This is a genomic window from Streptomyces sp. ACA25 (assembly GCF_028200735.1).
Taxonomy (GTDB): Bacteria; Actinomycetota; Actinomycetes; order Streptomycetales; family Streptomycetaceae; genus Streptomyces.
Genome location: NZ_JAQKPV010000019.1, coordinates 1 through 56,336, shown reverse-complemented (window position 1 = coordinate 56,336; position 56,336 = coordinate 1). Strand labels below are relative to the sequence as shown.

Here is a 56,336-nt window from a genome sequence, read left to right as displayed (position 1 = left end):
CCGCCTCCGAGGTGCTGGCGCACCGCATGGTCTGGTCACTGCCGACCGCCGTACTCATCCTGGCCCTGGTCCGCAAGTGGTCATGGATACGGCCGCTGCTGCGCCAGCCGAAGCGGCTCGGCCTGCTGACTCTCTCCGCCACCCTGATATCGGCCAACTGGTACATGTTCATCTGGGCGGTCTCCCAGGACCGGGTCATCGAGGCCTCGCTGGGCTACTTCATCAACCCGCTGATCACCATCGCCATCGGCGTGCTGCTGCTGCGTGAGCGGCTGCGCCCCCTCCAGTGGGCGGCCGTCGGGATCGGCGCACTGGCGGTCGTCGTGATGAGCGTGGCCTACGGCCAGGTGCCGTGGCTGTCGCTGGCCTTGAGCGTGACCTTCGCCGCCTATGGGCTGGTGAAGAAGCAGACCGCGCTCGACGGCCTGGAAGGCTTCAGCGCCGACTCCGCACTGCAGTTCCTGCCCGCCTTCGGTTTCCTCGTCCTGCTGGCCGCCCGCGGCGACTCCACCTTCACGACCGAGGGCACCGGTCACACCCTGCTGCTGGTCGGCACCGGGCTGGCCACCGCCCTGCCGCTGATCTTCTTCGGAGCCGCGACCGTACGGGTGCCGCTGTCCACCGTCGGCCTCCTGCAGTACATCGCCCCGTCGACGATGTTCCTGCTCGGCCTGCTGGCCTTCGGGGAGGAGATGCCGCCCGAGCGCTGGACCGGCTTCCTGCTGGTGTGGACCGCCCTGTGCCTGCTGACCTGGGACGCGCTGCGGAACCAGCACCGCGGCCGGGTGGCCCTCCGGCACGCCGCCGCCCGGGCCGCGGCGGCCGACCCGGCCGCCGCGGCAGCCGTGCAACCCAGCGACGGCACGCCGGAGCCCCTCACCACCCGCCGGTGACACCGCACGGGTGAGCCCCCGCTCACCAGGGACCGGGGTGAACGAGGGCTCGGGAAGGCGGCCGTGCCGCCAGGTCTCAGAAGTGGCCGAGGAAGCCCGGGAACAGCCCTTCGAGGGAGCCGCCCTCGTTCAGGTCGATGACCGTGGCGTCCTTCGGCGGCGTGAAGTCGAAGCTGCCGCCCGCCGGACGCTCGTAGTTGATCTGGGAGAACGACACATCGAGCAGCGGCTTGCCCGAACCCTTGACGGTGACCGCCAGCGGAACGCCGGTCTCGGCGTCCACCGCGACCCGCACCGACTCCACCGAGCCGTCTCCGTCCTTCGGCTCGACGAGCAACTGGTACGCGGCCTGTCCGGCCACCCGTGCGGTGCCCTCGACGGATATGTCGGCGTACTCCCCGGCATCGGCCAGCAGCTGGTCGGTCACCTCCTGCGGGGTCAGACCCGAGTCGAAGCCGAAGGCCCCCGCCCCGGTCCCCCCGGCGTGCTCCCGGTACTCCGGAGCGGTGGCCCGGTAGGCCGTGTTGCTCGCGCTGTCGTAGGCCCAGAGGTCACCCGTCTTGTGGATGATGCTGAACTCGTCGGAGCCGTCCACGATCGCCAGCCGCTGACGGTCCGGCCCGTCCACCGCGACCCGCAGCGTGCTGTCCCCGGCGACCACGCTCGCGAGCCGGCCCACGGGGCCGTCCAGCGCGCCGGCCATCCGGTCCATCCCCGGGAAGCCGAAGTCGACGCTGACCCGGACAGTGCCGGACAGCTGCTCGGTGTCCGACTCCGCGATCTTGACGAGCAGTTCCTCGGCGGTCACCTCGGGCAGCTCCGGGCTGCCGTCGCTGGCGAGAGCCGGGTACAGGCCCGCGCCGACCGCGGCCACCCCGGCGACCACAGCGGTCGGTACGAGAGCCCGTCGGAGGTTCCTGTGCAGTGCCATCTGACATCCCCATCTGTTCGGCGATCAGCGATCGTCCCCCGGTCGCCTCCTGACACCCTTGATTCTTCCGGTACCGGACATCGCGGGGCATCGGCCGCTGGGCCGGTTCTGGCTCCTCCCCGGGGATGACCAGGCACGGCATCCCGGGCGTGCGCCCCTTAGGGGTGTTCCCTGCCCCCGCTGTGCGCCCCTGCCGTCACGTGCCCGGGCGGTGCCGAAGCAGTGCCCGGACAGTGCCGAAGCAGCGCCCGGGCGGTGCTGTCAGGACGCCCGGTCGGCGACCGCGTCGCAGAGCGCCGCGAGAGCGGCCCTGGCGGGCACTGACGGCAGCGATGCCAGGGTGTCCCTGGCGGCCCCGGCGTACCGCAGGGCGTCGCCGCGGGCATGGGCCAGCGCGGGGTGGAGCCGCAGCCCGGCCAGCGCCTCGGCGTGCCGCCCGGGGTCGGTGAGGTCACCGTCCAGCAGCTCGACCAGCGCACGGTCCTCGACGGAACCGCCGGCCGCGGCGTGCTCCCGGAGCCGCAGCACCGGCAGGGTGGGGATGCCCTCCCGCAGGTCGGTGCCCGGGGTCTTGCCTGACTCCTCGCTGTCGCTCGCGATGTCGAGCACATCGTCGGCCAGCTGGAAGGCCACCCCGATCCGTTCGCCGAACTGGGTGAGGATGTCGACCGTCGCCTCGTCCGCGCCGGCCATCAGCGCACCGAAGCGCCCGGACACCGCGATCAGCGAACCCGTCTTGCCCGCGATCACGTCCAGATAGTGCGCGACGGGGTCGGCCCCGGGCGGCGGACCCGCGGTCTCCTGGATCTGGCCGGTCACCAGCCGCTCGAACGCCTCGGCCTGGATACGGACCGCTTCCGGCCCGAGCCCGGCCACGATGCTGGAGGCGCGGGCGAAGAGAAAATCGCCGGTGAGAACGGCCACCGAGTTGTCCCAGCGGGCGTTCGCACTGGGCACCCCGCGGCGCACCTCGGCCTCGTCCATGATGTCGTCGTGGTAGAGCGTGGCCAGATGGGTCAGCTCGACGACGACCGCGGCAGGCACCACGCGCGGCGAGTGCGGATCCGCGAACTGTGCCGCCAGCATCACCAGCAGCGGCCGGAAGCGTTTGCCCCCGGCACGCACCAGGTGCTGCGCGGTCTCCGTGATGAAGGGCACATCGCTCTTGGTGGCCTCGATCAGCCCCGCTTCGACAGCCGCCAGCCCAGCCTGGATATCGGCTTCCAGGGCCTGGTCCCGCACGCTCACCCCGAAGGGCCCCACGACGGTCACGAGCGCTACTCCTGTCTCCGGTGCCTTGTTCCTCGCAGGGTATCGGGTCCGGCGACGATCACGACCGGCGCATACCCTTCCCGCCGCCGCCGGCCGGGCCCCGAACAGCGTGCCGCACCCGTGCCGTGTCTGCCAAGGCCGCCCCGTCGCGGCGGCAGACACCGGCTGTCACCGCACTAGGGTGTGGCCATGTCTGACCTGAGCCTGCTCGACGTGGCCGAGGATGATCTCTTCGGTCCGGACAATCTTCCCTACGGTGTCTTCACCACCGCTGACGCGCCCGACCGGCGCCGCATCGGGGTCCGGTACGGCACGGCCGTCCTCGACGTCGGGGCCTCCGCAGCCGCGATGAACTCTCCGCACACGGAGCTGCTGTCGCAGCCCTCCCTGGACCTGCTGATGGCCGCCGGCCACCCCACCTGGCGAGCCGTCCGGGCCGATCTCCGGCTGTGGCTCACCTCCCCGGCACACCGCGAGATTCTCGGCTCCCGGGGATTGCTCCACCCCCTGGACGAGGTGACGCCGCACCTGCCGTACACCGTGGCCGACTACGTCGACTTCTACGCCAGCGAGCATCACGCCTCCAACGTGGGCCGGATGTTCCGCCCCGACAGTGAGCCGCTCACCCCGAACTGGAAGCATCTGCCGATCGGCTACCACGGGCGGGCCGGCACCGTGGTGGTCTCCGGCACTCCGGTCATCCGCCCGCAGGGACAGCGCAAGGCGCCGGACGCCGCGAGCCCCGGCTTCGGTCCGTCCCGGCGCCTCGACATCGAGGCCGAGGTCGGCTTCGTGGTGGGCACCCCCTCCGAGCTCGGCGAGGCGGTCCCGCAGTCCGCGTTCCGGGAGCACGTCTTCGGCGTCTGCCTGGTGAACGACTGGTCGGCCCGCGACATCCAGGCCTGGGAGTACGTCCCCCTCGGACCGTTCCTCGGAAAGTCCTTCGCCACCTCCGTCTCCCCCTGGATCACGCCCCTGGAGGCGCTGGAGGGCGCCCGGGTCGCTCCCCCGGAGCGGACCCACCCGCTGCTGCCGTATCTCGACGACAGCGCGGCGGAGCCGGCCGGCCTGGACCTGCGCATCGAGGTCCGGCTGAACGGTCACGTGATCGCCGAGCCGCCGTTCTCCACGATGTACTGGACGGCGGCCCAGCAGCTGGCCCACCTGACGGTGAACGGCGCGAGCCTGCGTACCGGTGACCTGTTCGCCTCGGGCACGGTCAGCGGACCGGAGCCCGGCCAGCGCGGCTGCCTGCTGGAACTGACCTGGTCGGGCCGCGACCCGATCATGGTCGGTGACGAGCAGCGGACCTTCCTGGAGGACGGGGACGAGGTGACCATCAGCGCGTGGGCCCCGGCGGCGAACGGCTCCCGGATCGGCCTGGGCGAGGTCTCCGGACGGGTGTCTCCGGCGACCGGGTGACCTCCCGCTGCCGGCCACCGGGGGCCGGGGCGAACGGCTCCCTCCGGGCACCCCGGCCCCCGGCCGCCCGCACACGGTAGGTTGCGGTCGTTCGAATTTCTCGGAGGGGGAGACCTCACATGGCCAAAGCAGTACGTCTGGCAGCACCCGTGGTCGCGGTGGCAGCCGCTCTGATGCTCACCGGCTGCGGCAGTGACAACGGTGACGCGGACAACGGCGAGGGGACGGCAGCGGACCGGATCGCGGAGGAGACCTCCGAGGACGGGGCAGAGGACGGATCGGACGGTCAGGCGGACGAGGCCGGCAGCACCGAGGGCATGTGGGTGACCGGAGAGGGTGACACGGCCAATGTGCTGATCCTTGCGGAGGGCGCGGCCACGTTCATTCCCGGCAGCACCGAGGATCTCTGCGTCGGCACGGCCACCGAGGCGGGCGACACGCTCGCACTCGCCCTGGACTGCGGAGCGGGCGGCAACTGGACCGCGGCCACCGCAGGGCTGTCCGGGAAGACGCTGAACGTGACCTGGCACACCGGCGAGGACGAGAGCTACGGCCTGGCCCTGAGCTCGGCGGAGCTCGGCAGCATCGCCGACTTCGGGGACCTCGCGGACTTCGGGGACTTCGGGGACCTCGCGGACTTCGGGGACCTCGGAGAGCTGGGCGACCTCGGCGATCTCGGTGGCGTGGACCTGGACGGTCCCGGCAACTGACCACCGGCCGCGCGACGTCTCTCCGGCCCGCGCGCCGGGCCGGAGGACGGACATACGGCTGAGGCCCGGCCCCCGCTCCTTGGGGGGCCGGGCCTCGGCCATGCGTGGAACGGAGCCGCCTTACCGCACGAAGACCCCGGCCTGGCCGGCCAGGTCGAGGAAGTACTGCGGAGCGACCCCGAGCACCACGGTGACCACGGCGGCCAGCCCGACGACGGAGCTCGTCAGCGGGCTGGGGATGACCACGGACGGGCCGCCCGGCTGCGGGTCACTGAAGAACATCAGCACGATCACACGGACGTAGAAGAAGGCCGCGATGGCCGACGCGATCACACCGACGATCACCAGGCCCATCGCCCCGGCTTCCGCGGCCGCCTTGAACACCGCGAACTTTCCGGCGAAGCCGGAGGTCAGCGGAATGCCCGCGAAGGCCAGCAGGAAGAGCGCGAAGACACCGGCCAGCAGCGGAGAACGCCGGCCCATCCCGGCCCACTTCGACAGGTGGGTGGCCTCCCCGCCGGAGTCCCTGACCAGCGTGATGACGGCGAAGGCGCCCAGTGTCACGAAGGAGTAGGCCGCCAGGTAGAACAGCACCGAGGAAATGCCCTCCGGGCTGATGGCCACCACACCCGCCAGGATGAAACCGGCGTGCGCGATCGAGGAGTAGGCGAGCAGCCGCTTCACATCGGTCTGCGTGATGGCCACGATCGCACCGGCGACCATGGAGGCGATGGACACGCCCCACAGCACCGGTTCCCAGTCCCAGCGGAGCCCCGGCAGAACCACGTAGAGCAGCCGCAGCAGGGCACCGAACGCGGCGACCTTGGTGGCTGCCGCCATGAAGCCGGTGACCGGGGTGGGAGCGCCCTGGTAGACGTCGGGCGTCCACATGTGGAACGGCACGGCGCCGACCTTGAACAGCAGGCCCATCAGCACCATCGCGCCGCCGATGAGCAGGTAGGCGTCGTTGCCCATGGTGGTCGCCAGGCCCGGGTCCATGGCCGGCGGAGTACCGGCGACCACGTCGGCGATGCCCGCGTAGGACACGGTGCCGGCGTAGCCGTAGAGCAGGGCGATGCCGAACAGCAGGAAGGCCGAGGCGAAGGCGCCGAGCAGGAAGTACTTGACCGCCGACTCCTGGGAGAGCAGCCGCCGCCGGCGGGCGAGGGCGCACAGCAGGTACAGCGGGAGGGAGAAGACCTCCAGGGCGATGAAGAGGACCAGCAGGTCGTTGGCCGCCGGGAAGATCAGCATGCCGCCGGTGGCGAACAGCAGCAGCGGGAAGATCTCGGTGGTGGTGTGCCCCGCCTTGACCGCGACCCGCTCCGCCTCACCGCCCGGAAGGGCAGCCGCCTGGGCGGCGAACGAGTCCACCCGGGAGCCGTGTTCGGCCGGGTCGAGCCGGCGTTCGGCGAACAGGAAGACCGAGAGCAGACCGACCAGCAGAAGGATGCCCTGGAGGAACAGGGCCGGGCCGTCCACGGCCAGCGCGCCCATCCCGGCGATCTGGGCCTCGGTGCCGGCGTGGCCGCTCGCGGCCAGCCCGACGACGGCTGCGAAGGCCGCGGCCAGCGCCAGCACGGCCAGCAGGGCCTGGCTGCCGTACCGGTAACGGCGCGGGGCGAACGCCTCGATGAGCACGCCGACCACGGCGGCGCTGAGCACGATCAGGCTCGGGGAGAGCGCGACCCACTCGATCTGCGGGGCCTGCAGTGCCTCTTGCGACACGGCCCACGTGGCGTGGAAACCTTCCGCGGTGCTCACTGTGAGGCCTCCAGGGTGTCAATCGGCACGGTCGGTTCGGGGTCGGTCTCGCCGACATCGGAAAGCGTGTGCTCCACGGCCGGGTTGACGATGTCGGTGACCGGGGCCGGGAAGACGCCCAGGAAGAGCAGCAGCGCGATCAGCGGTGCCACCACGGCGAGTTCCCGGGGGCGCAGGTCGGGCAGCTTCTCGAGGCCGGGCCGCACCGGGCCCGTCATCGTCCGCTGATAGAGGATCAGCACGTAGAGCGCGGCCAGCACGATGCCGGCGCAGGCGATGATCGCGACTGCCGGGTACCGGACGAAGGTGCCGACGAGCACCAGGAATTCACTGATGAACGGCCCGGTGCCGGGGAGCGAGAGGGTTGCCAGACCGCCGATGAGGAAGGTGCCCGCCAGCACCGGGGCGGTCTTCTGCACCCCGCCGTAGTCACCGATGAGCCGCGAACCGTGCCGGGAGATCAGGAATCCGGCGACCAGCATCAGGACGGCGGTGGCGACACCGTGGTTGATCATGTACAGCGTGGCGCCGCTCTGGCCCTGGCTGGTCATCGCGAAGATGCCGAGCACGATGAAGCCGAAGTGGCTGATCGAGGCGTAGGCGATCAGCCGCTTCATGTCCCGCTGGCCCAGGGCGAGCAGCGCGCCGTAGACGATGCTGACGAGCGCGAGTCCGAGCACCACCGGGGTGGCCCAGGCGCTGGCCTCCGGGAACAGGCCGAGGCAGAAGCGGAGCATCGCGAAGGTGCCGACCTTGTCGACGATCGCGGTGATCAGCACGGCAACCGGGGCGGTGGACTCCCCCATCGCGTTGGGCAGCCAGGTGTGCAGCGGCCACAGCGGAGCCTTCACGGCGAAGGCGATGAAGAAGCCGAGGAACATCAGCCGCTCGGTGTTCTGGGCGAACGTCAGCTCCCCCGTGGCCCGGGCCTCGGTGATGGCCTGCAGCGAGAAGGTGCCGGCGCCGAGCTGGTCGGCGGTGGCCACGTACAGCGCCACCACCGCGGCCAGCATGATGAGCCCGCCGGCCAGGTTGTACAGCAGGAACTTCACCGCGGCGTAGGTCCGCTGCTTGGCCTGCTCGTCCGTGCTCAGCCCGCCGGCCCGGTCCCCGAAGCCGCCGATGAGGAAGTACATCGGGATGAGCATGGCTTCGAAGAAGATGTAGAACAGGAAGATGTCCGTCGCGACGAAGGACATGATGACCATTGCCTCGACCATGAGGATCAGGGCGAAGAAGGTCTGGGTGGGCCGCCGGGTACGGGTGGCCTGGGCGGTGGCGGTGCCACCGGTGCCCGCCGAACGCTCATCGGGCTCGGCGTCGTTCCAGCCGGCGCCGATGAGGAACGGGATGAGTACCGCGGTGAGTGCGAGCATCGCGACGGCGATGCCGTCCACCCCGAGCTCGTAGCGGACCCCGAAGTCCGGGATCCACGCGTGCGACTCGGTCAGCTGGTAGCGGTCCGCACCGGAGCCGGTGTCGAACCGCAGCACCACCACGGCGACCAGCAGCAGGGTGGCCAACGACGTCGCCAGGGCGAGCCACTTGGCGGTGGTGCGCCGGGCGGCGGGCATCGCGGCGGTGGCGAGTGCACCGATCGCCGGCAGCAGGGCCGTGGCCGTCAGCAGGGGAAATGACATAACTCAGACCGCCCTCATCAGCAGGGTCACGGCGACCAGGACCGCCGCACCGCCGAACATCGAGACCGCGTAGCTGCGGGCGAAACCGTTCTGGACCCGCCGCAGCCGTCCGGACAGCCCACCGAACGCGGCTGCCGTGCCGTTGACCACCCCGTCGACGAGCTTGTGGTCGACGTAGACCAGTCCGCGCGTGAGGTAGTTGCCGGGCGTGACGAACGCGGCGTGGTTGAAGTCATCCTGGAGGAGGTCGCGCCGGGCCGCGCGGGTGACCCAGCGGCCGGTCGGGGCGACCTCCGGCACCGGGCGGCGGCCGTACTGCCACCAGGCGGCGCCCACGCCGATGAGCATCACCGCGGTGGCGGCGACCGAGACCATCAGGTGGCTGAGCGGCGAGTCCCCGGTGGCGTGCTGGGTGACCGGTGAGAGCCAGTTCACGAACGCGTCGTTCCAGGAGAACAGGCCGCCGGCGAAGACCGAGCCGAAGGCCAGGACGATCATGGGGATGGTCATGCTCCGGGGCGACTCGTGCGGGTGCGGCTCGTTGCCCCGCTCGTCGGGCTGCCAGCGCTTCTCCCCGAAGAAGGTGAGGAGCATGATCCGCGTCATGTAGTAAGCGGTCAGCGCGGCGCCGAGGAGCGTGACCCCGCCCAGCAGCCAGCCCTGGGTCCCGCCCTGCCCGAAGGCCGCGTAGATGATCTCGTCCTTGGAGAAGAAGCCGGAGAGATAGGGGAAGCCGATGATGGCGAGGTAGCCGAAGCCGAAGGTCACGAAGGTGACCGGCATGTACTTCCGCAGCCCGCCGTAACGCCGCATGTCGACCTCGTCGTTCATGCCGTGCATCACCGACCCGGCGCCGAGGAACAGCCCGGCCTTGAAGAAGCCGTGGGTGACCAGGTGCAGGATGGCGAAGACGTAGCCGACCGGGCCGAGGCCGGCGGCCAGCATCATGTAGCCGATCTGCGACATCGTGGAGCCCGCCAGGGCCTTCTTGATGTCGTCCTTGGCGCAACCGACGATCGCGCCGAAGAGCAGCGTGACCGCACCGACCACGACGACCGCGGTCTGCGCGTCCGGGGCGGCATTGAAGATCGCGCCGGACCGGACGATCAGGTAGACGCCGGCGGTCACCATGGTGGCGGCGTGGATCAGGGCGGAGACCGGGGTCGGGCCCTCCATCGCGTCCCCGAGCCAGGACTGCAGCGGCACCTGAGCCGACTTGCCGCAGGCGGCGAGCAGCAGGGTCAGGCCGATCGCGGTGAGGATGCCCTGCTCCGCGCCGTCGGCGTTGCCGAGCACCTCGGTGAACGCGAAGGTGCCGAAGGTGCTGAACATCAGGAAGATCGCGACGGCGAGACCGACGTCACCGACCCGGTTGACGACGAACGCCTTCTTCGCCGCGGTGGCCGCGCTCGGCTTGTGCTGCCAGAAGCCGATCAGCAGGAACGAGGCGAGACCGACGCCCTCCCAGCCCACGTACAGCAGCAGGTAGTTGTCGGCGAGCACCAGCAGCAGCATCGCCGCGAGGAACAGGTTGAGGTAGCCGAAGAAGCGGCGTCGCCGCACGTCGTGCTCCATGTACCCGACCGAGTACAGGTGGATCAGCGTGCCGACGCTCGTGATCAGCAGCACGAAGGTCATCGAGAGCTGGTCGAGCTGGAAAGCGACGTTCGCCTGGAAATCGGCGACCGGCACCCAGGTGAACAGGTGCTGGTGCATCCCGCGGTCGTCGCCGTCCCGGCCGAGCATCTCGACGAACAGCACCGCTGCGAGAACAAAGGACAGGGCGGCCAGACCGGTCGCGAGCCAGTGGCCCACGCGGTCCAGGCGGCGCCCGCCCACAAGAAGCACCGCCGCGCCGAGCAGCGGTGCCCCGACGAGCAGTCCGATCAATGACTCCACTGGTTTCTAACCCCTTACAGCTTCATCAGACTGGCGTCGTCTACCGAGGCCGAGTGGCGGGAGCGGTACAGCATGACGATGATCGCCAGGCCGATGACGACCTCCGCGGCGGCGACGACCATCACGAAGAACGCGATGATCTGGCCGTCGAGGTTGCCGTGCATCCGGGAGAAGGTGACCAGCGCCAGGTTCGAGGCGTTCAGCATCAGCTCGATGCTCATGAACACCACGATGGCGTTCCGCCTGATCAGTACGCCGCAGGCACCGATGGTGAACAGCAGCGCGGCCAGATGGAGGTAGTTCTCGGGACTCACTTGCGGGCCTCCTCGGCTCCGGCGTCGGGCCCGTCCTCGTCGCCGCGGCCCTGGTGCTCTGCGGTGCGCTTCTCCAGCGCCGCCAGGTCGGCCAGGGCCTCCCGGTGGACCTCGCGGACCTGGCCGCGGCCGCGCAGCGTCGCCATGACGGTGAGTTCGGACGGGGTGCCGTCGGGCAGCAGACCCGGGATGTCCACGGCGTTGTGCCGGGCGTAGACACCCGGGGCGGGCAGCGGCGGCAGCTGGGTGCCGGACCTGACACGGTCCTCGGCCTGCTCGCGCTGTGTCCGGGTGCGCTCGATCCGCTCGCGGTGCGTCAGCATGGTGGCGCCGACCGCGGCGATGGTCAGCAGCACGCCGGTCACCTCGAAGGCCACCACGTAGCGGGTGAAGAGGAGGCTGGCGATGCCCTGGACGTTGCCGCCCGCGTTGGCCTCACCGAGCCCGGTGAAGGACTGCACGGAGGCCTGCCCGATGCCGGCGATCAGCAGGATGCCGAGGCCCAGGCCGCAGGCGGCGGCCAGCAGGCGCTGGCCTTTCAGGGTCTCCTTGAGCGAGTCCGCCGCGCTGACGCCCACAAGCATGAGGACGAACAGGAAGAGCATCATCACCGCGCCGGTGTACACCACGATCTGGACGACGCCCAGGAAGTAGGCGCCGTTGGCGAGGTAGAACAGGGCCAGGATGATCATGGTGCCGGCCAGGCACAGTGCGGAGTGCACGGCCCGCTTCATCAGCACCGTGCCGAGCGCCCCGGCCACGGCCAGCGGCGCCATGATCCAGAACTGGGCCGCCTCCCCGCCGGACGTCGACGTCTCGGCGGCGAGCGTCAGCAGGGCGCTCATCGGGCGGCCTCCTCGTCGGCGCGCAGCGTGCGGTCCGCGGGGTCCTCGCCCTTGCTGACCGCGGTCTGCCGCTCGGTGCCCGGTGCGGCCTCGGTGACCAGACCGCTGTAGTAGTCCTTCTCGGTCATGCCGGGGTGAATGGCGTGCGGGCTGTCGACCATGCCCTCCTGCAGTCCGGCGAGCAGCTCGTCCTTGGTGTAGATGAGCGACTCACGGCTGCTGTCGGCCAGCTCGTAGTCATTGGTCATGGTGAGCGCGCGGGTCGGGCAGGCCTCCACGCACAGCCCGCACAGGATGCAGCGCAGGTAGTTGATCTGGTAGACGCGGCCGTAGCGCTCGCCCGGGGAGTAGCGCTCCTCCTCGGTGTTGTCCGCGCCCTCCACGTAGATGGCGTCGGCCGGACAGGCCCAGGCGCACAGCTCGCAGCCGATGCACTTCTCCAGCCCGTCCGGGTGCCGGTTGAGCTGGTGACGGCCGTGGAAGCGTGGAGCGGTCGGCTTCTTCTGCTCCGGGTACTGCTCCGTCAGCCGCTTCTTGAACATGGCCTTGAAGGTCACGCCGAAACCGGCGAGCGGATTCTCGAACTTAGACACCGCGCATCAGCCCTTCGGGGGTCAGGGGGGTCGTCCCCCGGGAGACAACAGCCTCACGTTCAGGCATCGTCGGCCTCCTTTCGCTCTGCGTCAGCCGGTGCGCCGGGCGTCGCGTCGGTCGGTTCCCCGTCCGGAACCGTCACCTTCCGCGGTTCGCCCCGGGAGGGGCGGCGCGGCACCGGCGGCAGGGTCTGGCCGGGCAGCGGCGGCACGGGATAGCCGCCGGCCATCGGATCGAACTCGGGCTCCTCCCCGCCTTCCGCCTCGGCCTCCGCTTCCCGGCGCCGGTCGGCCCGGTCGCGGAAGATGTCGATGACGAAGGTGATGAGGAGCAGGGCGAGGATGCCGCCGACCACCCAGAACACGATGTCGGCGAAGCCGTAGCCCTCGTTCTGCATCGCGCGGACGGTGGCCACCAGCATCAGCCAGACCAGCGCGACCGGGATGAGCACCTTCCAGCCGAGCTTCATGAACTGGTCGTAGCGGACCCGTGGCAGCGTGGCGCGCAGCCACACGAAGAAGAACATCACCGCGAGCAGCTTCACGGTGAACCACAGCATGGGCCACCAGCCGGTGTTGGCGCCCTCCCACCAGGTGCTCAGGGGTGCCGGGGCCCGCCAGCCGCCGAGGAACAGGGTGACCATCAGGGCGGAGACGGTGACCATGTGGACGTACTCGGAGAGCATGAACAGCGCGAACTTGATCGACGAGTACTCGGTGTTGAAGCCGCCGACCAGGTCGCCCTCGGACTCGGGCATGTCGAACGGCGCGCGGTGCGCCTCGCCGACCATCGCGACCATGTAGATGAGGAAGGACACCGGCAGCAGGACGATGAACCAGCGGTCCTCCTGGGCGCCGACGATGGCCGAGGTGGACATCGACCCGGAGTAGAGGAAGACCGCCGCGAAGCTGAGGCCCATGGCGACCTCGTAGGAAATGATCTGCGCGGTGGCCCTTACCCCGCCGAGCAGCGGGTAGGTGGAGCCGGAGGACCAGCCCGCCAGCACCGTGCCGTAGGCGGCGATGGCCGCGGTGGCCAGGATGTACAGCGCGGCGACCGGCAGGTCGGTGAGCTGGAGCACCGTCTCGGTGCCGAAGATCGAGACCGGGTCGTCGGCGGGACCGAAGGGGATCACGGCGAACGCCATGAAGGCCGGGACCGCGGCCAGGATCGGCGCCAGGATGTAGACCGGCCGGTCGGCGGCCTTCACCACGACGTCTTCCTTGAGCATCAGCTTCACGCCGTCGGCGAGGGACTGGAGCATGCCCCAGGGACCGTGCCGGTTCGGGCCGATGCGCAGCTGCATCCAGGCGATGACCTTGCGCTCCATGACGATGGAGATCAGGACGGTGCCCATCAGGAACGCGAAGACGAAGACAGCCTTGAGCAGGATCAGCCACAGCGGGTCGACCCCGAACATCGACAGGTCCGCCTCCTGCGCGAGCTCCTGCACGGACTCGTTGCCGAGTGGGGCGGTGAGCGGCTGCATCAGACGTTCACCTCCTCGGAAGCAGGGGCGGGGGCCAGCCGGACCAGCCGGCCGGGAACGGTTCCCAGGTCGTGGTGGGCACCGCCGCCGGTGGAGTTCAGCGGCAGCCAGACCACGCGGTCGGGCATCGGCGTGATCTGGAGCGGGAGCCGGACGGATCCGGCGGGACCGGTGACCTCGACCGGGTCGCCGTCCTTGACGCCGGTTTCGGCCGCGGTGGCTGCCGACAGCCGGATGACCGAGGCGTGCCGGGTGGCGGCGAGCGCGTCGTCGCCGTCCTGCAGGCGGCCCTGGTCGAGCAGCATCCGGTGCCCCGCGAGCACGGCCTCACCGGCGGCGGGCCGGAGCGGGTCCGCGGGTGTGGCGGTGGGGCCGAGCGGCAGGTCCCCGGTCCAGGGACCGAGCCGGTCGATCTCCCGGCGGATGGTGCGCAGGTCGGGCAGGCCGAGGTGGACGTCCATGTGGTCGGCCAGCAGGTGCAGGGCCCGGGCGTCGGTCTGCACCTGGCGGCGGGTCATCTGGTCCGGCTTGATCGCCGCCTCGAACGGCCTCGAACGGCCTTCCCAGTTGAGGAAGGTGCCGGACTTCTCGGCGACGGCCGCCACCGGGAGCACCACGTGGGCCCGCTCGGTGACCTCGGAGGGCCGCAGTTCCAGGCTGAGCAGGAAGCCGTTCTCCCGCACCCGGTCCAGTGCCTCCAGCGCGCGGTGCGGGTCGGGCAGGTCGGTGACCTCCACCCCGCCGACGACCAGGGCGTTCACCGCGCCGGTGGCGGCGGCCTCGATGATCCCGGCGGTGTCCCGTCCGGGACGGTCCGGGAGGCTGCCGACGCCCCAGGCGGCGGCGGTCTCCTGGCGGGCGAGGACATCGTGGTCGGGACGTCCGCCGGGCAGCAGCCCGGGGAGCGCGCCGACCTCGATGGCGCCCCGTTCGCCGGCTCGGCGGGGAATCCACACCAGTTGTGCGCCGGTGGCGGCTGCGGCGGCCACGGCCGCGGTGTAGCCGCCGGTGACGGACGCGAGCCGTTCCCCGACGATGATCACAGCGCCGGGTTCGCGCAGGGCCTCGCCGGCCCGGCGGCCGTCCTCGTCCAGCCGGCTGTCGCCGCCGCCGGCGGCGAGCGCTTCGAGCCATCCGGGCTCGGTGCCGGGTGCGGCGGGCAGCAGGGTTCCGTCGGTCTTGGCCAGGCCGCGCGACATGTGGGTGGCGAGGGAGAAGACCCGCTGCCCGTGCTTGCGGCGGGCCTTGCGGAGCCGGAGGAAGACGCCGGGGGCCTCCTCCTCGGATTCGAAGCCGACGAGCAGGACGGCCGGCGCCTGCTCCAGCGCCCGGTAGGTGAGCCCGCCGCCGTCCAGGTCCTTGCCGCGGCCCGCGACCTGCGCGGCCAGGAAGGCCGTCTCCTCGGCGCTGTGCAGCCGCGCCCGGAAGTCGATGTCGTTGGTGTGCAGCGCCACCCGGGCGAACTTGGCGTAGGCGTAGGTGTCCTCGACGGTGAGCCGGCCGCCGGTCAGCACGGCGGCGTCGCCGGTACCGGACTCCCGTGCGGCGGCGAGTCCTTCGGCCGCCGCCAGCAGCGCCTCCGGCCAGCTCGCGGGCTCCAGCTCACCGGTGCCGGCGTTGCGGACCAGCGGGGTGGTGAGCCGGTCCGGCCGCTGGGCGTAGCGGAAGGCGAAGCGGCCCTTGTCGCACATCCACTCCTCGTTGACCTCCGGGTCCTCCGCCGCCAGCCGCCGCATGGTCTTGCCGCGCCGGTGGTCGGTGCGGGTGGCGCAGCCGCCCGCACAGTGCTCGCAGACGCTGGGTGAGGACACCAGGTCGAACGGGCGGGACCGGAACCGGTAGGCGGAGGAGGTGAGCGCGCCGACCGGGCAGATCTGGATGGTGTTGCCGGAGAAGTACGACTCGAAGGGGTCGCCCTCGCCGGTGCCGACCTGCTGGAGCGCCCCGCGTTCCAGCAGCTCGATCATCGGGTCGCCGGCGATTTCGTTGGAGAACCGGGTGCAGCGGGCGCACAGCACGCACCGCTCGCGGTCCAGCAGCACCTGCTGGGAGATCGCGACCGGCTTCTCGAAGGTGCGCTTCGGCCCGTCGAACCGGGACTCGGGCGAGCCGGTGGACATGGCCTGGTTCTGCAGGGGGCATTCGCCGCCCTTGTCGCAGACCGGGCAGTCCAGCGGGTGGTTGATGAGGAGGAACTCCATCATCCCGCGCTGTGACTTCTCGGCGACGGGCGAGGTCAGGTGCGTCTTGACGACCATGCCGTCGGTGCAGGTGATGGTGCAGGAGGCCATCGGCTTCCGCTGGCCCTCGACCTCGACGATGCACTGCCGGCAGGCGCCGACGGGGTCGAGCAGCGGGTGGTCGCAGAACCGGGGGATCTCGATCCCGAGCTGCTCGGCGGCGCGGATGACCAGCGTGCCCTTGGGGACGCTGATCTCGATGCCGTCGATGGTCAGGGTGACGAGGTCCGCGGGCGGCGGCGCCTGTCCCCCCGTCCCGGCGTCCGTGGTGACAGTCATGCGTTCACCTCCTGGTGAGCGGTGGAGTCGTCGTCCGCCCAGACGGTGGACTTGGCGGGATCGAAGGGGCAGCCACGACCGGTGACGTGCTGTTCGTACTCCTCACGGAAGTACTTGAGCGAGGAGAAGATCGGGGCGGCCGCACCGTCGCCGAGTGCGCAGAAGGCCTTGCCGTTGATGTTGTCGGCGATGTCCTCGATCTTGTCGATGTCGCTCATCGTCGCTTTGCCGGCCTCGAAGTCCCGCATCAGCTGGACCAGCCAGTACGTGCCCTCGCGGCAGGGGGTGCACTTGCCGCAGGACTCGTGGGCGTAGAACTCGGTCCACCGGGTGACGGCCCGCACCACGCAGGTCGTCTCGTCGAAGCACTGGAGGGCCTTGGTGCCCAGCATGGAGCCGGCCGCGCCGACCCCCTCGTAGTCCAGCGGGACGTCGAGGTGCTCGTCGGTCAGCAGCGGAGTGGAGGAGCCTCCGGGGGTCCAGAACTTCAGCCGGTGGCCGGGACGCATCCCGCCGCTGAGGTCGAGCAGCTCGCGCAGCGTGACCCCGAGCGGGGCCTCGTACTGCCCGGGCCGTGCGACGTGACCGGAGAGCGAGTAGAGCGTGAAGCCGGGCGATTTCTCGGTCCCGATGGAGCGGAACCACTCCTTCCCCCTGGCCATCAGGGCGGGTACGGAGGCGATCGACTCGACGTTGTTCACCACGGTGGGGCTGGCGTAGAGGCCGGCCACCGCGGGGAACGGGGGCCGCAGCCGGGGCTGGCCGCGCCGCCCTTCGAGGGAGTCGAGCAGCGCCGTCTCCTCACCGCAGATGTAGGCGCCGGCGCCGGCGTGCACGGTGATCGTGAGGTCCTTGCCCGGGCCGAGGGCGTCCTTGCCGACGTAGCCGGCTTCCGTCGCCTCGCGGACCGCCTCGTGCAACCGGCGCAGGACGGGGACGACCTCGCCGCGCAGGTAGATGAAGGCGTGCTCGGAGCGGATCGCGTGGCAGGCGATCACCATGCCCTCGATGAGCGAGTGCGGGTTGGCGAAGAGGAGCGGGATGTCCTTGCAGGTGCCGGGCTCGGACTCGTCGGCGTTGACCACGAGGTAGTGCGGCTTGTTGTCGCCCTGCGGGATGAACTGCCACTTCATGCCGGTCGGGAAGCCGGCGCCGCCGCGGCCGCGCAGCCCGGCGTCCTTGACGTAGGCGATGACGTCGTCGGGCGGCATCTGCAGGGCTTTGCGCAGGCCCTCGTAGCCGCCGTGCCGGTGGTAGGTGTCCAGCGTCCAGGAATCCGGCTGATCCCAGAAGGCGGACAGCACGGGCGAGAGCAGCTTCTTGGGCTCGGTCTCGTCGGGCTTCTCCGGGTTCTCGGTCATCACTCACCCTCCTCGGCGATCGGGCCCGCGGGGTGCTTCGGGTCGGAGGCCGAGCTCGGCAGCGGGGCGTCATGCGAGCTGGGGTGGGTCGCGGGCTCCTCGCCGGTGGGCCGGCGGGGCTTCTCGGGCGGGATGACCTGCCCGGCGAGGCTCTCGTCCTTGGCCAGCAGCAGTCCCGCGAGCGAGGCCGGGCCGGCTCCGCCGGTGGCTCCGACGGCGCCGGGGCGCTCGTCGGGGAAGCCGGCCAGGATCCGGGAGGTGGCCTTGAAGTCGCAGAGCGGCGCGCCGCGGGTGGGCGCGACCTCACGGCCGGCCCGCAGGTCGTCGACCAGCTGCTTCGCGGACTCGATCGTCTGGTTGTCGAAGAACTCCCAGTTGATCATGATCACCGGCGCGAAGTCGCAGGCCGCGTTGCACTCGATGTGCTCGAGGGTGACCTTGCCGTCCTCGGTGGTCTCGCTGTTGCCGACCTTGAGGTGCTCCTGCAGCGCCTCGAAGATCGCGTCGCCGCCCATCACCGCGCAGAGCGTGTTGGTGCACACGCCGACCTGGTAGTCGCCGCACTGCTTGCGCCGGTACATGCTGTAGAAGGTGGCCACCGCGGTCACCTCGGCGGTGGTGAGGCCGAGCACGTCGGCGCAGAACTGCATGCCGGTGCGGGTGACGTACCCGTCCTCGGACTGCACCAGGTGCAGCAGCGGCAGCAGGGCGGAACGGCTGTCCGGGTAACGGCCGATGAGCTCGGCGGCGTCCTTCTCGAGCCGGGCCCGGGTCTCGGCCGGGTACGCGGGTGCGGGGAGCTGCGGCATCCCCAGGCTGACGTCGGTCATCGGTCGACGCCTCCCATCACGGGGTCGATGGACGCCACCGCGACGATGACGTCGGCGACCTGGCCGCCCTCGCACATCGCCGCCATGGCCTGCAGGTTGGTGAAGGAGGGGTCCCGGAAGTGGACCCGGTAGGGGCGGGTGCCGCCGTCGCTGACCATGTGCACGCCCAGCTCGCCCTTGGGGGACTCGACGGCGGCGTACACCTGGCCGGCCGGAACCCGGAAGCCCTCGGTGACCAGCTTGAAGTGGTGGATCAGGGCCTCCATGGAGGTGCCCATGATCTTCTTGATGTGGTCCAGCGAGTTGCCCAGGCCGTCGGGGCCGAGGGCGAGCTGCGCGGGCCACGCGATCTTCTTGTCGCCGACCATGACCGGGCCCGGCTCCAGCCGGTCCAGGCACTGCTCGACGAGGTCCAGCGACTGCCGCATCTCCTCCAGGCGGAGCAGGAAGCGTCCGTAGGAGTCGCAGGTGTCGGTGGTGGGGACCTCGAAGTCGTAGGTCTCGTAGCCGCAGTACGGGTCGGACTTGCGCAGGTCGTGCGGGAGGCCCGCGGAGCGCAGGATCGGCCCGGTGGCGCCGAGCGCCAGGCAGCCGGCCAGGTCGAGGTAGCCGATGTCCTGCAGCCGGGCCTTGAAGACGGGGTTGCCGCTGCAGAGCTTGTCGTACTCGACGAGGTTCTTGCGCATCAGCTTGACGAAGTCGCGCACCTGGTCGACCGCGCCGGGCGGCAGGTCCTGGGCGAGGCCGCCGGGCCGGATGAACGCGTGGTTCATGCGCAGGCCGGTGATGACCTCGAAAAGGTCCAGGCAGTGCTCGCGGTCCCGGAAGCCGTAGATCATCACCGTGGTGGCGCCGAGCTCCATGCCTCCGGTGGCGATGGCCACGAAGTGCGAGGAGAGCCGGTTCAGCTCCATCAGGAGCACCCGGAGGATGCTGGCCCGGTCCGGGATGTCGTCGGTGATGCCGAGCAGCCGCTCCACACCCAGGCAGTACGCCGCCTCGTTGAAGAACGGCGTCAGGTAGTCCATCCGGGTGACGAAGGTGGTGCCCTGCGTCCAGTTGCGGAACTCGAGGTTCTTCTCGATCCCGGTGTGCAGGTAGCCGATGCCGCACCGGGCCTCGGTGACGGTCTCGCCGTCGATCTCGAGGATGAGCCGGAGCACTCCGTGGGTGGACGGGTGCTGCGGGCCCATGTTGACGATGATCTTCTCGTCGTCGGCCTCGGTCGCCGCCCGGGCGAGCTCGTCCCAGTCTCCCCCGGAGACGGTGTACACCGTGCCCTCGGTGGTCTCCCGGGCACCGGCGGTGGCGGTGGGGGGTGGCGTAGTGGACATCAGCTGTACGACCTCCGCTGGTCGGGTGCCGGGATCTGGGCGCCCTTGTACTCGACGGGGATGCCGCCGAGTGGGTAGTCCTTGCGCTGCGGGAAGCCCTGCCAGTCGTCGGGCATCATGATCCGCGTGAGGGCGGGATGACCGTCGAAGATCAGGCCGAAGAAGTCGTAGACCTCCCGCTCGTGCCAGTCGTTCGTCGGGTAGACGTCGACGACGGACGGGATGTGCGGGTCGCTGTCCGGGGCGCTGACCTCGATGCGGATGATCCGCCCGTGGGTCAGGGACCGCAGGTGGTAGACGGCGTGCAGCTCGCGCCCGGCGTCCTCCAGGTTGTGCACGCCGCTCACGCCGGTGCACAGCTCGAAGCGGAGCGCCGGGTCGTCGCGGAGGGTGCGGGCCACCTGCGGGAGGTGCTCCCGGGCCACGTGGAACGTCAGCTCCCCGCGGTCGACCACGGTCTTCTCCAGCACCAGCTCGGGGTCGAGCCCCTGCTCCTCGAGTGCTCCTTCGAGCTCGTCGGCGACCTCGTCGAAGTAACCGCCGTAGGGGCGTGCGGACGCGCCGGGCATCCGCACGGTCCGGCGCAGCCGGCCGTATCCGGAGGTGTCGCCGCTGTCCGCGGCGCCGAACATGCCGCGCTTGCGCGCGATCGGCTCGCCGCTCTCCTCCCGCGAAGCGGGAAGGTCCGCGTTCTCGTTCACGTCGTCCGCGTGTGCGTCGCTCACCGGAGCAGCCCCTTCATCTCGATCGTGGGCAGCGCCTTCATGGCCGCTTCCTCCGCCTCGCGGGCCGCGTTCTCACGGTTCACGCCGAGCTTCCCGTTCTTGACCTTCTCGTGCAGCTTGATGATCGCGTCCAGCAGCATCTCGGGACGCGGGGGGCAGCCGGGAAGGTAGATGTCCACGGGGACGACGTGGTCGACGCCCTGGACGATCGCGTAGTTGTTGAACATGCCGCCGGAGGAGGCGCAGACCCCCATGGAGATGACCCACTTGGGGTTCGGCATCTGGTCGTAGACCTGGCGCAGCACCGGGGCCATCTTCTGGCTGACCCGGCCGGCCACGATCATCAGGTCGGCCTGCCGCGGAGAGCCGCGGAAGACCTCCATGCCGAAGCGCGCGAGGTCGTAACGGCCGGCGCCGGTGGTCATCATTTCGATGGCACAGCAGGCGAGGCCGAAGGTGGCCGGGAACATCGACGACTTGCGCGCCAGCCCGGCGGCCTTCTCGACCGTCGTGAGCATGAATCCACTGGGGAGTTTCTCTTCGAGACCCATCGGGGAGCCCCTTCTCTCTTCGTAACTCGGGTCCTGGATCCGGGGAGAGTCAGCTCAGTCCCATTCCAGGCCCCCTCGGCGCCAGTCGTAGGCGTAGGCAACACCGATCAGGCCGACGAAGATCGCCATCTGCACGAGGCCGAACATCCCCAGGGCGTCGAAGTGCACAGCCCAGGGATAGAGGAAGACGATCTCGATGTCGAAGATGATGAACAGCATCGCCGTCAGGTAGTACTTGACCGGGAAGCGTCCACCACCGGCCGGTTGCGGAGTCGGTTCGATACCGCACTCGTATGCGGAGAGCTTTGCCCGGTTGTAGCGCTTGGGCCCGATGATCGACGCCATGATCACGGAGAAGACCGCGAAGCCGGCTCCGAGAGCGCCCAGCACGAGGATGGGAACATACGCGTTCACCGCACCCCGCTCCTTCCAGTCGACGGCGACTGCTGTGAGAAAATCACCGCTATGTGAGTCAGTTCACAAGCCTGCACCGCATCCTATGTGCTGCCCTGTGACGGGCGACACCGGGGGCCCCGGAAGATCTGTGTGACCTCTTTCACCCGAGACTACTTTGCATCGGGGAAGCCTCAGGCGGGTCGCCCGGCCCGGTGGGCACATCGCCGGGCAGCCCTGGCCGGGCACGTAGAGTCCCGGCCATGCAGGACATAGCCCTCACCACTGTCGTCATGTTGTGCCTGGCCGCTGCCCTGGCGGGCTGGGTCGACGCGGTCGTGGGCGGTGGTGGACTGCTCCAGCTCCCGGCCCTGCTGATCGGTTTCCCGCAGCTCCCCCCGACGTACGCGCTCGGCACCAACAAGGCGGTATCCGTCGCCGGCACGACGGTCGCGGCGCTCACCTACGCCCGCCGGGCACCACTGGACCGGGCCCTCACGGCCCGGCTCGGGGTGATCGCTGCCCTGGCTGCCGCCGGAGGCGCCTTCTTTGCGACCGCAGTCAACAAGGAAGTACTGCAACCACTCATCATGGTGCTCCTGCTCGGAGTGGCCGCCTTCGTGGTCGCGAAGCCCGCTTTCGGCACCCGGCCCACCACTCGGACCGTCACCCCCGGACGCGCCGCCGCGGCGCTGCTCCTCGCCGGAGTGGGCATCGCCTTCTACGACGGCATGCTCGGCCCCGGCACCGGAACCTTCCTGGTCATCACCTTCGTCGCGCTCCTGCACATGAACATGCTGACCGCCTCGGCCACCGCGAAGGTCGTGAATGTCGGCACAAACCTCGGCGCCCTGGCCGTGTTCAGCGCCAACGGCACCGTGCTGTGGCAACTCGCTCCGCTCATGGCGGTGTTCAACATGACCGGCGGCTGGCTGGGGGCCCGGACGGCGATGCGCCACGGTAGCGGCTTCGTCCGGGTCGTCCTCCTGGTCGTGGTGACGGTACTGGTCGGAAAGCTCGCCCACGACCAGTGGCTATGACCGTGTCACGGCGGCCCGGAACCGCGAAGGAACGCCGTCCGAGCGCGCGGCCGGTCGCGTGCCGACCCGGCCTCGGGCACACCTTCGGCCGGGTCGGCACGCGACTGTCACCGGACAGCGACGCTCTCCGCGCTATGCCCGCGGGGCGACCTTGGTGAGCCCGTTGATGACGCGGTCCATCGCGTCACCACTGGTGGGGTCGGTGAGGTTGGCGAGCAGCTTCAGGGTGAAGCGCATCAGCACCGGGTGCGACAGCCCGCGCTCGGTGGCCAGCTTCATCACCTTCGGGTTGCCGATCAGCTTCACGAACGCCCGGCCCAGCGTGTAGTAACCGCCGTAGGTGTCCTTCAGCACGGTGGGGTAACGCCGGAGCGCCAGTTCGCGCTGGGCCGGGGTCTGCCGGTGATGCGCCTGGGTGACGACCTCGGCGGCGATCTGCCCGGACTCCATGGCGTAGGCGATGCCCTCCCCGTTGAACGGGTTCACCAGCCCGCCGGAGTCACCCACCAGCATCAGGCCGCGGGTGTAGTGCGGCTGCCGGTTGAAGGCCATCGGCAGCGCGGCGCCGCGGATCGGCCCGGTCATGTTCTCCGGGGTGTACCCCCACTCCTCGGGCATCGAGGCGCACCACGCCTTCAGCACCTCGCGCCAGTCCAGCTCCTTGAACGACTTGGAACTGTTCAGAATGCCGAGCCCGACGTTGGACGTCCCGTCGCCCATGCCGAAGACCCAGCCGTACCCCGGCAGCAACCGGTCCTCCGCGCCCCGGCGGTCCCACAGTTCGAGCCAGGACTCCAGGTAGTCGTCCTCGTGCCGCGGCGAGGTGAAGTAGGTGCGCACCGCGACGCCCATCGGGCGCCGTTCGTTGCGGTGCAGTCCCATCGCCAGGGAAAGGCGCGAGGAGTTGCCGTCCGCGGCCAGCACGACCGGGGCGCGGAAGGTCGCCGGACGCTTGTCCGCACCGAGCTTCGCGGTCACTCCCACGATGTGGCCGGTGCGCTCGTGCAGTACCGGCGCGGAGACGTTGCACCGCTCGTACAGCCGGGCCCCGGCCTTCTCGGCCTGCCGGGCCAGCTGCTCGTCGAAGTCGTCCCGGCGACGGACCAGCCCGTAGTCCGGGTAGCTCGCGAGCTCGGGCCAGTCGAGCTGGAGCCGCTGACCGCCGCCGATGATGCGCAGACCCTTGTTGCGCAGCCAGCCGGCCTCCTCCGAGATGTCCAGCCCCATGGCGATCAGCTGCTTGGTGGCGCGTGGCGTGAGCCCGTCCCCGCAGACCTTCTCGCGCGGGAACGCGGTCTTCTCCAGCAGCAGCACGTCGAGCCCGGACCGGGCCAGGTGGTACGCGGCCGTGGAACCTCCCGGCCCGGCTCCCACCACGATCACGTCGGCGGTGTGCTCGGAAGGGGTGGTGTGCTCGGAAGCGGCGGCCTCGTAGCTGGGCTCGGTCACGGTCGGCTCTCCCATCGGTCCAGTGCTGTCTTGCTTGTGTGGGCCGGGTTCATGGCCGGCTGTCCGCCTTGGTCCCCCGGTGCAGGGCGACGATGCCGCCCGTGAGGTCGCGCCAGGCGACCCGGGTCCAGCCGGCCCGCTGCAGACGCGCGGCGAGGGCCGGCTGATCGGGCCAGGCACGGATGGACTCGGCGAGGTAGACGTAGGCCTCGGGGCTGCTGGACACCCGGGTGGCGACGGGCGGCAGCGCGCGCATCAGGTATTCGCTGTAGACGGTGCGCAGCGGCGCCGAGGTGGGGTGGCTGAACTCGCAGACGACCACGCGCCCGCCGGGCTTCGTCACCCGCAGCATCTCCCGCAGGGCAGCGTCGGTGTCCTGCACGTTGCGCAGGCCGAAGGAGATCGTCACGGCGTCGAAGGACCCGTCCCGGAACGGCAGCCGGGTGGCGTCACCGGCGGTGAACGGCAGCCACTCCTCGCGCCGCTTGCCCTGCCGCAGCATGCCCAGGCTGAAGTCGCAGGGCACGGTGAACGCCCCGGCCTCCACGAACGGCAGCGCGGAGGTACCGGTGCCGGCGGCCAGGTCGAGCACCCGATGGCCGGGGCGGGCGGCCACCGCCCGGGCCACTTCCTTGCGCCAGCGGCGATTCTGCCCGAGGGCCAGGAGGTCGTTGGTGAGGTCGTACTTCGCCGCCACCGCGTCGAACATCGCGGCGACTTCGCGGGGCTGCTTTTCGAGTGAGGCACGGGTCACCTGCCCATTGTCCCGTCCCGGTCGCGGAGCCTGGCGGCGGGGTGGGCCCCGGAGGCAGCGCGCCTCACCAAGACGACAAGCACATGATCCCAGTGTTGTAGCGTGAGCTCACGTGGGGACCCGCAGCAGCACCCGGAGCCGCCGAGCGGCCGGAGTCCGCACGGTGGTGTTACTGACCGCCCTCGCCGCCCTCCTCGGCGCGGGCGCGATCATCGTCCGGCACGGTGAGGCCGGCGACAGCAACGCTCCCGTCCTCCCCGAGGCCGGATCGCCGGATGAGAAGCAGGAGCTGGATCTCTCCGCGACCTCCCGTCCCGCCCCCACCGTCCACGTCCCCGCGTCCGGGCCCGGCACCTTCCGCACGGCCGAGGGCACCGGGGACCCGGTCGGCGCGGGCACGGTCCTCCGCTACCGGGTGCAGGTCGAGGACGGCCTGGAGCTCGACGCCGAGGACGCGGCGGCGGAGGTGCACGGAATCCTCGGCCACCCGCGCGGCTGGACGAACGACGGTGAGACCGGCTTCGAGCTGGTCTCCTCCGGAGAGGTCGATTTCTCCGTGAAGATCGCCACGCCCGGGACGGTGGACGACATCTGCGGCGAGTACGGCCTCGACACCCGGGGCGAGGTCAACTGCCGGGTCGGGGACAACGTGGTGGTCAACCTGCTGCGCTGGGTGGAGGGTTCACCGCGCTTCCCCGGCCCCATCGAGGACTACCGGGCGCTGATCATCAATCACGAGGTGGGTCACCGCCTGGGTCACGGCCACCTCGGCTGTCCCGGCGACGGCGAACCGGCCCCGGCGATGATGCAGCAGATCAAAGGCCTGGAAGGCTGCGAGGCGAACGCCTGGCCCTACGACGAGGCGGGCGACTACCTCGACGGCCCCTGGCGCGAGTGACCCCGCCGGCTACCTGAGACGGCGGCGGCCGGCCGGCCCTCCGACAGCCACCCGCTCCCCCGGGGCGCAGTGCACGACCCGCTCGGCGAAGCCGCGCCGCGCGGCCTCCTCATGGAAGTCGGAGAGCGGGGACCGCATCACGGCGTAGTCGTCGTAGTGCACCGGCAGGACCCGTCGCGGGCGCACCGTCTCGACGAGGTCGGCGCCCTGCAGTGCGTCCATGGTGACGAGCAGGCCGCCCGGCAGCCGGGTGCCGCCGAGATGCACGATCGCCAGATGCAGGTCCGGGAAGCGGCGGGCGATCTCCCGCACACCGGGGAACATCAGCGTGTCGCCGGTGACGTACAGCCGCAGCCGGACCGATCCGCCCGGGGCGCCGAACTCCAGCAGACTGCCCATGACCGGCGGCAGCAGCCGGCCCACGGGCCCGGGCCCGTGCCGGCCGGGCAGGGCGGTGATCCGCACCTGACTCCGCCCCGACTGCAGCACGTGCTCGTGCCAGGCAGGCAGCCCGGTCGCCCGGCTGAACCCGTGCAGGCCCTGGAGCCGTCGGGAGGCGTGCGGCGTCGTGACGACGGGCAACGACCGGTCCAGCTTCCGCCGGGCGACCCGGTCCCAGTGGTCCCCGTGCAGGTGGGACAGGATCACCGCGTCCGGAGGCGGCAGCTCCTCCAGCTCCGCGGCCGGGTCCGTCAGCCGCCGCGAGACCAGTCCCTTGCCCAGGTAGGCGCGCTGCCCCCGGTGCAGGAAGTTGGGGTCGGTCAGAAGGGTGAGCGAGCCGTAGCGGATGAGCAGCGTGGCGTTCCCCACGAAGAGGATGTCGGCGGTCCCGCCGTCCGGTGCACTCGGCATGGGCGTCTCTCCTCCCGGTGGCCGGGCGAGTAACCCACCGCCGCGCGCCGAAACCGGACGGCCCCCGGACCGGCCTCAGCCCGCGTCGATGAGGTTCAGCTCCGGGTGGGCGGTGCCGCCGTCGATCGCGGTGGACGACAGGTGGGAGACGACCTTGTCGTCGACCGGGTCGTTCGCCGGGTCGTCGTGGATCACCAGGTGCTCGTAGGTGGTGGCCCGCTGCGCGGGGACCCGGCCGGCCGCCCGGATGAGGTGCAGCAGCTCCATCCGGTTGGAGCGGTGCTTCGCCCCGGCCGAGGAGACCACGTTCTCCTCCAGCATCACCGAGCCCAGGTCGTCCGCCCCGTAGTGCAGCGACAGCTGGCCCACCTCCTTGCCGGTGGTCAGCCAGGAGCCCTGGATGTGCGCGACGTTGTCGAAGAACAGCCGCGCGACGGCGATGAGCCGCAGGTACTCGAAGAGTGTCGCCTGGGTCCGGCCGCGCAGCTTGTTGTTCTGCGGCTGGTAGGTGTACGGGATGAAGGCCCGGAAGCCACCGGTGCGGTCCTGCACGTCCCGGATCATGCGCAGGTGCTCGATCCGCTCGGCGTTCGTCTCACCGGTGCCCATCAGCATCGTGGACGTCGACTCCACCCCGAGCCGGTGCGCCGTCTCCATGATCTCCAGCCAGCGCTCGCCGGACTCCTTGAGCGGGGCGATCGCGGTCCGGGGACGCTCCGGCAGGAGCTCGGCGCCCGCGCCGGCGAACGAGTCCAGCCCGGCCGCGTGGATGCGGCGGATGGCCTCCTCGGGCGTGACGCCGGAGATCCGCGCCATGTGGTCCACCTCGGAGGCTCCCAGCGAGTGGATCACCAGCTGCGGATACGCCTCCTTGATCGCCGAGAAATGCTTCTCGTAGTACTCGACGCCGTAGTCCGGGTGGTGGCCGCCCTGGAACATGATCTGAGTGCCGCCGAGTGCGACCGTCTCCCCGCAGCGGCGCAGGATGTCGTCCAGGTCCCGGGTCCAGACGTCCTCGCTCTTCGGCGGGGCGTAGAAGGCGCAGAACTTGCATGCCGTCACGCACGAGTTGGTGTAGTTGATGTTGCGCTCGATGATGTACGTCGCGAGGTGCTCGGTGCCCGCGTAGCGGCGCCGGCGCACCGCGTCGGCGGCCTGGCCCAGCGCGTGCAGCGGCGCGGAACGGTACAGGTCGAGAGCTTCCTCAGGGCTGATCCGCCCACCCTCGGCAGCTCGGTCGAGCACGGTCTGGAGCTCGGCGCTTCGAGCCATGAGGCGCTTTCCCTTCGGCGGTGGCATGACGACCGCTCCAGCGTACGCCCTGCCTCCCGGCCTACTCCCGGCGGTCGAGGAGGCCCTGGTAGCTGCCGTCGGCATGGCTGGAGGTGTAGTGGAGGGAGTCCTCGCCGCGCGGCCTGAGCAGCACCTCGAAGGTGTCCTCCACACAGGTGCCCCGGGTGGACCTCTCCCAGTCCACCAACGCGTCGAACATCACCGCCCCGTCGCTCACGGAGGTCAGCGTCAGCACATCGACGCAGCTCGAGATGGGGACAGGGGGGGTATGGACGACGGTCCCCACCTCGTCGCCCATCCCGCCCGCCTCCAGCGTGACGACCAGCGATCCCATCGGGAGCCCCAGCAGGGGGTCGAGGTCTCCCTCCCAGACACCGAGGTACTCCTCGGGCAGCCGCTCCTTCTCCTCCTCGACGGTCGGCGTCGGAGTCGTCCCCCCTCCCCCGCCGCCGCCCGGCCAGGCGTCCGGCAGGCCCAGAAGGTAGCCGCTCAGCCCGAGCCCGGCCACCGCCACGGCCGCCGCCAGTGCCAGGGGCAGGCGCCGCCGGCGGCGGCCCGGCACCGTCCCGGACGTCTCCGCCACGTGCGGCGCCGGCTCGATCGGGGCCGGTGCGTGCGGGGCCGACTCGTACCGGGCCGGTGCGTGCGGCGCCGGCGGGAAGTGCACCGCGTACGCCGGATCGGGCGGCCCGAAGACCCCCTGCGGAGGTGTGGAGTACCCCGCGCCGGTCACCCCGGGCCCGCCGCCCGGTGCCGGGCCCGGGGCCTCGTCCTCCAGACCGAGCAGCTCCACGGCCCGGCGGCTGGCCCCCTCCACCACCGGCGGCGGCAGCCAGCCGTCCCGGACGAGAGCGGCGGCACCGGCGTTCCCCGCGCAGCGCGCGGCCACCTCGGCGGGCTCCGGGCGGTCACCCGCGTGCTTCGCCAGACAGGCGGCGATCACCGGCCGGAGCTCCCCGGGCACCCCGGCCAGCTGCGGCTCCTCGTGCACCACCCGGTACAGCAGCTGCACCGGGCTCTCGCCCGGGAACGGCGGCCGGCCGGAGGCCGCGAAGGCCAGCACCGCGCCGAGCGAGAAGACGTCCGCCGCCGGGCCGAGGTCGCCGCCCGTCACCTGCTCGGGGGCCATGTAGCCGGGCGACCCCACGGACACCCCGGTGCCGGTCAGCGCGGCGGTGGCCTCGGTGGCCCGCGCGATGCCGAAGTCGATCAGCCGCGGGCCGTCCAGGGTCAGCAGCACATTGGACGGTTTGACGTCCCGGTGCACCAGCCCCAGCGCGTGCACCGCGGTCAGCGCCTCGGCGAGGCCCGCTCCGAGCACCCGGACGGACCGCTCCGGCAGCGCGCCGTGCTCGTCGACCGTGCGTTGCAGGTCGGGCCCGGCGACGTAGCCGGTGGCCACCCACGGAACGTCGGCGTCGGGGTCGGCGTCCAGCACCGGAGCCGTCCAGTCACCGCCGACCCGCCGGGCGGCGGCCACCTCGCGTGCGAAGCGGGCGCGGAACCGCTGGTCGACGGCGAAGTGCGGATGAACGATCTTCACGGCGACCGTCCGGCCGCCGGCGCTCCGCCCCAGGTACACCCGCCCCATGCCGCCGCTGCCGATGCGCCGCAGCAGGCGGTAGGCCCCGACGGACCGGGGGTCGTCGGCCGTCAACGGCTCCATCCTGCGGCCCCTCCCGGACGTGCGGTGCCCGCGAGGCTATCAGCGGTGCCGGGGGGCCGGGGGGAGCAGCTCCACCCGGTCGCCGCCGGGGAATCCGGTGCGCCGGGCGAACTCGTCGACGCCCGCCAGCTGTCGCGGGCCGAGCCGGAAGTCCAGGGTTGTGAAGTAACGTTCCAGCAGCTCCGCGTCGAAGGCCTCCCAGCGGGCTGCCTGCTCGGCGACCTTGCCGACCTCCGCCAGCGACAGGTCGCGGGACGCCAGGAAGGCCCGGTGCGCCTCGTGGACGGTCTCCGGCTGCTCGGCGAGGTAGTCCCGCCGGGTCGCCCAGAGGGCGAAGACGAACGGCAGACCGGTCCACTCGTGCCACATCTGCCCCAGGTCGTGCACGGCGAGACCGAGCCGGGGCGCATCGTGCAGCGAGGCCCGCAGTGCCGCGTCCCCGATGAGCACCGCCGCGTCCGCCTCCTGCATCATCACGCCCAGGTCCGGCGGGCAGGTGTAGTAGTCCGGGGTGACGCCGTGACGCTCACTCAACAGCAGCCGGGCCAGGCGCACGGAGGTGCGCGAGGTCGACCCCAGCGCGACGCGTGCCCCGTCCAGCCGGTCCAGCGGCAGCTGCGAGACGAGCACGCAGGACATCACCGGGCCGTCGCAGCCGACGGCGATGTCGGGAAGGGCCACCAGCCGGTCCGCGTGGCGAAGGTATTCGACCAGCGTGACGGGGCCGATGTCGAGGTCCCCGGCCACCAGCCGCTCACTCAGCTTTTCCGGCGTGTCCTTGCTGAGCTCGAGGTCGAGCAGCGAGCCCGTCCGGGCAAGCCCCCAGTAGAGAGGGAGACAGTTCAGGAACTGGATGTGACCGACGCGGGGACGGGTTCTGCGGTAGGAGCTCACTCCTGGGAGGGTACGCCCGCGGACCGTCCGCGGCACCGCGAGGGAAGATCACCCGCACGGCCGGATCCCCTTCCGCCAACCCGAATCACCGTGCTAGGCTGAACGCAAGTTGCAGTTTGGTTTCCCTTGCAGTACGAGCCTGCGGATCATGTAACCGCAGGCTTTCGTAGTTTTCAGGCTTCTTTGCAGGTGCTGGAACGGGGCGACCCTTATAGGCCCAGGGAGGGCTTATGGCTACCGGAACCGTCAAGTGGTTCAACGCTGAAAAGGGCTTCGGCTTTATTGCCCAGGACGGCGGCGGTCCCGATGTCTTCGTCCACTACTCCGCGATCAACGCCTCCGGCTTCCGTTCTCTCGAGGAGAACCAGCAGGTGAACTTCGACGTCACTCAGGGCCCCAAGGGCCCGCAGGCGGAGAACGTCAGCCCGGCCTGATCGCCCGGTTCAAGCACCACCCAAGGAGCCCTCGCCATCGGCGGGGGCTCCTGCCTTTTGCCCGCACGCCCCGGCCGGACCACGGCTTCCGCGTCAGGTCCGGCCCCTTCCTCGCTCCGGGCGCTGCCGGCGGGTAGGCCGATCGGCTCCAATGGCTCTCCTGATGGCGAAGTTTTTCTGCGTCCTCCCTTGACCTGAAAGATACTTACGCCATGCTCTAGCGCCATGACCCGACGCCCACTGAACCGAATCCTCATCGCCCCCATGGCGGTTGGTCTGGCGCTCGTGCTCGCCTGGAGCTCCCCGGCCGGCGCCGGCCCGGCCAAGGAGACCTTCGCCGACGCGATCGACGAGATCCTCTCCGACCCCCGGCTGGACGGTGCCCAGTCGAGTGTGGTGATCGCCGACGCCGCGACCGGCGATCCGCTCCACGACCACCACGGTGCCGACCGGCTGATGCCCGCCTCGAACTCCAAGCTGCTGACCTCTGCCGCGGCCTTCGACGTGCTCGGCCCGGACTACACCTGGACCACCGAGGTGCACGCCGACGGCCCGGTCCGCGGCCGGGTGCTGCGCGGCGATCTCTATCTGCGCGGCACCGGCGATCCGACCCTGCTCGTCGAGGATTACGAGTCGCTGGCCGACCAGGTGGCCGCGACCGGAATCCGGAAGGTCACCGGCAGTCTGGTGGCCGACGACACCCGTTTCGACGACGAACGCTTCCACTGGGGATGGAACGTCAGCGACGAGCAGTACTACTACGGCGCTCCCGTCTCGGCACTGACGGTCGCCCCGGACACCGACTACGACGCGGGGACGGTCTACGTCACCATCACCCCCGGCGACCAGGTCGGCGACCCGCCCACGGTGTCGGTGTTCCCCGAGACCGATCACGTCACCGTCGAGAACACCGCGACCACCGCCGAGGCCGGCACACCGCTCAGCCTGCCGGTGAACCGCAGGCACGGCGAGGAGGTCATCACCGTGGCCGGCAGCATCGCCGCCGACGCCGCGCCGGTGAGTGTCTGGCGCAGCGTCTGGGACCCGACCGGGCACGCCGCCGCGGTCTTCACCGAGGCCCTGGCGGACCGGGGGATCACGGTCGGCGGCGGTACCCGGCTGGGGGAGGCCGTTCCCGAGGGCAGCCGGGAGCTCGCCGTGCACAAGTCCATGACGGTCGCCGAGCTGATGAACCCGTTCATGAAGCTGTCGAACAACGGGCACGCCGAAGTGCTGATCAAGACGATGGGCCACGAGACGGAGGGAAGCGGCAGCTGGTCGGCCGGCACCCGGGCGGCGACCGGGGCACTCGCCCGCTGGGGCCTGGACACCTCCACCTACGTGCTGGCCGACGGGTCGGGCCTGACCCGCCGCAACTGGGTGCCGGCCGAGGACTTCGCGACCCTGCTGCTCGCGGTGCAGGAGGAGAAGTGGTTCGGCACGTTCCGTGCGGCGCTGCCCGTCGCCTGCGATCCGGACCGCTCCGTCGGCGGCACGCTGCGCCTGCGGATGTGCGGCACTCCGGCCGAGGGGAACGTGCACGCGAAGACCGGCTCCCTGACCGGGGCCACCGCCCTGTCCGGCTACGTGACGGACGCCGATGGGCGGGACCTGGTGTTCAGCATCGTGCTGAACTACTACATGGGACCGGCGCCCAAGGACATCGAGGACCGGATCGTCGTGACGCTCGCCTCGTACCGCGCCGGAGATGACGGTTCCGGTGGCCCGGAGCCGCTGGTCTCGGTGCCGCTCAGCGGCATCGAGGGTGAGCGGGAAGCGGACTGGGTGAAGCCGGAGGACCTCACCACCGCCCGGTGAGCGTGCGCCGCGGGCCCGCGGACCGGAGCTTGGGTTCCGGTTCGCGGGCCCGCGGCGTGCACGGGGAAGCGCGCGAAGCGGCGGACGGGTGTCAGCCCGGCTTGACGGACCCGTCGACGCCGGCGTCGGCGTCGGCGTCGGCCACGTCGTCCTCCATGCTGCGGTTCTTCCGCAGCTTCTCCTTGGCGTGGCCGGCGGCCGTCACGATCTGCTCGGACATCGCCTCACGCTGCTTGCGCAGGACCACCAGGCTGACCGGTGCGGAGATGAGGATGGCCAGCCCGGTGATCCACAGCGGGTTGGCGGTACCGATCGCTTCGAGCAGGACCCCGAGGTAGGCCAGTACGGCCACGACGACGAAGCAGGCGGCGAAGACGCCCAGACGCATGCCGGTGTAGCGGAGCGTCGCGTACTTGGTGTCGGTCACGGCAGATCTCTTCTTTCCGATGGTGCCGATCGGGCCGGAGACGGTGGGCCGGCCGGAGGTCCCGTCCAGTGAAACATGCCGCCGCGTTGCCCCGGACGGGGGCCGGTCCCGGTCAGCCGAGAGCCAGCCACAGGGTGATGTCGTCACGGTAGTCGCCCTCCGCGACCCGGATCGCACCGGGCACCCGCCCGACCTCCCGGTAGCCGCAGGACTTGTAGAACCGTTCGAGCCCCATCCCGCCCCGGCAGGTGAGGCGGATACCGGTGATCCCGTCGATGCCGCCCGCCGCCTTCTCCGCGGCGGCCAGCAGCTGCCGGCCCTCGCCCCGGCCCTGCCGGTCCGGGTGCAGCATGATGGTGTACATCCACAGCCAGTGCCGCATGAGGCGGTGGGAGTTGAGCTTCAGGAACGCGGTCCCCACCACCCGGTCGTCCTCGTCGGACGCCAGGAGCATCCGGGTGGTGCCCTCGGCCATGCCGGCCAGGTGGGCGTCCAGCTCGGGCCGCACGTCCTCGGGCCGCACGGTCGGCACGAAGCCGACCGCACCCCCCGCGTTGACCACGTCGGCCCACAGCCGGAGCACTCCGGCCTTCCGCTCCCGCGTCAGTACCGGGTCCAGCTCGTAGCGCACGTCCATGACGGTGACCCTAGCCACCGCCCGCGACCCCCCGCACCGGGATTCCGGGGAGCGGACGGGGCCGGCGGGCGGGACGGTGTCACAGACGCATCGGCTGCGGGGCCTCCCGGCGCCCGGCGTCAGGCCCCTCGTACTCCCGGAGCACCTCGTACCGGGTGTTGCGCTCCACCGGCCGGAAGCCGGCGTCCCGGATCAGCTCCAGCAGGTCCTCACGGGTCAGCTTGTCCGGGGTGCCGAACGAGTCCGCGTCATGCGTGATCTTGTACTCGACGACCGAGCCGTCCATGTCGTCGGCCCCGTGCTGCAGCGCCAGCTGCGCGGTCTGCACCCCGTGCATGACCCAGAAGACCTTGACGTGCGGAACGTTGTCGAACAGCAGCCGGGAGACCGCGAAGGTCTTCAGCGCCTCCGCGCCGGTGGCCATCGTGGTCCGCGCCTGGAGCCGGTTGCGGATCTTGCCGTCCTTCATGTCCACGAAGTCGTGCTGGTAACGCAGCGGGATGAAGACCTGGAAACCGCCGGTCTCGTCCTGGAGCTCCCGCAGCCGCAGCACGTGATCCACCCGGTGCCGCGGCTCCTCGATGTGCCCGTACAGCATCGTGCAGGGGGTCTTCAGACCCTTCGCGTGCGCCAGCCGGTGAATCCGCGACCAGTCCTCCCAGTGGGTGGCGTGGTCCACGATGTGCTGCCGGACCTCCCAGTCGAAGATCTCCGCGCCACCGCCGGTCAGCGACTCCAGCCCCGCCTCGATGAGCTCGTCCAGGATCTCCGACGCCGTGAGGCCCGAAATGGTCTCGAAGTGGTGGATCTCGGTGGCCGTGAACGCCTTCAGGGAGACCGTGTCGGGCAGCGCCTCCTTCAGCGCGCTCAGCGACCGCGGGTAGTACCGCCACGGCAGGGTGGGGTGCAGCCCGTTGACGATGTGCAGCTCGGTGAGGTTCTCGCCCTCCATCTCCTTGGCGAGCCGGACGGCCTCCTCGATGCGCATCGTGTACGCGTCCTTCTCACCCGGCTTGCGCTGGAAGGAGCAGTACGCGCACGAGGCGGTGCACACGTTCGTCATGTTGAGGTGCCGGTTGACGTTGAAGTGCACGACGTCGCCGTTCAGCCGGGTGCGCACCTCGTGAGCGAGGCCGCCCAGCCAGGCCAGGTCATCGGACTCGTAGAGCGCGATACCGTCCTCGCGGGTCAGCCGCTCCCCTGCGCGGACCTTCTCCTCCAGCTCGCGCTTCAGACCGGTGTCCATGCGTCGCGCCCTCCTGTTTGTCGGCTCCACCCGAGATTACGCCTCCGGGTTCCCCGGCAGCTCTCCGACCCGGTTCTCCCATTTCGTGGACAGCACGATGGTCGTCCTGGTGCGGGAGACACCCTTGGTGCCCGACAGCCGGCGGATCGTGCGTTCCAGGTCGTCCACGTCACCTGCGCGGACCTTCAGCATGTACGAATCGTCCCCGGCGATGAACCAGCAGTCCTCGATCTCGGCGACGTCCTTCAGCCGCTCCGCGACATCCTGGTGATCGGTCGCGTCGCTCAGCTGGATGCCGATCAGCGCGGTGACCCCCAGCCCGAGCGACGCCGCGTCGACGGTGGCGCGGTAACCGGTGATCACACCGCCTGCCTCCAGCCGGTTGATCCGGTCGGTGACGCTCGGCCCCGACAACCCCACCAGCCTGCCGAGTTCGGCGTACGAGGCACGGCCGTTCTCCCGCAGCGCCTGGATGAGCTGTCTGTCCACCGCGTCCATCGTGGCTCAGCCTTCCGTCGTTCCCTCGTGGCTACGTCAGCTGACGCAGAAGAATCTAAGGCGTGTGAACGTGACAGCCTAAGAGTGCTCGGTTCCTTCCGTGTGTCCGGGGTCCTCCCTCCGGGCCCCGCCCAGCTCTCCCCGCCACCTGCGGTACAGCCCGTGCGGCACACCGGCGGCGTCGAGCACCCGGCCGGCCACGAAGTCGACCAGGTCCTGGATGTGCGTGGCTCCCGCGTAGAACGCCGGGGAGGCGGGCAGCACCACCGCACCGGCCCCGTCCAGCGTCACCAGATGGCGCAGCGTCTGCCCGCCGAGCGGCGTCTCCCGGAGCGCCACGACCAGCGGCCGCCGCTCCTTGAGCGTCACATCGGCGGCCCGTTGCAGCAGATCCTTGGAAAGCCCCAGGGCCACCCCCGCCACACTGGCGGTGGAGGCCGGCACGATGAGCATGCCCCGAGCCGGGTACGAGCCGGAGGACGGGCCGGCCGCCAGGTCCCCGGCCGCCCAGTACCGCACCGCCCCGATGTCCGGGTCGAAGGTGTCCGGCTTGCCGTCGGCCCCCCTGGCCAGCCAGTCACGCAGGTCCGTCCGCCAGTGCGCGTCCCGGAAGGAGATGCCCGTCTCGTCCAGCAGGGTCAGCCGGGACGCCCGGCTGACCACCAGGTCCACGGCCTCCCCCGCGTCGAGCAGCCCCCGCAGCACCGCGGCGGCATACGGCGTCCCCGAGGCCCCCGACACCCCGACGACCCAGGGCCTGCGCTGCTTCTCGCCCTCCCGGCTCACCCGCACTCACCCTTCACGCGTCGCCCACACTCCGCCCGCACTCTGTCCATTCCTCTCCCCGCAGGTCCGAGGCTAATCGAGCACCGGGCAACGACCGGCTCACCAGTGGGTGACACCTGGGCCACACCCGGGGAAACCGGACCGATACCCGGGGCGTTCCGGGTGACACTGAGCGGGGGCCGTGCACCCCCCTGCCGACCCACTCGACCAGGGAGTGAAGACATCAATACCCTCAGTAAGAGGATGGCCGCCCTCGGCTGTGCCGCCCTCCTCACCACCGTGACAGCAGGCTGCCAGCTCACGCAGTCCGTCCGCGCCGGGTCGGATGTCAGGAGCGCGGTGGACGAGCTGATGTCCCGCGACGCCGTCACCGTCGACGCCACACTGCACGCCTCCGCAGACGAGGTGTACGCGTACCTCCTCCAGTCCGCGGAGCAGACCGGCGCACCCGAACCGAACCGGCGCGATGCCCGGATGCTCTCCGAACTGGAGCTCACCGCGGTGGTGGGGGACGCCGAGCAGAACAACCGGATGCGCGACCTGGACCGCACCGATCCGCTGGACTGTGCGCTGTCCGTGGGCTTCGGCGGCAAGGACGCGGTGGGCGCGAAGGCCATCGACGGCGAGATGTTCGTCCGCGTCGGCGCGGACACCGTGGTCAAGGACGTGCTGCGGGAGGACGAGCCGGGAGTGGCCCGGGCCGAGCGCTTCATGGAGCGCGCCGCGGAGCTCCCCGCCGCGCTCGACAACGCGAGCCGGGCGCTCCAGGGGTCCTGGGTGCAGGTCGACCCGCACCACTACGACGCCTACGCCGCGGCACTGAGCGAGACCGGCGGGGTACCGCGCGAGATGGCCGACAACGTCGCCGAGGCGCTCGGAGAGGCCACCGGCCTGCTCGACCCCCAGGCACAGTGGGACTTCGTCGACGGTCTGGGCAAGGCGCTCCGGTCCGGCGCCTCACTCAAGCAGCGGGAGCCCGAACGGGGAGCGGAGCGGTACGACCTGCGGCTGCCGGCGGGCCGGGCCCACGAGGCGCTGGACCCACTGCTGACCCTGCTGACCCGCCAGAGTGAGCGGTTCGAGCTGCCGCCGGTCGTGCAGGACCCGGTGGACCCGGAAGCGAAGGTCACCGCCGAGCTGGCGATCCGGAACGGCGTGCTGTCCGACGTCACTTTCGACCTGGGCCAGTTCGGTGAGCCGGGGGCCGCCGCACTGCCGCTGCGCCTGGACGTCACGGGCGGCGCCGCCATCTCCCTCAACCGGCCACCGACCGAGGGCGTCCTGCAGGCGGAGGACCTCACGGTGGCGCTGCTGTACCTGGAACTGCGGGACCGTCAGCGCCGGGAGGACCCGGACCGCGGCAACATCCCGGGACCGCTGCAACCCTGACGCCTCCCCCGGTCGTCCCCGGTTCTGTTTAGTCTTGTACTGGCCCGGCCTCAGCAGCCCGGGCACTCGGCAGGCACCTCCGCGCCCCCGCCCGGGGAGCACGGACGACCCGCACATGACGGAGCCGCGGTGACTGCGGGCGGGAGCGCCTGCGGGAGTGCAGGCCGGCCGAAGGAGAGGGCGGGAGTGCCCGGGCGGCACTCGCGGAGAAGACGCAGGAGACCGGGAGCAGGTATCCCGGTCGAGTACCGCAGGCAGCCGCACGGAAGGGGACCCGCCTTGCAGGGCCGGCGAGGACAGCGAGCACAGGGCGGACGACGGCAGCGGGCGGTCTCGGCCGGACTGCTCATGGTGGCGTGGCTGGCGGTGCTGTGGAGCCTCACCGCCATCGACGGCCCCCGGCCGCGCTGCCTTCCCGGCCACCCCGACCAGCCGCTGGTGTGCGAATACGGCATCGAGCCGCGCGACACGGGCGAGCTGGTGGACATCTATCCGGCGGCCTTCCTGCACTTCGGCTTCGACCACCTCATCGCGAACAGCGTTCCGCTGCTCATCTTCGGCTTCCTCGCCGCGCTGCGCGGCATCGGCCGGTTCCTCGCCGTCTGTCTGGTCATCATCACGGTCTCCGGCCTCGGGGTCTGGTTCACCGCCTCCTCCGGCTCCATCACGGCCGGCGCCTCCGGGGTGGTGTTCGGCCTCTTCGGGTATCTGCTGGTGCGGGGCTTCGTGGAGAAGGACGCCGTGGACATCACCATCGGCATCACCGTCTTCCTGCTCTACGGCTCCCTGCTGTGGGGCGTGCTGCCCACCAACCCCGGCGTGTCCTGGCAGGGCCACCTCTTCGGGCTGCTGGGCGGCATCCTCGCGGCCTTCTGGCTGCGCCGTTCCCGCGCGCCCCGCGCACCCCGCGGCCTGTCCGGGCCCCCGCCGGGCCACCCGGGCTGACCACCGCGCCCCGCGACGGGACACAGCGGTCCCGCAGGGTTGCCGGCCCCTGAGCCCTGGTGCCGTGTCACTAGAGTCGGGGCATGGACATCGTGAACGCCACCCTCAGCGACTACGCGGTCGCCCATTCCGATCCCGCCGACGAGGTGCTGCGCGAGCTCGCCGAGGAGACGCACCGCGCGTTCCCCGAGTGGACCAGCATGCAGATCACGCAGGACCAGGGCGCCTTCCTGACCATGCTCGTGCGCCTCATCGGGGCCCGCACCGCCGTCGAGGTCGGCACCTTCACGGGCTACTCCTCGATCTGCATCGCCCGGGGGCTCCCCGCGGACGGCAGACTCCTCGCCTGCGACGTCAGCGAGGAGTGGACGTCGATCGCCCGCCGGTACTGGGAACGGGCCGGCGTCGCGGAGAAGATCGACCTGCGGCTCGCCCCGGCGGCCGACACTCTGCGGGCCCTGCCGCGGGACGAGCAGCGCATCGACTTCGCCTTCATCGATGCCGACAAGCCCGGCTACCCGGTCTACTACGAGGAGATCCTCCCCCGGCTGCGGCCCGGTGGCCTGATCGTCCTGGACAACACGCTGCTCAGCGGCCGGGTGGCGGACGAGGAGGACCTGGGCGAGGCGGCCACGGCCCTCCGCCGGATGAACGCCGCGCTGGTCACCGATGAGCGCGTGGACACCGTACTGCTCACCCTGCGGGACGGGGTGACCCTCCTCCGCAAGCGCTGAGCCGAGCCGCCGCGGCCTACCTGCCCCGGCCGCTGTCCTGCCCGGGCACGTCCGGCTCACCGGGGTCACCGGGGTCACCGGGCTGCCGTCCGGAGATCTCCCGCCCGTCAGCGCCCCCACCGGGCCCCCCGTACACGCCCGCCTCCCGGTCGGTGATCTCGTCGGCGTAGATCTGGGACAGCGGCTGCGGGCCGACGTACTGCTGGCAGCTGCACTGCCCCGGCTCGAAGCCGGTGGGACGGCGGTCGGCGTCCCAGCCGGTGGGCACCTGGACCACCTCGTGACAGATGCCCCTCCGGTCGTGCTTCGCCAAGTGGTGCCCGCAGCCGCAGACCGGCTCGGGGGGCCGCTGCGCGGCCTCCAGCCGGCTACGGCGCCGTTCCTCGGCCCGCAGCAACTCCATGCGCTGCTCGTGCCGGTTCCGCTGCCCGTCCCGCACGGTCTCCGCGACCCAGGCACCTCCCCCGCACACCAGGAAGATCACCGCGATCCAGACCCACATCATCACGGCGGCCACCTCCCTCGGCGCTGGAACGCTCCTTTTCTCAAGAGCCTACGTCGCCGCTCCCCCGACCGTAAGCGTGAGGCGACGCACCGGTGATCAAGCGCTGGTCAGCGACAGCTTGGCGGCAAAGCCCAGGAAAGCGGTGCCCGCCACAGCCGAGGCTCCGGCCTGGAGCCGCCGCCGCTTCCGGAACGCCGCGGCCAGCCGGGCACCGGTGAAGATGAGAAGAGTCAGGTAGGTGATGCTGAACAGCTGGACCCACAGCCCCAGCGCCAGGAAGGACAGCGCCGGATAGGGATAGGCCGGGTCGACGAACTGCACGAAGAACGAGACGAAGAACAGGATCGCCTTCGGGTTCAGCAGGCTGGCGGTGAGCGCCCTGCGGTACGGCCGCTCGTGCGGGGGCTGCCCGGCGGCCTCCCCGACAGCGGCTCCCGCATGGCGCACGTCCCGGCGCCGCCACAGACTCCACGCGCTGCGCAGCAGGCCGAGAGCCAGCCAGGTCAGGTAACCGGCGCCCAGAAGCTTCACCACGGAGAAAGCCACCGGACTGGCCTGGAGCAGAGAGGCGACACCTCCCGCCGACAGAATCATCAGCACCGCGTCGCCGCAGAGCACGCCCCCCGCCGCCCGGTATCCCGAACGGATCCCGCGGCGGGCCGAAACGGACAGCACGTACAACGAGTTCGGCCCGGGCAGCAGAATGATCAGGGCCAGGCCCACCAGGTAGGTGGGCAGGTCGGTTATCCCCAGCATGCGGGCAGCGTCGCACACCGGCCGCCGGCACGGCTGACGGGACCGGCAACCGGACAGCACGCGCCAGGACACCCGGACAACCGCCGGTGAGCGACGGGCGCCCGGCTCCGGAACCGGAACGCCCGGTGCCTCACCACCGGCGCGTCTCCGGGCCGGGTCCCCTGAACACCGCCCGCCGGGTGTCCGAAAACACCCTTCCGTGAGGGGGTGGAAACCCGGGACCTCCCGCACCCTTGCAACAGCAACTTGCAGACGACGCAACCAACAGGGGGCCGGCCCGAGTCCTCCCCAGAACCGGAAAGAGCAGGTCGCACCTCGGACACCGGAGATACCGAACCGGTACCTCCGGTCGGGCGTCAACATCTTGTAAGGCAAGAGCTGATTGCTGCAAGGTGTTCGCGATAGAAGGAACAGCCGTGACGAGCAGGACGAGGAGTGGGGGCGGACACGTTGTCTCTACGGGCAGAGCCGCCCGGTGCGGGCAGCTCTCGCACCGTCATCGCCGAGCAGGTCTGCGGGGCCCGGACAGCGGTCCAGGCGCCCCGGAGTCTTGCCCTCGAACTCCCCTGCCCGGACGTGCCGCCCGTATCTGCGGGAAGGGACAGCACTCCTCCACACGCGTGGGTAGGGTGGCGGCCAGCCTTGAGGGTACTCAGCACACTCTGCGCCATGAGTCGTGCGGCTTCAAGCCCTACCGAATCGTCGGTGAGCGCGCCGGGCACGCAGTCCCGGTGTCCCGTGAGGCCGACGCCACCACGCAAGTCGAGGGAGGTGCCCGGATCACTTCCGTGACGTTCCACCCCACCCGCATCACCCGCCCCGTCCCCCGGGTGCGCGTCCCCTCTGCTCCTGCTCCGCACGGCGCGGTACCGGAGCGGACGCTCTCCCAGCTGTGCGGTGAAGGCTGATGCCTGCCTCGCAACAGCTTCTCCTCAGTCTCGATGCCTACGTGCTCGAAGCAGGCACCGGGCTTCTCTCCTTCTTCGGTCTGCGCAACGCCACCGCGGCGATCGGTGCGGCCACGTTGTTCGCCGCCGCACTGGCCGCCGCCGTCGTCGTCATCCCCCGGAACCGCCGGCAGCGCCGGCCGCCCGGCGCCGGTGCCGATCTGCTGGGCGGCCTCCCGAATCCTCGTGAGAGCGTCAGCGGATGCCTCGTCCTCTCCGACGGGCAGCTGCCGAAAGTGCACCAGCTCGACGACCCGGTGCAGCTCGGCGTGCACCGGGCCATCCCTCCGGGCGACGGCGAACCCCCGCCGGACGGACCACCCGCCTACGTGCCGCGGGACCGGGAGCACCGGCACCGCGAGCAGCTGCAGGACGCCGGTTTCACCCTGCTCATAGGCCATTCCACGGCAGGCAAGTCCCGTCTGGCCTACGAGAACATGCGGGCGGCGGTCCCCGGTCACACCCTGATCGCTCCCCGTGAGCGCAGCAAGGTCGGCCCCGCGGTCGAGCACGCGCTGGAGCTCCGTGACGCCGTCCTGTGGCTGGACGGCCTGGAGCACTACCTGGGCAACGGCGGGCTGACCCGTGAGCACGTGGACAAACTGCTCGACGGAACGGACCACCACCGCCTGATCATCGCGACCATCCGCAGCACCGCGCACGCCGAGCTGACCGGCGGCAACGTGCACGACGCCCGCGCCGCCCTCGAACCGGCCCGGGAGATCCGGCTGGAGCAGAAGTTCTCGCCGAGCGAGCTGCGTCGCGCCATCGCCCGGGACACCGACCCCCGGATCAAGGCCGCCCTGGTCTCCGCCGACCGCCACGGCATCGCGGAGTCGCTGGCCGCTGGACCGGAGCTGCTGAAGGACTACGAGAACGCCTGGCAGCCGGGGGCCAACCCGCGCGGCGCCGCCCTGGTGACCGCCGCGCTGGACTGCGACAGAGCCGGGCTGGTCACCCCCTCCCGGACTCTGCTGGAAGAGATCCACGAGCACTACCTGAGGGCCCGTGGCGGCCCGCGGCTCGACCCCGAGTCCCTGGACGCCGCCTGGGCCTGGGCAACCCGAGTGCGCCGGGGCGCCACGGCACTGCTCACTCCCACCCCCGACGGCCGTAACGTCAGCGCCTTCGACTACCTGCTCGACGCCCGGCAGCGCGAACTCGGGCGCGGCAGATACGTCGCGGACGAGATCATCACCGCTCTCCTGCCTTCCGCGGACCGGACCGTCGCCCTGGCGATCGGCCACACCGCGTACTGGCACTCCGCACTCACGACCGCGGAGCGTGCCTTCGAACGCGCACGCGCGCTGTGCGAGAACGACGAAGATCTGCGCGGGCAGGCCGCAGCTCACCAAGGGCTCGGTGCGACGGCGAAGACCCGCGGCCACCAGGACGAGGCGATGCGGTCCTACGAACGCGCCCTGGAGATGTTCGAGGACACCGGCGACCGGCACGGGCAGGCCGACGTGCTGGTCGACATCGGGGATCTCTGTGCCGACAGCGGCGACCTCGACCGTGCCATGGACACGTACGAGCAGGCCCGGGAACTGCACCGGGCAGCCGGACACCGCCCCGGAGAGGCGGACGTCCTGGTCGGCATGGCCACGGTCGCCAAACAGCTCGAGGAGTACCAGCCGGCTCTCCGGATGTACGAGCAGGCTCTGGCCTTCCAGCAGGAGCTCGGCGACCGGGCCGCACAGGCCGGCACGCTGCGCAAGATGGCCGACGTGGCCATCGACGAGCAGGCCGATGATCGCGCGACGCATCTGCTGCACCAGGCCCTCCGGCTCTCCCAGCAGAACCGCGACCACACCGGGACGGTGCACACCCTGGTCAAGCTCGGCAGTTTCGCCCTCGCCCGCAACGACATCGGTCAGGCCGCCCGCAGCTTCGAGGCCGCCCGCAGCCTGGCGGAGGAGGCCGAGTTCTCCATCGGAGTGCTCCAGGCCCTGGGCGGGCTGGCGGCCGTGGCGGAGGCGCAGGGCGACTACGACCGGGCCTTCCGGCTCAGCGAACGGTTGCTGGCCATGGCCCGCGAGACCCGGCAGCTGTCGGTTCAGGTGGTCGCCCTCAGCGACCTGGGGAACATCGCCCGGGCCCGAGGGGACTACCGTCAGGCCGTCCAGCGGTACGAAGAGGCCAGAGAAGTCTGCCGGGAGAGCGGCTCCCGGCACAGCGAGGCCGTCATCATCTGCTCGCTGGCCCTCACCGCCGAGGAGGAAGGGCGCCGTGGGGATGCCCGCACGGGCCTCCTCGAAGCCCGCAGGATTTTCGCGGAGTTCGACGACATGCGGTGGATGGAGCTGTGCAACGAGGCGCTGGAGGGCCTTGACGACTTCTGAGCTCCGGCACTCCGGCACTCCGGCACTCCGGCAAGAGCATCACCGCGCCCCGGGAGCCCGCCGGTGCGTCACCCGGCGTCAGCGAACAGGCAGTCCGGCGGGAGTGGCGCGCACCACGGGCCGCGCTCCACCTGTCGGTACCGGCGCCCCGGGCCGGGGCGGGTCCACAGCGCCCATCCGCCGTCCCGGGGGTCCACCAGCAGGCAGGCCCGCACCCGGACTTCGGCGGCCCAGGCGGGTGGGGTCCCCGGCAGTTCGGTCACCTCGGCCACCAAGCGCACGATCCGGGGATGCAGCAGCCGCTCGTCCGAAGCCAGGAAGCCCACGGGGCACACCACGAGCCCCGGGGTGGCTCCGTCGCCGTCGGGCAGCTCCACCGACGCCCCCTGCACCGCCACCAGCCCGAGGGGCGTCAGCGTCTTCAGCCGCTCGTCCAGCGCCCGCATCCACGCCAGCGCCCGCCCGGTACGGGGCTCCGGCACCTCGATCCGCACCCCTACCAGCCGTGCCGCCGCCCGCAATTGGCCGGCTCGTAGCGTCACAGACAAAACCACACCGCCTTGCCGGGCCCCGGAAGGTGACGGCAGACGCCCCACTCCCGCGCGCAGTGCGCGAGCAGCAGCAGGCCCCGGCCGTTCTCCGCCTCGGGGGAAGGCAGTCCGGCCGGGGCCTCTACTGCGCCCGGTGCCACATCGTGCACCAGCACACGCACCGCTCCGGCGGGGTTCCACGCTGCGTACAGCGCGACGGGAGCGGGTCGCGCACTGCCCAACGAGGCAACCACCGCATTGGTAACGACCTCGGAGGTAAGAAGAACTGCTGTGCCCAGCACCTCCGACGTCTCCGGGAGCACGGACAGCAGCGCGGTGCGCACCGCTTCCCGCGCACTGCGCACCCACTGGAGGTCGGGAGGGAAAGTGAACGAGAAGTCGTCGCAGAACTGCGGCGACGACGCGGCCCCCGACCCCGCGCCCACGACGGTTCCCGAAGCGGACGGGGAAGCGGCAGACAGGGCGGTGCGTGCGGAAGCCGGGAAAACTCCGGGCCCAGGACACATACGTCGTTCCTCTCGAAGAGTCCCGGCCGACCCGCGTGGCAATGCCGCTCCGCCAACCCCACACGGCGGGCAGTGCACTTCGGTCTTACGGCGGTCCGGGATGATGCGAGACCGACGCTAGGATGTCGGCGTTCATTAATGCAACCGAACGCCCGAGATGACGCCCATACGAGTGACAACGAGGCGACTCGCCTGACACGCCGCATGACTCCGTGAAGGAAGTTGAGCATGGGACTACGGACACAGCCGAGTCAGCGACAGAAGCGCCTGGGGCAGGAACTCCGGAAACTGCGCGAAGCGGCAGGTCTCACCACTGCGGAGGCCGGGCGACGGGTAGGACTCGGCCAAGCACACGTGAGCCACATCGAGGCAGGAAGGACAGCGTGCCCCGAAGAGAGATTGCGAGCCCTCACAAAGACATATGGTTGCAGAAATGCCACATTGGTGGAAGTCCTCGTCGCCATGACGAACGCCACCGGCAAGGGGTGGTGGACGGCGTACCTGTCGCTACTCGGCGACCGAGCGCGGGACCTGGCGGAACTTGAAGCAACAACGACGGCGTTCCGCTCGTTCCAGTGGCTGTACGTCCCAGGGCTGCTGCAGACGCCCGACTACATGCGGGCGCTCTTCTCCACTTGGAGTCACGAAACTCCCCCGGACATCATTGACCAGTACGTCGACTTCCGATTGCAGCGCCAACAAGTACTGAGCCGGGAGCCGCTACCCAACCTGCACGCGGTGATTCACGAAGCTGCCTTCCATATGCATTTCGTGGATCGTAAGATCATGCGTGACCAACTCGCGCACCTCGAAGAGGTCTCTCACCTGCCGAACGTCAACATCCAGCTCCTGCCCTTCAAGGTAGAGCGCCACCCGGCCACCCCAGGCGCCCCGTTTACCATCTACGATGCAGCGGCACCCGAGCTCCGCACCGTCTACGTCGAACAGCCAATTACGCCTCTCTTTCTCGGTGATCCCGAACCGGTTGGTCAGTTCACGTCAGACTTCGCACGGATGAGTAGCGTGTCGCTCGCCCCTCTGCGCTCCCAGGAATCTCATGAGGGCAGCTCTCTGGGTCTGCTTCAGTATCTGCGCTACGTCCTGTAGGAGGAACACAATGGACCTTGCCTGGCAGAAGTCCAGCTACAGCACCGGCGACCCCGCCCAAGACTGCTTGGAGGCGGCGGCCGACCCGGACGGCCGCCTGCACTTCCGCGAAAGTGATGACCCCACCACCACCCTCACCACCACCCCCCAACGCTGGAACGCCCTCCTCCAACACACCCGCCGGAGCACCCAAACCCACTCGGCATGACGTGAGCACCACGTCTACCCGTATCCGGAACGGCAGGCGGTTACTGCTCCAGCCGTAGATCGTGCCCTTCGCGCTTGCTGTGGTTGGTGGTGTGGGGATAGCGCGTCATGCGCATGCGCGTCGGGGAAGGCTGTGGTTTGTGATCGCACGGCGGAACTGGGTGTCCCAGTCCTGCCACATGCCCTGTGTCAGTACTCCCACGACCTGGAGGCCCGAGAGCTCGACCGAAGCCCACAGGTGCAGCTCGCTGTCCTCGTCCAGTGAGAACCACCGGGCGACGTCGGGGGAGAAGTGCTGCCAGCCGGGCAGGCTCTGGTTGATCCGTTGCAGCGCGTCCCAGTCCCCGGGGGTGAACCGCTGCCAGTCCAGGCCATAGATCCGCTCCACCGCCATCCAGTGCTGTGCGACGTCCCCCGCCCTTACCCCAGAACCCACATCGGGGAACAGTTCCTCGCCGTTGTCGTAGTACCAGTCGATTTCCTGCACGAGGCCAGCCTGCCAGGTCGGCAAGTGCCTCGCTGCTGGGGCGGGCAAGGGCCGATGGTCGAGAGACCGCAGACGTGAAAGGCCTGCTTCAGTATCCGCGCTACGTCCAGCAGGAGGAACACGTGACGAACTTTGCCTGGCAGAAGTCCAGCTACAGCAGCGGCAACCCGGACAGCAACTGCCTGGAGGCCGCGACCGATCCGGAGGGCCGCCTGCACTTCCGCGAAAGTGATGACCCCAACACCACCCTCACCACCACCCCCCAACGCTGGAACGCCCTCCTCCAACACACCCGCCGGGGCACCCACAACCATTCGGCATGACGGAACGTATGGAGCAATGCCACCCGCTTCCGGAACAGCAGCGCGATGGCCCTGCACATGCTGGAAGGCGCCGAAAGCGACGGCGCAGGCGGGTCACCGCCACGGTGCCTTGACCCTCAACCTGGTCGAGGCCTGAGAGTCCCGGGTGTGGAGAGCGAGATGCGCAGCATTGGTCAGATGTCCAGGGACAGCGGGCTGAGCGTGAGTACCCTGCGGTTCTATGACGGAGCCGGCGTGCTGGTGCCCGCCAGGGTCGATCCGGTGAGCGGTTACCGCTGGTACGCGCCCGAACAACTCGCGGAGGCCCGGCTACTCGCCAGGCTGCGCGCGGCCGGGATGCCGCTGGCGGATATCCGGCTGGTACTGGCCGGCTGGTCCAGCACGGACACCGACCTGGTTCGCAGCCTGCTGAGTGCCCACCTGCGCCGTCTCGAGCACGGGCTGTCCGACGCCCGTCGCGAACTCTCCACGGTCCGTGTACTGCTCGACCGCAGGGAGAAGCACCTCATGTCCACCACTCGCAGCACCTCCGCCCGGCTGAACGTCTCCGCCTCCGAGCTGGCCGCCGCGCTGGACACCGTCCGCTTCGCGGTCGGCACCGACCCCGAGTTGCCCACACTCCACGGCGTCCTGTTCGACATCGAGGACGCAGCTCTCCGGGTGGTCGCGACCGACCGCTACCGCCTGGCCGTCGCCCGCACGGAGATCACCGGTCACGACGGACCCCGCGTGCAGATCGTCGTGCCGACTGCGCTGGTCGACGCGATGCGCGCGCTGCTCAGTGACGAGGACTCCGCCGTGCTCACGGTGGAGGGTGATCACGTGACACTCGACACCGGGGATCGTCAGACGGCAGGCCAGAGCCTCGGCCACGAGTTCCCCGACTACCGCCGTCTCGTGCAGCTGCCTTCCGGGCGGCGCATCCCCATCAATGTCCACGCCCTGCGCACAGCGGTGCAGTCCGGCCCGGTCCGTCCCGGCGACGGCCACGACCGCAGCCAGGCACCCGTTGACATCACCGTGCTGACGGTGACGCCCGACGAGGTGGTGACGGTCGTCGAGGAGGGCGAGAGCGGTAAGGACCATCTCGCCTGCAACCGCACCTTTCTCCTGGACGCCCTGCGCGCCGGGGCCAGGGAGCGCCTGATCCTCGAACTCGGGGGTGGCCCCACCGCTCCCCTGGTCATCCGCCGCCCGGACACCGAGGGCAGCTTCTCCATGCTGATGCCGGTCCGCCTGGAGCAGTAACCGGTTGGTCGGCCCAACTCCATGGGCCAGCACGATGCGGCCCGGGGGCGCGCGGGAGCGCTTCGGGGCGCCAAAGGCCGAGCAGGTGGGCCTTCGCCCCCCGTCGTTCCTCCGCCCACCGGCCGCCTGCCCCACACCTCCGGGTCCGGACATCTGACCGATTGGCCACAGCACACTCGCAAGGCTGGACGACTCGGACATCAGGCGGGCCGTCCGCCGGACATTTCGTCAGGGAGGGCGGTCCCTGTGGACAGAAGCGCTAACGTCATGTGAGGAGGTAATAGACTCACCGCTGTTGAAGGGGCGCTGATCCATGAGCTACGGCGACGACTACGGTGACGCGGGCGACCGCAGACTCCCCTCCCAGACCCGCACCCGCCTCCCCGAGGAGCGGGAAGCCGGCCCTCGCCGCCCCGCCGCCTCGCCCCGACGCAGCCTGATGACGATCGTCGGCGTCGTCGTGCTCCTCATCGCAGCCATCGTCTTCGCCAACCAGGCGGGGGACACCGAGGGCAGCGGCTCCGACCCGGTGGACGAGCCGGGCGGCGGCACGCAGGCTCAGCCGACGGCCCCGACTGGCGAACTCCCGGTGGACACCTCCACCAACGGCATCCCCTCCGGCTTCCCCCAGACCGAGCAGGGCGCCCAGAGCGCAGCAGCGAACTACGCCGTGGCGCTCATCTCGCCTGCCATCGTCCGTCCTGCCGAGCGTTCGGCGGTTGTGGACCATGTCTTCACTCCTGACAAAGCGTCGGAGATGAGCGCAAAAATGGACGAAACCTACTCGTCCGACTTTCTTGGCGCGATTGGGCTCGACCCAGAGGGCACGCCCCCGGAAGGGATGACGTATGTCTCTCGCACTGCACCAGTCGGCACGGAAGTGGTCGAGTTCAACCCCGACTCGGCCAGAGTCGATGTCTGGTGCACGGGACTGTTCGGCATGGCAGGCACCGACTCCACCCACCCAGTAGCCAGTGACTGGTTCACCATGACCTTTGAGCTTCGGTGGTCAGGCGACGACTGGAAGGTGCACAGCTTCGCTCAACTGCCCGGTCCGGCACCCGTCCCAGGCGACAACCAAGTTTCTTCGGCTGCTGACCTCGCCGAGGCGCTCACTGCATTTGGGGGGTTCACTTATGCGCGCTGATCCGCTGCGTCGGCTATCCGCCATCGGCGCAGCGTTCGCTGGCTTCGTTGCCCTCCATCTCACCTTCGCCTCAAGCTCTGCGGCCGACGAGGAGGAAGAGAGCGACTGCGACCTCATTGTCGGCCCCGCAAGGGACTACTGCGAAGGTGAGGCTCCGGGAGGTGGGGGTGGGGGGCCGACGGTACTCAACACCAACCTCGACCCGCTGTCCTCCCTCGCGCAGGGCTGCGCCGACGCCGCCGCGTGGATCGTGGACCAGTTGTCCACGGCCGTCTCGGCGACGACGAACGTGGACTTCACCAACCCGGCGTTCCTCCGGCAGTACGCCGTGGTCTTCGCGGCCGCCACGGTCCTGACGCTCACCCTCTGGCTGCTCGCGGTCGCCAAGCGGGCCATACGCGGCGTGCCGTTCACCACGGCCGTGTCGGAGGCGGTGGGTTTCCTCTGGCTGACCGTCATGGCGTCGGCGTTCACCCCGCTGATCCTGTACATCGTCGTGGCGGCAACCGACGGTGTTTCCGAGGCGATCGCGGCCGGAACGGGCAGCGATTCGGACGCGTTCTTCGGCCAGTTCTCGGCCGCTCTCGCCGCCGGTGAGGACATCGGCGGCGGGCCGATCATGCTGATCGTCGTCTCGCTCATCTCCATCATCGCGGCCGGCGTGCTGTGGCTGGAGCTGGTGATCCGGGCGGCGTTGCTCTACGTGGGTGCGCTGCTCGGCACCGCCGTCTACGCGGGTCTGGTGGACAAGAATCTGTGGGGCCATGTCCGGCGCTGGGCAGGGATCATGATCGCGGTGATTCTGGTCAAGCCGGTGATCGTGATCGTGCTGGGGCTGGCGTCCGCGCTGTCCACCTCGGAGGGCCCGACCGCGTTCTCCGCGATCGTGTCCGGTCTGGCCATCATCCTGCTCGCCATTTTCGCGAGCGCCATGATCTATCGCTTTGTCCCGGGCTTCGGCGATGAGATCGTGAGTCACCGGGCCATGCGTCAGGACACCTCCAGCCGGGCGGCCAGCGCCGCGCTGGCCACTCCGGCGACCCTGCTGCGGCAGGGCATGAGCACCCACGGCGCCCGGGGCACCGGTGGCGGCCAGGGCGGCGGCGGGCAGGACTCGGGCGGGGGCGGCGGTCAGCAGCGGTCGAACAATCCGCTGGCGGGCGGCGTGGCCGCCCACGGCAGTCGTGGCACCGGCGGGCGGGGCGACGGAGCAGGGCGAAGCAAGACGTGAGGTGGCCAAGGGTGAGTGGGTCAAGATGAGTCGAGACACCGGAGCACGGGCAGCGGCACAGCCCGTTGACCCGGCCCGAAGGACGTGCACCGTCGCGGGCACAGGCACCGTCGCGGGCACGGACACGGGCTCAGGCGCGGGCACCGGCAGCGGCACTGCGCACGGAGGCGCCGCGTGAACGCGCCGCCACATGCCCCTCCCCGGCGGCGCACGTACCTGATCGGGCGGGCCCGTCCCCAGGCGATGATCGGCAAGAACCGGGAGACCGGGGAGATCGCGCTGATCATCGTCGGGGCGTTCTTCGGCATGATGAGCGGCCTGCTGATCACGAGCCTCGGTCTTCGGCTGGTCGCCCTGCTCGGATTCCCGCTGCTCGCTCTCGCCACCGTCTATGTGCCGTACCGGGGCCGCACGTTCTACAAGTGGTTCGAAATCAACCGTTCCTTCCGCCGTACGATGCGCCGCTCCCCCACCTACCGGTCGGATGCCATCGAGGCCGGTATCCACCTCGACGGCGAGGAGGTGGCCGTCGGGGCACCACCCGGTGTCGGGCGGATCAGCTGGCTTGCCGCGCCGTTCGGCCCGGACGAGATCACCGTGCTGCTGCACGCCGACCGGCGCACCATCACCGCGGCGATAGAGATCGAGGGGCCCGGTGTCGGGCTCCGGGACAGCGAGGACCAGGAAGCCCTGGTGGACCGCTTCGGGACGCTGCTGAAGCATGTCGCCAACGGGGACGGGCACGTCACCAGACTTCAGATGCTGGCCCGCACGCTGCCCGCCGACCCCGACGCGCACGCCCATGACGTGGCGGAGCGCGGGAACTTCGGTGCCCCGGCGTGGCTCCAGGAGTCCTACGAGCAACTGCAGTCGATGGTGTCGACCTCCAGCGAGCAGCACCGCGCCTACCTGGTCGCCTGCATGCACCACTCGCGGGATCTGGCGCACGAGGCCCTGTCGATCGCGCGGGCGTCCCGGGCGAGCGGCGGCCGGGGCAGCAGGCGCATGACGCAGGACGAGTCGCTGGCGATCGTGATGGCCAGGGAGCTGACGGACATCTGCGCCCGGCTGGCGGAAGCCGACATCCGGGTGCGGCAGCCGCTGGGCGAGGCCCGGCTGTCCTCGTTGATCCACTCCATGTACGACCCCGATCACCCCGTCGACCACATTCAGGCGATGTCCCAGCGGAACGCCTGGCCGGCCGAGCTGGACGCCCGCGAGCCGACGTATCTCCAGGCCAAGACCCGCGAGTCGGACACCCGCGATCCCTGGTGCCATGCGACTGCCTGGATCAAGGAGTGGCCGCTGACCCCGGTGGGGGTGAACTTCCTCGCCCCGCTCCTGGTGCACACACCGGACGTGATCCGCACGGTCGCGGTCTGCATGGATCTGGAACCGACGGAGATCGCGATCGAGCGGATGCTGACGGAGAAGACCAACGACGCGGCGGAAGCGGCCCGGGCGGCGAAGATGAACCGCACCGTGGACCCGCGGGACATCGCCACGCACGGCCGTGTCGACCAGCGCGGTGACGACCTGGCTTCCGGGGCGGCGGGCGTGAACCTGGTGGGCTACCTGACGGTCTCGTCGCCGAACCCCGAGGCGCTGGCCCGGGACAAGCGGACTATCCGCGCCTCAGCCGGAAAGTCATATCTTAAGCTCGAGTGGTGTGACCGTGAACACCACCGGGCGTTCGTCAACACCCTGCCGTTCGCCACCGGGATTCGCCGATGAGGTGCCACCATGCCCCCGCGTGACCCGCTGTCAGCCCTCACCGAAGCGTTCACCTCCCTGCTCTTCGGCAGAGCGGAGACGACCCGGCTGCCCGTCCGTACCTCCACCGGGCAGGCGCAGGCCGTCTATCTGCCCACTGCCGCACCGGGACTCGGCGACTCCGGCGTCATCATCGGCCGCGAGGTGTACTCCGGGAAGGGCTACATCTACGACCCGTTCCAGCTCTACGGCCAGCAACTGCCGGCCCCGCACTGGCTGGTGCTGGGCGAGTCCGGCAACGGCAAGTCGGCGCTGGAGAAGACCTACGTCCTGCGCCAGCTCCGCTTCCGCGACCGCCAGGTCGTCGTGCTCGACGCCCAGGGCGAGGACGGGGTCGGCGAGTGGAACCTGATCGCCGAGCAGCTCGGCATCACCCCGATCCGGCTCGACCCGATGGCCGCCCTGGACCACGACATCCGGCTCAACCCGCTGGACCCGGCGATCACGGCCACCGGGCAGCTCGCGCTGCTGCGCACCATCATCGAGGTGGCCCTGGGCCGTGCGCTCGACGAACGGTCCGGCTTCGCCCTGAAGGTCGCGCACGCCCACGTCCGCGCGAACACGACCGAGCGGCAGCCGATCCTCTCCGACATCGTCGAGCGGCTGCGCCATCCGCAGCCGACCTCGGCCGACGCCATGAACGTGGCGCTGGAGGATGTCCGCGCCTGGGGGCTGGACGTGGCCCTGGTGCTCGACCGGCTGGTGGACGGCGACCTGCGGGGCATGTTCGACGGCCCGACCACCGTCGGCATCGACCTCGACGCGCCCCTCATCGTCTTCGACCTCTCGCACATCGACCGCAACTCCATAGCCATGCCGATCCTGATGGCCATGGTCGGCGTCTGGCTGGAGCACACCTGGATCAGGCCGGACCGCAAGAAGCGGATCTTCCTGGTCGAGGAGGCCTGGCACATCATCAACTCGCCCTTCGTGGCACAGCTCTTCCAGCGGCTGCTGAAGTTCGGCCGGCGCCTGGGGCTTTCCTTCGTCGCGGTGGTCCACCACCTGTCGGACGTGGTGGACGGCGCGGCGGCCAGGGAGGCGGCGGCGATCCTGAAGATGGCCTCCACACGGACGATCTACGCGCAGAAGTTCGACGAGGCCAGAGCCACCGGGCAGGTCCTGGGGCTGCCGCGCTGGGCGGTGGAGATCATCCCGACTCTGACCCCCGGCATGGCGGTGTGGGACGTCAACGGGAACGTGCAGGTGGTGAAACACCTGGTGACCGAGGCGGAGCGGCCGATCGTCTTCACCGACCGGGCGATGACGGAGGTCTCCACGGCCGCCGGCCCGATGCCCGGGCTGGAGTCGCTCGACGCCGAACTGGACGCCGAGACCGCGGCCCGGGCCGTCTCGTTCGAGAAAAGATCGGCGGGCTGAACGGATACGCCGGCAGCACGCGGCAGGCGGGCGGCGGCGCGCGACGGACACGGTGAGCAAGGCGGAGCGATGACATACCACTCGGGCGGCGATCAGGACCCGTACGGCGGGCAGGACTCCGGCCCCACCGGAGGGGCGGCTCGTACCGGCGGCAAGGGTGTCCCGGACTCGCTCCTGGTCGGAGCGCTCGGAGTGGTCACCTCGGTGACCCTGCTGACCTGGTCGTCCACCGGCATCGCCGGGTGGCTGCAGCACGGGGCCTGGCCGGACGGCGTCACCTTCACCCGCACCGCGGTGGCGGTGCGCTCGTTCTTCACCGCGCCCTCGGACATCCCCGGCGCCTGGCCCGCCGCGGACGAGGCGGCCCTGCCGGGCGCCTCACTGCTCTGGCTCGCCTTCTTCGCCCAGCTGTTCGTCGTGTTCGCGACCGTCCTCGCCCTGGCCTTCCGGTATGCCCGCTGGCGTTCCGGGCGTCCGGGCCGGGTAGGCCGCACTCGCCGGGGCACCGGTGCTCCCGCTGCTGCCGGGCTGGAGAAGGGCGGTGACGGTTCTCTCCCGCCGGAGGACGGCCACTCTCCGGCCCGCGGCGCTACGGAGGCGGTCGGCCCGCCGGACGATCCCGCCACCGCCACCCCGGGCACTGCCGGGGTGGCGGGCGGGGCTGCGGGCGCCGAGGTTCCGGATGCCGAGCCGACGGTACGGCTCCCGTACGTCACGGCCGGCGCGGCCACCTCATCCGGCCAAGTCGCACCAGGCGCACCAGCAGCGTCCGCTGTGCTGCGGGCGCCGGCCGGGGCGGTGGTCGTCGACCCGGACGGCCGCCTGTGGGAGCAGACGGCCCGGCAGCGGGGCCGGAAGGGGCCTGTGCACGTCTACGATCCGGAGCACCTGACCGACGCGCCCGTCCGGCTGCGGTGGGCCCCGCAACACGGCTGTGCGGACCTGACGACGGCCCGGCAGCGGGCAGTGGCCCTGCTGTCCACCGTGCGGCCGGTGGAGCCGGTGTTCCGGCTCGACGCCGAGACGGCGGAAACGCTGCTCCGCTGCTACCTGCACGCTGCCGCGCTGACCGGACAGCCCATCCAGCAGGTGCAGCGTTGGGCGATGGGAAAGTCGTCCGGCGACCCGGCGAAGACCCTGCGCACGCATCAGAAAGCGGCCCCGGGCGCGTCCATGGAGCTGGAGAGCGCGCTGTCCGCCCACCCCGGCCGGCGCGACACCGGCCAGGCGTTGATCAGCAAGGCCCTCCGTGGGCTGGACCAGCTGCACATCCGGCAGACCTGCGCGCCGGGCCGGGTGGACACCCTGGCGCTGGACAACGTCGCCGCGGAGGGCGGGACGCTCTATGTGGTGGGCCGCACCGCGGACACCGCCCCGTTCCGGACCGCGCTGCTGGAGGCCGTGCCCGAACTGTCCCGGGTTCAGGCGGCGGCGGAGAGCTCGGGCCGGTAGCGCAGGAGTACCACCCCCGAGCCGAAGGTGCGCGTGCCGAGCAGCCGGAGCTCCTGCCGGTCACCGCCCGGGGGAAAGTACGGCTTCCCGCTTCCGAGTACGACCGGGTGCACGAAGAGCTGGTACTCGTCGATGAGGCCCAGCCGCATGAAGCTCGCCGCCAGTCCGGGGCCGCCGAGGTCCATGTCCTTGCCCGGAAGGGACTTCAGCCGGGCGACCTCCTCGGCCAGTTCTTCTCTGACCAAGCGGCTGTTCCAGTCGACCGACTCCAGGGTCCGGGAGAACACGATCTTGGGGACGCTCTTCCACGTCCGGGCGTAGGCGATCTCGTAGTCGGCCGCGGACGGGTCCTCGTCCGCGGTGGGCCAGTGGTCGGCCATCAGCCGGTACAGCCGGCGTCCGTAGAGGTGCGCGTCGATGTGGGCTTCCTGGTCGTTGAAGTACCGGTGGAGCTCCTCATCGGGCTCGGACCAGCCGATTCCGCCGTCCGCGTCCTCCACGAAGCCGTCGAGCGACACCATCATCGAGTAGACGACCCGTCGTGTCATTGTCTCTCCTCGCTTCTCGTCGCCTTTCCCCGCGCATTCTTCCGGGGCCGGCGCTCGCCCCGGGTGCGGCTTTCCGGCCGCAGAGCCAGTTCGTAGGCCCGCAAGGCGGGGTCCAGGGGATCTGCTTCGGCGGCCCCGGTGGGAAGGAACCCCAGAGCAGTGTAGAAGCGGGCGGCCCGGCGATTGTTCTCGTGAACGTGCAGCCGGACCTCGCAGTCACCGGCCCAGCTGATGGCGGCCCGCATCAGCTGACGGGCCAGTCCGGTGCCCCGGTGCGCGGGGAGCACGTACACCCCTGCCACCTGAACGAAGTCCGTCCTGCGGAACACCACCAGCATCCCGGCCCACGGGCCTTCCCCGGGGCCCCCGACGAACGTCGTGCGGTCCGGACGCGGTGCCGCACGGTCCTCCCAGTCGGCCCTCGGGAGCAGGAGGGCATCGGCATACGGCTCGTAGAAGGCGACGGGAGCGACCGGGTCCAGCAGAGCTGCCAGCCGGAGCTCTCTGAGCTCGTGCCAGTCGTCCCTCGCTGTCTCGCGGACTGTGAACGCCATACAACGATGCTATACAAGTGCCGCAG

At 70.6% G+C, this 56,336-nt stretch carries 54 protein-coding genes and 1 pseudogene (1 of these 55 running past the window's edge); 21 read left to right on the top strand and 34 right to left on the bottom strand.

Features of this window, described 5'->3' with window-relative positions; translation table 11 throughout:
* Positions 1-893, top strand: the 3' portion of a protein-coding gene (gene rarD, locus PJ985_RS22185; protein ID WP_271685664.1) for an EamA family transporter RarD. Its footprint begins 103 nt before the window's first position; 893 of the gene's 996 nt are visible here — the last part of the coding sequence; its start codon lies off the left edge, out of view; its stop codon occupies positions 891-893.
* A 76-nt stretch (positions 894-969) separates the two neighbouring features.
* Here rarD and PJ985_RS22180 read toward each other — a convergent pair whose 3' ends face one another.
* Together PJ985_RS22180 and PJ985_RS22175 are read right to left on the bottom strand one after the other, a co-directional pair.
* Positions 970-1,824: a LolA family protein gene (locus tag PJ985_RS22180; RefSeq protein WP_271685663.1), complete on the bottom strand. Its 855-nt coding sequence runs from the start codon at positions 1,822-1,824 to the stop codon at positions 970-972.
* A gap of 261 nt (positions 1,825-2,085) precedes the next feature.
* A complete protein-coding gene (locus PJ985_RS22175; RefSeq protein WP_271685662.1) occupies positions 2,086-3,096 on the bottom strand; it encodes a polyprenyl synthetase family protein in 1,011 nt (336 codons plus the stop codon).
* Between the two features lie 189 nt (positions 3,097-3,285).
* On the opposite strand from PJ985_RS22175, the gene fahA reads away from it, so the two are divergent.
* On the top strand, positions 3,286-4,518 hold the full coding sequence (gene fahA, locus PJ985_RS22170; protein ID WP_271685661.1) for a fumarylacetoacetase: 1,233 nt from the start codon (positions 3,286-3,288) through the stop codon (positions 4,516-4,518).
* 119 nt (positions 4,519-4,637) lie between these two features.
* Positions 4,638-5,228 carry a hypothetical protein gene (locus PJ985_RS22165; protein WP_271685660.1) on the top strand — a complete coding sequence of 197 codons (591 nt, stop codon included), beginning with the start codon at positions 4,638-4,640 and terminating at the stop codon, positions 5,226-5,228.
* 120 nt (positions 5,229-5,348) lie between these two features.
* On the opposite strand, the gene nuoN is transcribed toward PJ985_RS22165, so the two are convergent.
* Genes nuoN through PJ985_RS22095 form a run of 14 tightly spaced genes read right to left on the bottom strand, consistent with a single transcriptional unit; the run spans position 5,349 to position 21,507 of the window.
* Positions 5,349-6,992: an NADH-quinone oxidoreductase subunit NuoN gene (gene nuoN / locus PJ985_RS22160; RefSeq protein WP_271685659.1), complete on the bottom strand. Its 1,644-nt coding sequence runs from the start codon at positions 6,990-6,992 to the stop codon at positions 5,349-5,351.
* On the bottom strand, positions 6,989-8,632 hold the full coding sequence (locus tag PJ985_RS22155) for an NADH-quinone oxidoreductase subunit M (protein ID WP_271685658.1): 1,644 nt from the start codon (positions 8,630-8,632) through the stop codon (positions 6,989-6,991). The genes nuoN and PJ985_RS22155 overlap by 4 nt, the downstream gene beginning before the upstream one ends.
* A gap of 3 nt (positions 8,633-8,635) precedes the next feature.
* Complete coding sequence (gene nuoL / locus PJ985_RS22150) at positions 8,636-10,531, bottom strand: NADH-quinone oxidoreductase subunit L (RefSeq protein WP_271685657.1); 1,896 nt, start codon at positions 10,529-10,531, stop codon at positions 8,636-8,638.
* A 14-nt stretch (positions 10,532-10,545) separates the two neighbouring features.
* On the bottom strand, positions 10,546-10,845 hold the full coding sequence (gene nuoK / locus PJ985_RS22145) for an NADH-quinone oxidoreductase subunit NuoK (protein ID WP_271685656.1): 300 nt from the start codon (positions 10,843-10,845) through the stop codon (positions 10,546-10,548).
* The gene (locus tag PJ985_RS22140; protein WP_271685655.1) at positions 10,842-11,690 is read right to left on the bottom strand and encodes an NADH-quinone oxidoreductase subunit J; all 849 of its coding nucleotides are present in this window, start codon (positions 11,688-11,690) and stop codon (positions 10,842-10,844) included. Before PJ985_RS22140 ends, nuoK begins: the two co-directional genes overlap by 4 nt.
* The gene (gene nuoI / locus PJ985_RS22135) at positions 11,687-12,283 is read right to left on the bottom strand and encodes an NADH-quinone oxidoreductase subunit NuoI (protein WP_271685654.1); all 597 of its coding nucleotides are present in this window, start codon (positions 12,281-12,283) and stop codon (positions 11,687-11,689) included. The genes PJ985_RS22140 and nuoI overlap by 4 nt, the downstream gene beginning before the upstream one ends.
* Before the next feature lie 59 nt (positions 12,284-12,342).
* Positions 12,343-13,773: an NADH-quinone oxidoreductase subunit NuoH gene (gene nuoH / locus PJ985_RS22130; protein WP_271685653.1), complete on the bottom strand. Its 1,431-nt coding sequence runs from the start codon at positions 13,771-13,773 to the stop codon at positions 12,343-12,345.
* Positions 13,773-16,292 (bottom strand): NADH-quinone oxidoreductase subunit G, encoded by a 2,520-nt coding sequence (locus PJ985_RS22125; protein ID WP_271685652.1) that lies wholly within the window; start codon positions 16,290-16,292, stop codon positions 13,773-13,775. The genes nuoH and PJ985_RS22125 overlap by 1 nt, the downstream gene beginning before the upstream one ends.
* Complete coding sequence (gene nuoF / locus PJ985_RS22120; protein ID WP_271685651.1) at positions 16,289-17,653, bottom strand: NADH-quinone oxidoreductase subunit NuoF; 1,365 nt, start codon at positions 17,651-17,653, stop codon at positions 16,289-16,291. The genes PJ985_RS22125 and nuoF overlap by 4 nt, the downstream gene beginning before the upstream one ends.
* On the bottom strand, positions 17,653-18,483 hold the full coding sequence (gene nuoE / locus PJ985_RS22115; protein WP_271685650.1) for an NADH-quinone oxidoreductase subunit NuoE: 831 nt from the start codon (positions 18,481-18,483) through the stop codon (positions 17,653-17,655). Before nuoE ends, nuoF begins: the two co-directional genes overlap by 1 nt.
* Complete coding sequence (locus tag PJ985_RS22110) at positions 18,480-19,817, bottom strand: NADH-quinone oxidoreductase subunit D (RefSeq protein WP_271685649.1); 1,338 nt, start codon at positions 19,815-19,817, stop codon at positions 18,480-18,482. The genes nuoE and PJ985_RS22110 overlap by 4 nt, the downstream gene beginning before the upstream one ends.
* Positions 19,817-20,542 carry an NADH-quinone oxidoreductase subunit C gene (locus PJ985_RS22105; RefSeq protein ID WP_271685648.1) on the bottom strand — a complete coding sequence of 242 codons (726 nt, stop codon included), beginning with the start codon at positions 20,540-20,542 and terminating at the stop codon, positions 19,817-19,819. Before PJ985_RS22105 ends, PJ985_RS22110 begins: the two co-directional genes overlap by 1 nt.
* Positions 20,539-21,093 carry a NuoB/complex I 20 kDa subunit family protein gene (locus PJ985_RS22100; RefSeq protein WP_271685647.1) on the bottom strand — a complete coding sequence of 185 codons (555 nt, stop codon included), beginning with the start codon at positions 21,091-21,093 and terminating at the stop codon, positions 20,539-20,541. The genes PJ985_RS22105 and PJ985_RS22100 overlap by 4 nt, the downstream gene beginning before the upstream one ends.
* A gap of 54 nt (positions 21,094-21,147) precedes the next feature.
* On the bottom strand, positions 21,148-21,507 hold the full coding sequence (locus PJ985_RS22095; RefSeq protein WP_271685646.1) for an NADH-quinone oxidoreductase subunit A: 360 nt from the start codon (positions 21,505-21,507) through the stop codon (positions 21,148-21,150).
* Positions 21,508-21,749: 242 nt separating this feature from the next.
* Between PJ985_RS22095 and PJ985_RS22090 the strand changes: the two genes are divergently transcribed.
* Positions 21,750-22,526, top strand: coding sequence for a sulfite exporter TauE/SafE family protein (locus PJ985_RS22090; protein WP_271685645.1), 777 nt, complete (start codon positions 21,750-21,752; stop codon positions 22,524-22,526).
* Between the two features lie 132 nt (positions 22,527-22,658).
* Here the strand turns inward: PJ985_RS22090 and PJ985_RS22085 are convergent, their stop codons facing one another.
* Complete coding sequence (locus tag PJ985_RS22085) at positions 22,659-23,990, bottom strand: geranylgeranyl reductase family protein (protein ID WP_271685644.1); 1,332 nt, start codon at positions 23,988-23,990, stop codon at positions 22,659-22,661.
* 34 nt (positions 23,991-24,024) lie between these two features.
* Complete coding sequence (locus PJ985_RS22080; RefSeq protein ID WP_271685643.1) at positions 24,025-24,729, bottom strand: demethylmenaquinone methyltransferase; 705 nt, start codon at positions 24,727-24,729, stop codon at positions 24,025-24,027.
* Positions 24,730-24,892: 163 nt separating this feature from the next.
* Here PJ985_RS22080 and PJ985_RS22075 point away from each other — a divergent pair, with 163 nt between their 5' ends.
* On the top strand, positions 24,893-25,627 hold the full coding sequence (locus PJ985_RS22075) for a DUF3152 domain-containing protein (RefSeq protein ID WP_271685642.1): 735 nt from the start codon (positions 24,893-24,895) through the stop codon (positions 25,625-25,627).
* Between the two features lie 9 nt (positions 25,628-25,636).
* On the opposite strand, the gene PJ985_RS22070 is transcribed toward PJ985_RS22075, so the two are convergent.
* From PJ985_RS22070 to PJ985_RS22055, 4 genes are all read right to left on the bottom strand, one after another.
* Complete coding sequence (locus PJ985_RS22070) at positions 25,637-26,479, bottom strand: MBL fold metallo-hydrolase (protein ID WP_271685641.1); 843 nt, start codon at positions 26,477-26,479, stop codon at positions 25,637-25,639.
* A 75-nt stretch (positions 26,480-26,554) separates the two neighbouring features.
* Positions 26,555-27,751, bottom strand: coding sequence for a cyclic dehypoxanthinyl futalosine synthase (gene mqnC, locus PJ985_RS22065; protein WP_271685640.1), 1,197 nt, complete (start codon positions 27,749-27,751; stop codon positions 26,555-26,557).
* 61 nt (positions 27,752-27,812) lie between these two features.
* Complete coding sequence (locus tag PJ985_RS22060; RefSeq protein WP_271685639.1) at positions 27,813-29,438, bottom strand: serine/threonine-protein kinase; 1,626 nt, start codon at positions 29,436-29,438, stop codon at positions 27,813-27,815.
* A gap of 39 nt (positions 29,439-29,477) precedes the next feature.
* Positions 29,478-30,332: a menaquinone biosynthetic enzyme MqnA/MqnD family protein gene (locus tag PJ985_RS22055; protein WP_271685638.1), complete on the bottom strand. Its 855-nt coding sequence runs from the start codon at positions 30,330-30,332 to the stop codon at positions 29,478-29,480.
* Between the two features lie 230 nt (positions 30,333-30,562).
* Here PJ985_RS22055 and PJ985_RS22050 point away from each other — a divergent pair, with 230 nt between their 5' ends.
* Both PJ985_RS22050 and dacB read left to right on the top strand, forming a co-directional pair.
* Positions 30,563-30,766, top strand: coding sequence for a cold-shock protein (locus PJ985_RS22050; protein WP_267090929.1), 204 nt, complete (start codon positions 30,563-30,565; stop codon positions 30,764-30,766).
* Positions 30,767-30,991: 225 nt separating this feature from the next.
* On the top strand, positions 30,992-32,584 hold the full coding sequence (gene dacB, locus PJ985_RS22045) for a D-alanyl-D-alanine carboxypeptidase/D-alanyl-D-alanine endopeptidase (RefSeq protein ID WP_271685637.1): 1,593 nt from the start codon (positions 30,992-30,994) through the stop codon (positions 32,582-32,584).
* Between the two features lie 91 nt (positions 32,585-32,675).
* On the opposite strand, the gene PJ985_RS22040 is transcribed toward dacB, so the two are convergent.
* The 5 genes from PJ985_RS22040 to PJ985_RS22020 all read right to left on the bottom strand — a co-directional run bounded on the left by PJ985_RS22040 (position 32,676) and on the right by PJ985_RS22020 (position 36,178).
* Positions 32,676-33,011, bottom strand: coding sequence for a DUF4229 domain-containing protein (locus tag PJ985_RS22040; protein WP_271685636.1), 336 nt, complete (start codon positions 33,009-33,011; stop codon positions 32,676-32,678).
* Between the two features lie 112 nt (positions 33,012-33,123).
* On the bottom strand, positions 33,124-33,648 hold the full coding sequence (locus PJ985_RS22035; protein ID WP_271685635.1) for a GNAT family N-acetyltransferase: 525 nt from the start codon (positions 33,646-33,648) through the stop codon (positions 33,124-33,126).
* Positions 33,649-33,727: 79 nt separating this feature from the next.
* A complete protein-coding gene (mqnE, locus tag PJ985_RS22030) occupies positions 33,728-34,894 on the bottom strand; it encodes an aminofutalosine synthase MqnE (protein ID WP_271685634.1) in 1,167 nt (388 codons plus the stop codon).
* Positions 34,895-34,930: 36 nt separating this feature from the next.
* Positions 34,931-35,392 (bottom strand): Lrp/AsnC family transcriptional regulator, encoded by a 462-nt coding sequence (locus PJ985_RS22025; protein ID WP_271685633.1) that lies wholly within the window; start codon positions 35,390-35,392, stop codon positions 34,931-34,933.
* Between the two features lie 78 nt (positions 35,393-35,470).
* Positions 35,471-36,178, bottom strand: a complete 708-nt coding sequence (locus PJ985_RS22020; protein WP_271685632.1) for a UbiX family flavin prenyltransferase — start codon at positions 36,176-36,178, stop codon at positions 35,471-35,473.
* A gap of 243 nt (positions 36,179-36,421) precedes the next feature.
* Between PJ985_RS22020 and PJ985_RS22015 the strand changes: the two genes are divergently transcribed.
* From PJ985_RS22015 to PJ985_RS22005, 3 genes are all read left to right on the top strand, one after another.
* On the top strand, positions 36,422-37,567 hold the full coding sequence (locus PJ985_RS22015; RefSeq protein ID WP_271685631.1) for a hypothetical protein: 1,146 nt from the start codon (positions 36,422-36,424) through the stop codon (positions 37,565-37,567).
* Positions 37,568-37,915: 348 nt separating this feature from the next.
* Positions 37,916-38,512, top strand: a complete 597-nt coding sequence (locus PJ985_RS22010; RefSeq protein ID WP_271685667.1) for a rhomboid family intramembrane serine protease — start codon at positions 37,916-37,918, stop codon at positions 38,510-38,512.
* 83 nt (positions 38,513-38,595) lie between these two features.
* Positions 38,596-39,246: an O-methyltransferase gene (locus tag PJ985_RS22005; protein ID WP_271685630.1), complete on the top strand. Its 651-nt coding sequence runs from the start codon at positions 38,596-38,598 to the stop codon at positions 39,244-39,246.
* Between the two features lie 16 nt (positions 39,247-39,262).
* Here the strand turns inward: PJ985_RS22005 and PJ985_RS22000 are convergent, their stop codons facing one another.
* Positions 39,263-39,751 (bottom strand): hypothetical protein, encoded by a 489-nt coding sequence (locus tag PJ985_RS22000; protein ID WP_333909885.1) that lies wholly within the window; start codon positions 39,749-39,751, stop codon positions 39,263-39,265.
* Positions 39,752-39,847: 96 nt separating this feature from the next.
* A complete protein-coding gene (gene leuE / locus PJ985_RS21995) occupies positions 39,848-40,507 on the bottom strand; it encodes a leucine efflux protein LeuE (RefSeq protein ID WP_271685629.1) in 660 nt (219 codons plus the stop codon).
* Positions 40,508-41,414: 907 nt separating this feature from the next.
* Between leuE and PJ985_RS21990 the strand changes: the two genes are divergently transcribed.
* Positions 41,415-43,796, top strand: coding sequence for a tetratricopeptide repeat protein (locus tag PJ985_RS21990; RefSeq protein ID WP_271685628.1), 2,382 nt, complete (start codon positions 41,415-41,417; stop codon positions 43,794-43,796).
* A 68-nt stretch (positions 43,797-43,864) separates the two neighbouring features.
* Here the strand turns inward: PJ985_RS21990 and PJ985_RS21985 are convergent, their stop codons facing one another.
* On the bottom strand, positions 43,865-44,338 hold the full coding sequence (locus PJ985_RS21985) for a hypothetical protein (protein WP_271685627.1): 474 nt from the start codon (positions 44,336-44,338) through the stop codon (positions 43,865-43,867).
* Positions 44,335-44,772, bottom strand: a complete 438-nt coding sequence (locus PJ985_RS21980) for an ATP-binding protein (RefSeq protein ID WP_271685626.1) — start codon at positions 44,770-44,772, stop codon at positions 44,335-44,337. Before PJ985_RS21980 ends, PJ985_RS21985 begins: the two co-directional genes overlap by 4 nt.
* Positions 44,773-45,081: 309 nt before the next feature.
* Between PJ985_RS21980 and PJ985_RS21975 the strand changes: the two are divergent.
* The 3 genes and pseudogenes from PJ985_RS21975 to PJ985_RS21965 form a co-directional block, all read left to right on the top strand.
* Positions 45,082-45,270 (top strand): annotated as a pseudogene (locus PJ985_RS21975) (helix-turn-helix domain-containing protein); the annotation flags it as partial.
* Positions 45,271-45,315: 45 nt separating this feature from the next.
* Positions 45,316-45,960 (top strand): DUF5753 domain-containing protein, encoded by a 645-nt coding sequence (locus PJ985_RS21970; RefSeq protein WP_271685666.1) that lies wholly within the window; start codon positions 45,316-45,318, stop codon positions 45,958-45,960.
* Between the two features lie 10 nt (positions 45,961-45,970).
* Positions 45,971-46,168 (top strand): DUF397 domain-containing protein, encoded by a 198-nt coding sequence (locus PJ985_RS21965; protein WP_271685625.1) that lies wholly within the window; start codon positions 45,971-45,973, stop codon positions 46,166-46,168.
* Between the two features lie 105 nt (positions 46,169-46,273).
* On the opposite strand, the gene PJ985_RS21960 is transcribed toward PJ985_RS21965, so the two are convergent.
* The gene (locus PJ985_RS21960; RefSeq protein ID WP_271685624.1) at positions 46,274-46,654 is read right to left on the bottom strand and encodes a hypothetical protein; all 381 of its coding nucleotides are present in this window, start codon (positions 46,652-46,654) and stop codon (positions 46,274-46,276) included.
* A 122-nt stretch (positions 46,655-46,776) separates the two neighbouring features.
* On the opposite strand from PJ985_RS21960, the gene PJ985_RS21955 reads away from it, so the two are divergent.
* From PJ985_RS21955 to PJ985_RS21925, 7 genes are all read left to right on the top strand, one after another.
* Entirely contained in the window at positions 46,777-46,977 is a 201-nt protein-coding gene (locus PJ985_RS21955; protein WP_271685623.1) for a DUF397 domain-containing protein, read from the top strand.
* A 177-nt stretch (positions 46,978-47,154) separates the two neighbouring features.
* Entirely contained in the window at positions 47,155-48,225 is a 1,071-nt protein-coding gene (locus PJ985_RS21950) for a DNA polymerase III subunit beta family protein (RefSeq protein ID WP_271685622.1), read from the top strand.
* Between the two features lie 313 nt (positions 48,226-48,538).
* The gene (locus PJ985_RS21945) at positions 48,539-49,372 is read left to right on the top strand and encodes a hypothetical protein (protein ID WP_271685621.1); all 834 of its coding nucleotides are present in this window, start codon (positions 48,539-48,541) and stop codon (positions 49,370-49,372) included.
* The gene (locus PJ985_RS21940) at positions 49,362-50,603 is read left to right on the top strand and encodes a hypothetical protein (RefSeq protein ID WP_271685620.1); all 1,242 of its coding nucleotides are present in this window, start codon (positions 49,362-49,364) and stop codon (positions 50,601-50,603) included. Before PJ985_RS21945 ends, PJ985_RS21940 begins: the two co-directional genes overlap by 11 nt.
* Positions 50,604-50,846: 243 nt before the next feature.
* On the top strand, positions 50,847-52,337 hold the full coding sequence (locus PJ985_RS21935; protein ID WP_271685665.1) for an SCO6880 family protein: 1,491 nt from the start codon (positions 50,847-50,849) through the stop codon (positions 52,335-52,337).
* A 9-nt stretch (positions 52,338-52,346) separates the two neighbouring features.
* Entirely contained in the window at positions 52,347-53,756 is a 1,410-nt protein-coding gene (locus tag PJ985_RS21930) for an ATP-binding protein (protein ID WP_271685619.1), read from the top strand.
* 69 nt (positions 53,757-53,825) lie between these two features.
* Positions 53,826-55,208: a type VI secretion protein gene (locus PJ985_RS21925; protein WP_271685618.1), complete on the top strand. Its 1,383-nt coding sequence runs from the start codon at positions 53,826-53,828 to the stop codon at positions 55,206-55,208.
* Here the strand turns inward: PJ985_RS21925 and PJ985_RS21920 are convergent.
* Positions 55,178-55,756 carry a dihydrofolate reductase family protein gene (locus PJ985_RS21920; protein WP_271685617.1) on the bottom strand — a complete coding sequence of 193 codons (579 nt, stop codon included), beginning with the start codon at positions 55,754-55,756 and terminating at the stop codon, positions 55,178-55,180. The genes PJ985_RS21925 and PJ985_RS21920 overlap by 31 nt on opposite strands.
* On the bottom strand, positions 55,753-56,310 hold the full coding sequence (locus PJ985_RS21915; protein WP_271685616.1) for a GNAT family N-acetyltransferase: 558 nt from the start codon (positions 56,308-56,310) through the stop codon (positions 55,753-55,755). The genes PJ985_RS21920 and PJ985_RS21915 overlap by 4 nt, the downstream gene beginning before the upstream one ends.
* Between the last annotated feature and the right edge of the window lie 26 nt (positions 56,311-56,336).

Excerpts from the sequence above, each read along its gene's own strand:
- dacB (WP_271685637.1), top strand. The coding sequence starts at position 30,992 with ATGACCCGACGCCCACTGAACCGAATCCTCATCGCCCCCATGGCGGTT.
- PJ985_RS22125 (WP_271685652.1), bottom strand. The coding sequence starts at position 16,292 with ATGACTGTCACCACGGACGCCGGGACGGGGGGACAGGCGCCGCCGCCC.
- leuE (WP_271685629.1), bottom strand. The coding sequence starts at position 40,507 with ATGCTGGGGATAACCGACCTGCCCACCTACCTGGTGGGCCTGGCCCTG.
- PJ985_RS22010 (WP_271685667.1), top strand. The coding sequence starts at position 37,916 with ATGGTGGCGTGGCTGGCGGTGCTGTGGAGCCTCACCGCCATCGACGGC.
- PJ985_RS22085 (WP_271685644.1), bottom strand. The coding sequence starts at position 23,990 with ATGGGAGAGCCGACCGTGACCGAGCCCAGCTACGAGGCCGCCGCTTCC.
- nuoH (WP_271685653.1), bottom strand. The coding sequence starts at position 13,773 with ATGCAGCCGCTCACCGCCCCACTCGGCAACGAGTCCGTGCAGGAGCTC.
- mqnE (WP_271685634.1), bottom strand. The coding sequence starts at position 34,894 with ATGGACACCGGTCTGAAGCGCGAGCTGGAGGAGAAGGTCCGCGCAGGG.
- PJ985_RS21945 (WP_271685621.1), top strand. The coding sequence starts at position 48,539 with ATGAGCTACGGCGACGACTACGGTGACGCGGGCGACCGCAGACTCCCC.
- nuoF (WP_271685651.1), bottom strand. The coding sequence starts at position 17,653 with ATGACCGAGAACCCGGAGAAGCCCGACGAGACCGAGCCCAAGAAGCTG.
- PJ985_RS22110 (WP_271685649.1), bottom strand. The coding sequence starts at position 19,817 with ATGTCCACTACGCCACCCCCCACCGCCACCGCCGGTGCCCGGGAGACC.
- PJ985_RS22140 (WP_271685655.1), bottom strand. The coding sequence starts at position 11,690 with ATGAGCGCCCTGCTGACGCTCGCCGCCGAGACGTCGACGTCCGGCGGG.
- PJ985_RS22050 (WP_267090929.1), top strand. The coding sequence starts at position 30,563 with ATGGCTACCGGAACCGTCAAGTGGTTCAACGCTGAAAAGGGCTTCGGC.
- PJ985_RS22165 (WP_271685660.1), top strand. The coding sequence starts at position 4,638 with ATGGCCAAAGCAGTACGTCTGGCAGCACCCGTGGTCGCGGTGGCAGCC.
- PJ985_RS22025 (WP_271685633.1), bottom strand. The coding sequence starts at position 35,392 with ATGGACGCGGTGGACAGACAGCTCATCCAGGCGCTGCGGGAGAACGGC.
- PJ985_RS22015 (WP_271685631.1), top strand. The coding sequence starts at position 36,422 with ATGGCCGCCCTCGGCTGTGCCGCCCTCCTCACCACCGTGACAGCAGGC.
- PJ985_RS22060 (WP_271685639.1), bottom strand. The coding sequence starts at position 29,438 with ATGGAGCCGTTGACGGCCGACGACCCCCGGTCCGTCGGGGCCTACCGC.
- PJ985_RS22035 (WP_271685635.1), bottom strand. The coding sequence starts at position 33,648 with ATGGACGTGCGCTACGAGCTGGACCCGGTACTGACGCGGGAGCGGAAG.
- PJ985_RS22100 (WP_271685647.1), bottom strand. The coding sequence starts at position 21,093 with ATGGGTCTCGAAGAGAAACTCCCCAGTGGATTCATGCTCACGACGGTC.
- PJ985_RS22155 (WP_271685658.1), bottom strand. The coding sequence starts at position 8,632 with ATGTCATTTCCCCTGCTGACGGCCACGGCCCTGCTGCCGGCGATCGGT.
- PJ985_RS22005 (WP_271685630.1), top strand. The coding sequence starts at position 38,596 with ATGGACATCGTGAACGCCACCCTCAGCGACTACGCGGTCGCCCATTCC.
- PJ985_RS22090 (WP_271685645.1), top strand. The coding sequence starts at position 21,750 with ATGCAGGACATAGCCCTCACCACTGTCGTCATGTTGTGCCTGGCCGCT.
- PJ985_RS21920 (WP_271685617.1), bottom strand. The coding sequence starts at position 55,756 with ATGACACGACGGGTCGTCTACTCGATGATGGTGTCGCTCGACGGCTTC.
- PJ985_RS22000 (WP_333909885.1), bottom strand. The coding sequence starts at position 39,751 with ATGATGTGGGTCTGGATCGCGGTGATCTTCCTGGTGTGCGGGGGAGGT.
- nuoE (WP_271685650.1), bottom strand. The coding sequence starts at position 18,483 with ATGACCGACGTCAGCCTGGGGATGCCGCAGCTCCCCGCACCCGCGTAC.
- PJ985_RS21940 (WP_271685620.1), top strand. The coding sequence starts at position 49,362 with ATGCGCGCTGATCCGCTGCGTCGGCTATCCGCCATCGGCGCAGCGTTC.
- PJ985_RS21925 (WP_271685618.1), top strand. The coding sequence starts at position 53,826 with ATGACATACCACTCGGGCGGCGATCAGGACCCGTACGGCGGGCAGGAC.
- PJ985_RS21950 (WP_271685622.1), top strand. The coding sequence starts at position 47,155 with ATGTCCAGGGACAGCGGGCTGAGCGTGAGTACCCTGCGGTTCTATGAC.
- PJ985_RS22180 (WP_271685663.1), bottom strand. The coding sequence starts at position 1,824 with ATGGCACTGCACAGGAACCTCCGACGGGCTCTCGTACCGACCGCTGTG.
- mqnC (WP_271685640.1), bottom strand. The coding sequence starts at position 27,751 with ATGGCTCGAAGCGCCGAGCTCCAGACCGTGCTCGACCGAGCTGCCGAG.
- PJ985_RS21990 (WP_271685628.1), top strand. The coding sequence starts at position 41,415 with ATGCCTGCCTCGCAACAGCTTCTCCTCAGTCTCGATGCCTACGTGCTC.
- PJ985_RS21935 (WP_271685665.1), top strand. The coding sequence starts at position 50,847 with ATGATCGGCAAGAACCGGGAGACCGGGGAGATCGCGCTGATCATCGTC.
- PJ985_RS21930 (WP_271685619.1), top strand. The coding sequence starts at position 52,347 with ATGCCCCCGCGTGACCCGCTGTCAGCCCTCACCGAAGCGTTCACCTCC.
- PJ985_RS21915 (WP_271685616.1), bottom strand. The coding sequence starts at position 56,310 with ATGGCGTTCACAGTCCGCGAGACAGCGAGGGACGACTGGCACGAGCTC.
- PJ985_RS21970 (WP_271685666.1), top strand. The coding sequence starts at position 45,316 with ATGACGAACGCCACCGGCAAGGGGTGGTGGACGGCGTACCTGTCGCTA.
- PJ985_RS22070 (WP_271685641.1), bottom strand. The coding sequence starts at position 26,479 with ATGCCGAGTGCACCGGACGGCGGGACCGCCGACATCCTCTTCGTGGGG.
- PJ985_RS21965 (WP_271685625.1), top strand. The coding sequence starts at position 45,971 with ATGGACCTTGCCTGGCAGAAGTCCAGCTACAGCACCGGCGACCCCGCC.
- fahA (WP_271685661.1), top strand. The coding sequence starts at position 3,286 with ATGTCTGACCTGAGCCTGCTCGACGTGGCCGAGGATGATCTCTTCGGT.